We start from the raw sequence: 57,671 nt of genomic DNA, 5'->3' as shown, positions 1-57,671 counted from the left end.
TCACCGTCGCGGTGGAGAAGTAGCCGTGGATCAGCACCAGCGGCCGTCCCTCGCCCATCTCGCGGTACACCAGGTCCACGCCGTCGCGGCCCTGGAAGTGACGGACGGGAAGATCAGTCATTGCGCGGCTTCCTTGTCGGATCGACCCCTCGGTTCGCATCGTGCCAGCCGCCGAGCATAGATGACCTCGTAGCGGGGCCGCGTCGGCGGGGCGCGGCATGGACGCGCACAGCGGACCCCGCACCGCCCCGAGGCGCCACCGACGACCGCGGACGTCGCAGCGGAGCAGCCGTCCTCGAGGCCTGTCTCCGAGGACGTCAGGTGACGCGGCGGACGGTGCGCACGCCCCTCACCAAGGCCATCCGTCCTGTTCCTCAGAGCTGGGCGGACTGGAGTTCGGCGGCGGTCGGCGGGTCGGAGCCGACGCGCGTACAGGTGATCGCGGCGGCGGTGACGCAGCGGATGAGCACGCGGGTCAGCTCGTCGGCGGTCGTCGGCAGCGGCAGCCGGTCCTCCTCGGACGCCGGGGCCGCGGCGGAGGCCAGGGCGTCCAGGAGGGCGGCCTGGAAGGCGTCGCCGGCGCCGACGGTGTCCTTGACGTCGACGGGCGGCGCCGGGACGCGCGCCTGCGCGTCGGCGGTGAGCGCGAACGCGCCGTCCGCGCCGAGCGTGACGACGACCAGGCGGGCGCCGCGCGCGAGCAGATCGCGGGCGGCCTGCTCGGCGGTCGCGTCCGGGTACAGCCACGCCAGGTCCTCGTCGCTGGCCTTGACGACGTCGGCGACCTCGGCGAACCGTTCGCAGGCGGCGCGGTAGGCGGCGCGGTCGCGCTGGACGGCGGGCCGCACGTTGAGGTCGACGGCGACCGCCGTGCCGGGCCGCTCCCGGACCCGCCGGCAGGCCCGCAGCACGTCCGACGCCCCGGGCTCGACCACCAGCGCCAGCGAGCCGGTGTGCAGGACGGCGGTGTCGGCGGGCACGTCGAGCGCGCGCGGGTCCCAGGCGGCGACGAACTCGTACGACGCCGAGCCGTCCTCGTCCAGGTAGGCGATGGCCAGCGTGCTGCGGTCGGTGGCGCTCGGCGCGCGCCGCACCTCGACGCCGATCGCGTCCAGGTGGGCGCCGATCAGCGCGCCGGGCGGGTCGTCACCCCACGTGGTGACCAGCGTGACGGGGCGCTCCAGGCGGTGCAGCCCGACCGCGACGTTCGCCGGGCTGCCGCCGGGCACGGGAAGCACGTGCTCGGCCCCGGACCTCCACAGCAGGTCGACGAGCACCTCGCCCACGACGGTCACGCGGCTGCGCATCGGTCGTCCACTCCTTCGCGTCCTGGCGGCCACGGCCGCCGTTCGCAGGCTAGACCGATCCGAACTCTCTCGCGATCCGAGATAGTTGACGCCAACTAAACGTCAAGACATAGTTGTAACCAACTATTCGTTCGACCGGGGGAGGACGACCACATGACGACGGTGAAGACCGCGCTGGTCATCGGCGGCGGGATCGCCGGGCCGGCGGTGGCCATGGCGCTGCGGCGGGCCGGCATCGAGCCGGTCGTGTACGAGGCGTACGAGGAGTCGGCCTCCGGGGTGGGCGCCATGCTGAGCATCGCGCCGAACGGGATCGAGGCGCTGCGGATCCTCGGCGCCCACGAGGCCGTGAGCGCCGCGGGCCAGCCCACCCGAGACATGATCCTGCTGGACGGCCGGGGCAGGCGGATCGGCGCCGCCCCCGCGCCGCGGGACCTGCCGCCCAGCATCACGCTGTGGCGGGCCGACCTGCACCGGGTGCTGCGCGACGCCGCCAAGGCGCAGGGCATCCGCTTCGAACACGGCAAGCGCCTGATCGGAGTCGACGAGGCGCCCGACGCCGTCACCGCGCGGTTCGCCGACGGCACGAGGGCCACGGCCGACGTCCTGATCGGCGCGGACGGCATCCACTCCACCGTCCGCAAGCTCATCGACCCGGACGACCCCGGGCCCTCGCACGTCCCGCTGCTGAACTTCGGCGCCGTCGCCCACACGACCGTCCCGGCCGACCCGCAGGACATGTACTTCGTGTTCGGCAGGCGCGCGTTCCTCGGCTACTGGCCGCAGCTCGACGGCACCACCGCCTGGTTCATCAACCTGCCGCACCGGAACCGGGTGACGACGGCCGAGGCCCGGCGCACGAGTCCGGAGGAGTGGCTGCGGCGGCTGCGCGAGGCCGTCGGCGACGAGGTGCCCGGCCGCGACCTGCTCCCCCGCACCCGCCCCGAGGACCTGATCGTGCTGGGCACGACGGAGATCATGCCGAGCGCGCGGCGCTGGCACCGCGGCCGGATGGTCCTGGTCGGCGACGCCGCCCACGCGCCGTCCCCCAGCTCGGGCCAGGGCGCGTCGCTGGCGGTGGAGAGCGCCGTCCAGCTCGCCCGCTGCCTGCGCGACCTGCCGGACGTGCCGTCGGCGTTCGCCGCGTACGAACGGCTGCGGCGGTCTCGAGTGGAGAAGATCGCCGCCCGCGCCGCCAAGACCAACAACACCAAGACGCTCGGTCCGGTCGCCACCACGTTCATGCGGCTGCTGATGCCGATTGCGACCCGCACCTTCCTCAGCGCGGAGAAGACGCTCGGCCCGGAGCAGCGGTACCGCATCGACTGGGACGCGCCGGTCTCGGCCAAAGCCGCCTGATCAAAGATTGACCCCTGTAGAGGTCGACGTTCGCCGCGGATCGTCCGAACTGATCGACTTGCGATGGGGCGGGCAGATCAGTGCCCGCCCCCAGGGGTGTGGAGCACATGACGACGGCGCTCTCCACCGCGTCGCGTCCCATGACGGCCCTCCACCGATACGTCCCGGGATGACACCCTGCTCGACCCCAAGTGCGAGGCGTCCGTTACAACAACGACGGCCAGGCCCGCTCCGTGCAACGCGCGAACAAGATGCGCGTACGGATCAGCTACGGCAACGCCCGCACCGGGCCCGTCAGCCGATGCCTCGCCGCCCGCCGAGGCCGGCACCGAAGGCGGGTAATCGAGCATGGCCACGACATCCGACTACCGCATCGCCGCCCTGGTGGAGAGCAACCGCGACACGTCCAAGAACGGCACCTCGTACCGCTCGATCGTCTTCCGCGAGTTCAACCCCTCCCTGGATCCTCAACGGATGACGCCGTTGCGGCGGAGTATGTCGACGGCGCGGACGGTGGCGTAGCCCCGCCAGTCCAGGGCCCCTGCCGGGGAGATCTGGAGGTAGTCGACAGTCCAGCCCCCGTCGTCCTGCTGCAGCGACGCGAGCCGGTCGAGGTCCGCGGCGATGACGTCGGGGGAGAACAGCGCACGGGCCGGACGGTCGGGCAGCGGCGCGAAATCCAGCGGATACAGCGCCTCGTCCTCGGTGCCGCCCTCGACGCGCACCCGTCCGTCCGCCGGGATGAACCGCCGCACCCGCTCGAGGAGTTCGGCGCTCTCCCGCGGACGCGTGTCGTGCACCGCGTCCAGGAAACGCACCACGAACGCCAGCACGTAGGCGTGAGGCGGCTTCTCCAAGGCCGCGATCGCGTCCAAGCAATAGCGGGTCGCCCGCTCCAACCACGGGTGATCCCTCACCGCCCGGTCGTGGACGGCGACACGGTGGGCGGCGGCAGCGGTCACCGACGTGATCTGCAGTGAGGACACCGCCGGATCACCTGACGCCCACCAGGGCGCGGTGCCGGCGGTCGTCGACACGGGCAGCGCGAACGGCAACCCCCCGTCGGGCAACGTGACCCCGTCCAACCAGTCGCACAATGCGGCGGCCTGCGGGGCCGTCGCCGGCGCGATGTCCTCGAACACCTCGAACGCGTGCAGCGCCGCACCCGGCTGGCTCTCCGGCGCCCGCAGATCGGGCTCCAGGCCCCACCCGTACCCGCCGTCCGCGTTCCGGTATCCGTCCAAGGCCGCCAGGACGCCCTCAGGACCGCGGGTCTCGTCCGTCAGCAACTCGAAGCGGCGCCGATCCAGGACACGCGCATGCGCGGCCATGAACTCGCGCGCCGCCGAAACGTCAATGGGCATGCGACCAGCATGGTCCGCCCCCACCGCGCCCGTCTTGTAAGAATCGGTCGCGAGACGGCGGCGTCGCCAGAGCAAAGAAACGGTCGTCAGCGCCTTGCGACACAGGATGAGTCAGAGCCGCCGCGCCGCCAGAGCACAGTGAGCCGGCCGTCCGTGGTCGCCGACCCCGTGGACGGGGCCGGATGCCTCAGGGCTTACGGGCGACGCCCCCGAAGGAGTCGATCGGCCGGATCTCCTCGATCTGCGGGAAGTCGGGACGCCACAACGGCGTGGACACGACCCCCGGCTCCACCAGCTCCAACCCCTCGAACAGCGACTCGATGAACTCCGGAGTGCGGGCGTAGTACGGGACCGTCCCGGCCTCCCGACACAACCGCAGTGCCTCACCCCGCGCGGTCGCCTCGGCGGGCGTCCACTCGTTCACGCCCAGGACGTTCGTGCCGTCGTTGATGGCCACGTAGCTGCCGGACGGCAGCGCGTCCACCAGACGCCGCACGACGCCCTTCGGATCGTCCTCGTCGGGCACGTTGCCGACGATGCCGAGCAGCAGCAACCCGATGGGCCGGGAGAAGTCCAGCACCGCCCCGGCCTGCTCGATGATCGCCTCCGGTTCCCGGATGTCGGCCTCCAGGTAGGCGCACTCGCCTTCGGGCGAGCTGGTCATCAGGGCGCGGGCGTGCGCCACGACCAGCGGGTCGTTGTCGACGTACACGATGCGGCACTCGGGCGCGTCCCGCTGCGCCACCTCGTGGGTGTTGTCCACCGCCGGAAGCCCGGTGCCGATGTCGAGGAACTGGCGGATGCCCTGGCCGGTCATGAAGTGCACCACCCGGACCAGGAAGGCCCGCGACTGCCGGGCGACGTCGACGATCTCCGGATACACCTCCATGATCTTGTCGCCGATCTCCCGGTCGATGGGATAGTTGTCCTTCCCGCCGAGCCAGTGGTTCCAGAGCCGCGCCTGGTGCGGCCGCGTGGTGTCGATGGGACCGGCGGACCTGGACGACGGCGCGCTGCTGTCGGTCATGACGGCCTTTCCACCTCCGTGACAACCTTCGACAGACACCGTAATTGCGGGCAGCTCTCCCAAACTGCACATGTCCGCCATCGGCCTTCGGCCGCCGAGGCCGAGCGCAGCCGACTCCTCCTGCCCTGCAGTCAGCTCCTCGCTCCCAAGTCCCCGCCGACCTTCGGACGAAGGAACTCCGACGACCGAATCGACCCGTCGGCGTTGCGCGGCCCGGTGATGACCGACGCGTCCGTGCTCACCAGCGAACGCGTCATCCCAGGCACCGCCCAGATCCCACGAGCCCCCGCTACTGCCGGAGCTCGACCCCAACGAGACGGCGGTGCCGTTGATCACCGACAGGTTGTTCGTCAGCGTCGAGGTTGACCGACGACATGGCCGACCTAAGGGAAGATTGTCGCAACCCGGACATACCATCTCCCGCATGGCACACGTGTCGATCACCCATGAAGCCGCCGCCTGGCGGCGTGACCGACTGGCACAGGGGCGGTTCCTTGAGGCGTCCACCTGCGACCTCGGTGACAAGACCTGACCACGCCGAAACGGCGCCTACCACGCGGCGTACCAGCACATCCGCAGCAACTTCTGGCGGCTCCTGATCCTTCAGACGGCGTGCGAGCCGTCGGCCGCCACCGCGCCAAGCCGGGCTCGAGGTGATCGTGAACCCCACACATCACGAACGGCTGCTCAACGCCGTCAAGAACCTCAAGGTCGCGGGCACTCCGGACGGACCCGCCCGTCACCAGCCGCTCACCCTTCTATGGGCCATGGGCCGCGTCGCCCACCACCGGCCCCGCCTCGTCGCTTGGCGGGACTGCCACGCAGAGCTGCGCGCCCTCTTCCGCGAGTACGGGCAGCCGAGCTCAAGGCCAAGGCCAGAGTTTCCGTGGCTCGCCTTGTATCGCACCGACCTGTGGGAATTGCACGGCCACACCGGCAATGTCCCTACGGCCAGTGGTGAGCCGATCAAATGGATGGAGCGGCACAACCCCTACGGCGGCCTCACCGCCTGGGCCTACGAACTGGTCGACACGTCCGAAGAATCACGCGCCGCCGTCATCGACGAGATCGGCCACCGCTTCTTCAACGGCACCTGCCCCGAGCAGTTGCTCAAGGACGTAGGCCTCCTGGCGACGGCGTCTCCCGTACGCCAGCCGGCGCAGCCACCAAGCCCCGTCGAGGAGTACCTACGCCTCGTCCAGCTGGTCGAAGCCGCAGAGGCGCGCGGCGACCACAACCGCACCACGACCAGCACTCGCGAACAGCCCGTGCGGTCGGACGCCGCGCGTAAAGCAGTCCTGATCCGCAGCCGGGGACGCTGCGAAAACCCGCTCTGCACAGGCCAACCCAACGACGTCACCGACGGCGGCGACCCCATCCTCGAGGTCGATCACATCGACGACCGCGCCGGCTGGGGCCGGGACCACCCCGAAAACATGATCGCCCTCTGCCCCAACTGCCACGCCATCAAGACCCGAGGCCGCTCTCGGGACCGGCTCCGCCCCCTCCTCCGCACCGAAGCCCAAGCCCGCCATGAGGCATTGAGAACACAAAGGAGAGTCAATGTCTAAGTGACTGTGAAATGTGCGACGAAGACTGATGGTCGGATCACGTGAGTTCTGCAGTCCGCGTCGCATTTTTCATTGATATGGAACACACCTTTATTTTCGATAACTGATCAATTAGGGAAGTGAGCATGTCATCTGAGAACTTGAGCGGAACCATCTTGGAGCTGATTGACTCAGAGGCCGTGCGACGTGCAGCAAAAGAACATGATGAACTCGGCCGTCAAGCCTTTTTGGTCAAGCATGGGTTTGGGGCCCCTGGACACCTTTATGTGCAGGTTGACGGTCGCCTGTATCCAGCTGAGGCCATCGCTAGCGTTGCTCTCGACTATCAGTATCCGCAACGTGGACGACAGGGGTACAAGCAAGTCCTCGCAGGCGAATCAAAAATCAAGCCTGTCCTGCAGAATCTAGGATTTAGTGTATTTGCTGATCGGGCTGACAATGTGGAGGGTGAACGTTTGTTGAGGAGGGCCATCTGGCAGCACATCCGTGCGGTTGCTAAGAATGGCCTTGTTGCACCGGGGGTACTTCGCGAGCTTGGCGCGTATGGCGGAGGTCAAGGAATTTGGGTTGATGCGGCTCGCACTAAGGCTCTTCATCCGAGGGGCGTAGCGGTGGGGGTGCTGCACACGGGTGAGCACTACCCGGACGATCTAGATGAACATGGGATGATTTACCACTATCCCTCCACGAATCGTCCGCCATCTCGAGACGCGAGCGAAGTTGAAGCGATGAAGGCTGCAGCCGATCTGCAGCTGCCTATTTTTGTGATCTCGAAGCCTACTCCGAACTCCACATTGCGCGAAGTCAAGTTGGGGTGGATTGCGGGCTGGGCCGAGGAAAGTAAGATATTTCTCATTCTGTTTGGAGAGGAGCCTCCTCGAAAGGTTGAAAAGGAGGATCGCTCCGACGATGAACCTTTCATCCCAACAGGCAACCGTAGCCGCAGCGCTGTGCGGAGCGTCCGGCATCGTCCAGATCAGGCGACGTTCAGACTGAGGGTATTGCAGCGCTATGGACCTCGATGCCCCCTGTCAGGGGTTGCTGTTCTTGAGATGCTCGAAGCAGTGCATTTTATTCCAGATTACGCGGGTGGCAGCCCAGATCCCCGTAACGGGATTCCCATGAATGCTGCACTCCATCGAGCTTTCGATGCGGGCCTATTTGCTATACATCCAGACACGCTCAAGGTTGAGGTCGTCCCAGGAGGGCCAACGCTCGAAGATCTAGGTATTCGGTTCCCGTCGATCTCCAATCTGCCTCGCAAGCCACATCGTGATGCACTCGAATGGCGGTACGAGTGGTGGAAGCGGAAGAATTATGGCTGAATTAGCGTCTGGGCTGCACGTTGGTCATGAAGTTTGAAGCAGTTGCTGGTGGGCCTTTTGGATCGGCTGTGATCCGGGCCCGTTTGCTTTTTTTTAGGCAGGCTGGTGGCCGCCGACGGATGCAGCGGTGCCATGACGGAGTGGTGCAGGTGATGGTGGACTGGTGGGGGAGGATGGGCCTGCCGTCGTTGCTGCGTGCCGAGGGCGTGTCGAGGGGCGGTCTAGGTGATCGGTGGGGCCGCGTCCCTCGATTGGCCGCCTGGTGATGCACGACCTGGCAACATGTGCCTCTGAAGCAACTTTCCGCCGTACTAGCCGACGAGGTTGAGCTGCTTCTGCGTCCGCAGGGCTAGTTCGTTCGCACGGACAAGGTAGGTCACGACGTCGGCCGACCAGAGCTATGACGGTGCCTCCGGTGCCATCACCTCCTACGGGAGATGGGCGTGGAAGCAGAGCGACTACTTGGACGTCACACTCAGTGAACAGGTGAACGCGCGAGCGGCTGGCCGTGGTCGTGGTGGCTGACCAGGCCATCGCCGCCCTGCACCTCTGAAGCCCTGTTGCTGCTTCGGTGAGTCCAGCCACCCCGTACAAGGTCCGTTGCCGTCCAACAGACCTACGGGGTGGCCCGAGATTGAATATGGGGCAGTGATCAGATTAGTAATATGATGTCGCCGCCCGGGCCACCGGTACGGGATCGCTGATCCTCATTCGTGTCTAAAGCTGCTTAGACCTGTTCGACGCGTCTTCCCTACGTGGCATGAGGGCAGGATCTTCGTCGTCTCTCGGAGGAGAGTCTATGAGGGGTCCCCTGGTCGGGGTGAGCGAATGCCCGCTGTGCCACAGCTCGGATTGGACGCAACCAGTTCCAGTGATCGTCCAAGGTCAGAGTAGTCATATGACTACTCATGGCACCTCTGTCGGATGGTCTGAGAGTGTGTCCCATACGTTCCACTCTCACGCACAAACGCCGCTGGCCAGCATGCTCGATTGCCCCCCGCCTGCGCCGCCGAGGGGGATGGGGTGTCCGATCGCAATATTGCTGGCCTGCGCTGTGCTCCTGGCGGTGCCGCTTGCAATAGCGGTGGAAAATGTCGCCGATCTTCTGGGTTCTTTTGTGTTCCTGGCGCCGTTTATATTCGGCATCGCGGGTCTGGTCTTCGCGAGTTTCCGGGGGCGGAAGACCTGGCGTCGACAAATGGAACTGTGGAATGAAGCGATACCCGTCTGGTCCGAGCTGCGGTACTGCCACCGGGACGGGATCGTGTTCCGGAATCCGGACGTCTACTTTCCGCCTGCGGCGACCAAGCAGTTCGTCTACGACGAGGCGCGCCGGCGACGCGCTCATCCTCGAGCAATGGATGGCGGGCGTAGCGTCGCGTCTGGTTTCTGAGCGGGCTGGACACTGAGTGGGGCAGGCGGCCTCGGGCGGTGCAGTGAACGGCTACCGCGGCTCTCGCCTCGGGGCGAGGTCTGTGGCCTTCGACGCCGGTGCCTTCGGTCAATTCCCTGGCATCCTGATTCAGTGAGTTCGCACGTGGACGCTGGTCAGTTCGTTGACCAGGGCCGGAGTTTCTCGGGGTTGCGCACCGCCCAGATGTGCGTGATCCGGTCGTCCGCGATGTCGAACGCCACCACCACGACGGTCACGCCGTCCTGCTGAGCCACCAGACCGGGCTGGCCGTTGACCGTGCGCTCCAAGATCGCCAGGCCGGGTGCCCTGTCGGCGACATCGGCGAAGGCGCGCGCGACCTGCTCGGCGCCTTCGATCGGGTGGAGCCGGGCCGCGACGAGGCCGCCGCTGTCGGCGATCGTCGTGACGTCGGGGTCGAGCAGGCTGATCAGGGTGTCGATGTCCTTGGCTTCCCATGCCTGCTTGAAGTCCCTGACGATGCGGGCGCGCCGAGCCGTGGGCGCCGTTGGAGCCTGTGACGCGCGGATGCGACGGCGGGCCGATGAGGCGAGCTGGCGGCACGCTCCCGGCGTACGGCCGACGATCTCCGCCACTTCGGTGAACGAGTAGCGGAACACGTCGTGCAGGACGAACGCGACGCGCTCGGCCGGGGTCATCGATTCGAGCACGACGAGGAAGGCCATGCTGATCGACTCGTCGAGGGTGACCCGGTCGGCGGGATCGGCGGCCGATCGACCGGTGGTCCACTCCGCGGGGTCGGGGACCGGCTCCGGGAGCCACGCGCCCACGTACCGTTCTCGCCGGGCCCGCGCCGAGCCGAGCAGGTCGAGGCAGATGCGGGTGGCCACCTTCGTCAGCCAGGCCCCGGGCGATTCGACGGCCTCCTGCTGCTGCGGAGAAAGGGCGTACCAGCGGGCGTACGTCTCCTGAACCACGTCCTCGGCATCGGAGAGGGAGCCCAGGAGGCGGTACGCGACGTTGAGCAGCTGACGCCGCTCGCGCATGACCGCGCTCAGGCGCTCCTGCGCCGGCTCGGATCGCGTGCTCATGGTGTGGGCGCCTCCCCGCGTCGCATCTTCCCTCATCAGTCCGACGAGACAGAGCACCGATCTGTCAGGTCGGCCCCTCGCCTGACATTTCGAGGCGCCGTGTCGTCGGACTGCTGAGACGCCTGCGAGTCGGCTCCGGACACCTGACGATCAACGCTGCCGACTCCGGAACCGAGGTCGCTCACCATCCTGCGAGGAGAACACTCGTGAACGTGGCTTTGTGGATCATTGCGGGGCTGCTGGCCGTCGCCTTTCTGGGCGGCGGTGCGGTGAAGCTCATCCGACCCAAGGAGAAGCTGGTCGCGTCCGGCATCAGATTCGCCGAGGACTTCAGCGTCGGTGCCGTCAAGGCCATCGGCGCCTTGGAGGTGCTGGCCGCGTTCGGTTTGATCCTGCCCGCCGCGCTCGACATCGCGCCGGTGCTGGTGCCGCTGGCCGCCGTCGGCCTGGTGTTGTTGATGATCGGTGCGATCATCGTGCACCTGCGCCGTCGCGAGGCCTACGCGATTGTGGTGAATCTTTTCCTTCTCGCCTCGGCCGCTCTCGTGGCGTGGGGGCGCTTCGGCCCGCACTCCTTCAGCGACTGAGACGGCACGGGCTCACCTGTCCGGAACCGGCCTGGCCCGTACGCCCCAAGCTCCGTTTACAGGTGGGCTCTGACGTGCGGGGCGGATCGGTAAGCGTTTGGTATGCCCGGTCTGTGATGCTGAGGGTGTCTCTCGGGGGCGAGCGCCACGGGGACGCGCTCGGCCCCGGGGTACGGGGACGGGCGAAGGGTGAACGCCGCGGCGGGGTCGGCGTTCACCCCTCGTTTAGGAGGGTGGCGATGTCGGCAGCAGCGGACGTGTCTCCGAGCCGCTCGTACACGCTCATCGCCTCACTCCACACTTTCCGCGCCGCCTCCTCGTCGCCGCTATGGCGATGGGCCAGCCCGAGGGCGCGCAACGTGTCGGCGAGGAACGAGTGCCAGCCGCGAGCGCGCCAGAGACGGACCGACTCCTCCAGGTTGGCCGTCGCGGAGTCGTACCGGCCCGCGGCCAGGTCGAGTTGCCCGAGGACCGTTAAGCCGTCGGCGAGATGATGCTCCAGGTTGTGGCGGCGGGCCAGGTAGACGACCGACTTCGCGGTGGGCATGGCGCGGTCGTCGCCGAGCGCTGCGTACAGCTTGGCCAGGTAGAGGAGCGAGAACGCCTCGGCGTAGTGGTCCTTGAGTTCGTGGCAGATGCGCAAGGAGTCCACGAGCAGCGCGTGCCCGCTCTCCACACGTCCCGACAGGCAGTACGCGGCGCCGAGGAACTGCATGGCCGTGGCCTCGAAGCGGGGGTTGCCGTGCAGGCGGGCGAGGTCCAGGCAGCGTTCCAGGTGCTCGGCGGCCTGCTCGGGACGGGCCTCCCCGTAGGCGACGCCCATGATGTGGTGGGCGCGCGCCTCCCCGCCGAGGTGGTCGGTCTCCTCGGCGAGGGCGAGTGCGTGTCGGGCCGTCTCCAGAGCCTGGTCGGTGTCGCCGCGGGCGATCAGACCCCAGCATTGGGCGACCAGGGCGTCGGCCATTCCGCGGCGTTCACCCACCTCTTCGAACAGCCGGTACATCCGGGTGGACGCCTCGTAGGATGCGCCCATGGCGTCGCCGGCATGGTCCGTCGACAGCCACGTGGTCGTGTCGTTCAGCCCGCGCAGCAGGACCGCCTCGCCGAGCCGGTTGCCCTTGGCCGCGCACAGCGCCATGGCCTTCTCGTGCAGCGGCAACCAGTCCTGCGCCAGGCTTCTGACGTCGAGGTACTTCTCCATCGAGGCCGCCAGGTCCCAGGCGAACTCGTCCAGGCCCAGCGCGCACGCCTGCTCCACCGCCGCCGCCATCGCGGCCCGCTCAGCGTCGAACCACGCCATCGGATCGGCCAGAAGCCGATCGGTGACCTCCGGCGGCAGCCGGTAGCGGGGCGCGGACCCGTGGATCGCCGCGTAGCACGGGCCCGGCACGCGGTCGGCTGCGCGCTCCGCCAGCGCCAGCCAGGCGCCCAGCGCACGCTGAACGGCGGCCAGGCGTTCCTCGTCCGACTCCACCTCGGTCGCCAGTTCGCGCGCGTAAATGCGGACGAGGTCGTGGTAGCGGTGCCGGGGCCAGCCGTTGGCGTCCGTCCCGGCGACCACGAGGAGCTGCGCCTCGACCAGGGCGTCCAGATGGGTCTGGGCCTCCCGGTAGGAGCCGCCGAGCAGCGCGGCCGCGACCCATTCGGGGAAGTCGGGCGCTTCGAGGAGCCCGAGCAGACGGAACAGGCGCCGTGTCTCTTCGGGCAGCCTCACATAGCTGAGCCGGAAGGACGCCCGGACCGCCAGGTCTCCCGCGGTGAGCTCGTCCAGCCGGTGGCGGACGTCGCCGAGGCGTTCGGCCAGCCAGGCGAGCGTGCGGTGCCGCCTGTGCACCAGGCGCGTCCCGGCGATGCGCACGGCGAGCGGCATGTACGCGCACAGCCGGACGACCTCCGCCGCGGCCTGCGGTTCGGCGGCGATCCGCTCGGGGCCGACGATGCGGCTGAGCAGCGCCACGGCCTGGTCCTCGTCGAAGACGTCCAGGTCGACCCGGTCCGCTCCGGTCAGGCCGGCCAGCGGGACGCGGCTGGTGACGATCACCGCGCAGCCGGGCGTGCCGGGCAGCAGCGGACGCACCTCACTTTCGGCGGAGGCGTCGTCGAGCACGATCAGCACCCGGCGGCCGTGCAGGACGGTCCGCAGCAGCGCGGACCGGTCCTCCAGCGAGGCGGGCACGTCCTGCCCGGTGACGCCGAACGCCCGCAGGAAGCCGCCGATGACCTCGGCCGTGTCGACCGAGCCGCCGTCCGGGCGGCGCAGCCGGGCGTACAGCTGTCCGTCGGGGAACCGCGCGGCCAGGCGATGCGCGACGTGCAGGGCCAGCGTGGTCTTCCCGACTCCGCCCATCCCCGTGATCACCGTGACCGGTGAGTACTCGCGGGTGGTGAGCAGACCGGTCAGCGTCGTGACGTGCTCGTCGCGGCCGGTGAAGTCCGGGACGGGCGGCGGCAGTTGGGCGGGCACGGGAGGCGGCGCCCGCGGCGGGTCGGGGGACCTGCCGTCCCGGGCCAGCGCGGCCAGGTAGGCCGCCTGCATCCGCTGGCCGGGGTCGACGCCCAGCTCCTCGGCCACGCGCTCCCGATAAGTCTGGTAGCGGCGCAGCGCCTCGGCGGTGCGTCCGTCGGCCGCCAGCAGTTCGACCATGCTCGCCTCGAGGCGTTCGTCCAGCGGATGGGACTCGGCGAGCGCGGCGAGCAGGTCCAGCGCGGTGCCGGCGCGGCCGGTTCTTATCGCCGCGGCCGTCAGGTCGAGGGCCGCCGCGCACCCCTCCTCGGTGACGGAGCGCAGCAGCGGGTCGTGCGCGTCGAGGAACGTCAGGTCGTTGAGAACCGGGCCGCGCCAGAGCGCGAGCGCGGTCTCCAGCAGCCGGGCACGGGCCTCGACGTCCTGTTCGGCCTTGGCCCGCCCCACCAGTGCGCGGAAACGACCGAGGTCGAAGGCGTCGTCCGGGAGCGTCAGACGGTAGCCGGAACCGTAGTGCTCCAGGTTCCAGCCGGGGTCGGACGCGGGATCGACCCGCCGCAGCCACTGCCGCAGCCGGGAGATCCCCACCTGCACCGAACCGGGGTTGACCTCCTCGGGCCGCTCCTGCCAGACCAGCTCGATCAGCCGGTCGGCGGGCAGCGGACGTCCGGCGGCCACCAGCAGCACCCCGAGCAGGCCCCGCAGGATCGGCGAACGAGGAGGGCGCAGCGGGGCGCCGTCCGCCTCGATGATCAGCGGCCCGAGCACGCCGAACCGCAGACGCGCAGGATTCACCCGCCGCCTCCGTCAGGTCCGGCTCCGCCGGCCAGGGAGCGACCGCCGCACACCTTGGTCATACCGATACCAGGTATAACATGATCCAAAATTACTAGCATCAAAGGGCTATATGAACGCGATGCTCGGCGCGGTCGGCACCCCGGGACGGCACGACGTGGCACGACGCAGACCCCTGTCCGGGATGCTCGCTCGGCTGCGGACGCCGGGCGACCGCGACGTCCGCCCGTCCGACACCCTGCCTCCGATGCGGCGGGTCCGGGCCGCGATCTACCTGTGCTACGCGGGGGAGGCGCTCGCCTTCTCGTCCGTGATGGCACGAGTGCCGCGCTTCCAACGGGCGCACGGGCTGAGCGACCAGGCCATCAACGTGCTGGTGGCGCTCGTACCGGTGCTCGCCGTCGCCGGGGGACTGCTGGCCGCGCGTCTGAGCGGACGCTCCGGGTCGGGGGTCGTCCTTCGGTGCGCCCAACCCGTCTTCTTCGTGGCGGTCGTCCTGCTCGCCGCCGCGCCCGGGACGGGGCCGCTCATCGCGGCGGTCGTGCTGTTCGGCGTCGCCATGGGGGTCGTCGAGGCGTCGATGAACGCCCAGGCCGTGGCGATCGAACGGCACGCCGGACGGTCGCTCGTGAACGGCTTCTTCGCGGTGTGGAGCGGCGCCAGCATCGTCGGCTCGCTGTGGATCTCCTTCGCCAACGGCGCCGACCTCTCCCTCATGACGGGATTCGCGGTGCCGGCGGCGATCGGCCTGCTGATCGCCCTGGCCACCGTCCGGATGCCGCTGCGCAGGGAGCACGAACGGCTCATCGCCCGACAGGAACAACGCCGCATCGCGCAAGCGGCGCACGAACAAGGCCGTGAGGCGATGGTGGTGCCATGGCGGCCGCTGCTGGTTCTCGGCGCGGCGCTGGGATGCGCGTACGTCGCGGAAGGGTCGATCGCGGGGTTCGCCGTCAAGTACGTGCGGGACGAGCTCGGCGGCGCGGACACGGTGGCGCCTCTGGCCATCACGGCGTTCGCCGCCGCGACGGTCACCGGACGGGCGATCGCCGACCTCGTGGTGCGCCGCCGGGGCGCGGCGTGGATCATCCGCGGGGGAGCCGTGCTCGCCTTCGCCGGCCTCCTCGCCGCCGTCCTCGCGGCCAATCCGTGGGTCGCCATCGCCGGATTCGCCGGGGCCGGACTCGGGCTGTGCTCGGTGGCGCCGGCCGCGTACGCGGCGGCGGCCCACCACGACCCGATCGGGCAGGGCGTGGCCGTCGCGCGCGTGGGCGTGTTCAACTACCTCGGCGCCGTCACCGGGACGGGACTCGTCGCCGTCCTGGCGCCGCTGTCCGGGTACTGGGCCTGCTACCTGGTGGCGGCCGTGCTCGTCCTGGTGCTCCTGCCCCTGGCGGGTCGCTTCGACCCCCGTCCGGCACCTCTCGCCGCCGACCCGTCCTGACTTCTGGTTTTGCGGCGTGCTCTGCGCGCCGAAGCTCTCACGGCCGCCATCCGGCCCGCCGTCCCGCTGTCGGAGAAGGTCGGCCTTGCCCGCCCGCAAGCATCACGCATTGCGGCTGGTCACGCGAACAATGCCACCGGAGCGTGACATTCTTCTTGCTTTCCGTAAAGGCTGCCACGTCGTTCCAGCCGTCCCCGACATGATGACGGCGGGAGGTTGGGATGCCCGCGGACTATCGCGCGCCGAACATCAACGCCCGACGTCTCGGGCTGTACCTGCGGCGGACCAGGGAGCTGCTCCAACTGTCGTACGAGGAGGCGGCCGCCCGCGTCGGCTGCCACGCCGACTGGCTCGTCCGCGTGGAGACCGGATTCGTCGAGCCGTCGCCCGCAGAGGTCGAGCGGCTGCTGGAGCGCTACCAAGTCCGGGCGGCCAAGGTCGCCGACGTGATGATCGACCTGGCGTCGCGCCCGCGCGGCCCCCAATGGCTCGCGGCGCACCTCGACGACATGAAGGCGGAGGAACGCGACGCGCTCATCTCCGAGTCGGAGGCGTCGGTCATCCGCACCTACGGCGTCCAGCAGGTCCCCGAGCTGGCGCAGGCGGAGCCGTACGCGCGGTTCGCCGCGTCGATGTCGTTCAGTGAACGCGACCCGGACGTCTACTGGGACATGCTGCGCAACCGGCAGACCTACCGGCCCGGTGGCCGCCGCCGCTTCCTCGACGTGATCGTCGACGAGGCGGCGCTGTCGCCGCGGCTGGACGACGACGTGCTCGTCCCGCAGCTGCGTCACCTGCTGCATCTCAGCGAGGACACGGACGCGCAGGTCCGGATCGTCCCCTCGTCGGCGCCGTTCTACGAAGAACGGGCCTACCCGTTCGACGTCCTGGAGTTCCCCGGCGTCAGCGACCGCATCAGCCTGACCCGCAGCATGTTCGGCATCGGCTTCGCCTCCGCCGACCTCTCCGACACCTGGGAGCACATCGAAGAGGACGCGGCACTGTCCCCGGAGGAGAGCCGCGACCTCATCCAGCGTCGCCTGGCCGACCGCGGCGCCAGGTAACGACACCCGTCCAGGACGCACCGGGCTGACGCCGACGAGACCGACCACCCGCACCTAAGCCGGGGCCCGACTGGCCACCTCAAACACCCCGCGAACCGCGCCCAACACTGGTCCGCTCCTCAAAGCCGACGGTGCGGTGACGGTGATGGTGGAGTTGCCAACGGATCTCCGCGCGCCAAGGCAGCACCTCTACTCCAGCACGCCCAGACGGACGAACGTGCAAGTCCAGCTCATCGCCGGGTCGAGTGCTCGCTCACCCTCATCGCGGGGACGAAGCTGCACAACGCGGTGCATTGAAAGGAGGGTGGACCGCAGGCCGCCCGCACGTTCGGCGGTCAACCTGCGGTCGCCGTTTCCGTGCTGCCGCAGGGGCCTGCCGCGACGTCGCGGCAGCCAGCGGCAAATGAGATAACAGTGAGTGTGCGAGTAGCTGACTTGACGGCTGTAGTCGGAGCCCGCGCCTTGCGAACACGCTGGTTGGCACGGGCGCCGATCTGGATGTACCGAGCCGGACTCGGTGCGCTGTTCGGATCCCGACTCCTCCTGCTGGAACACGTCGGGCGGGTCACGGGGGCACGCAGGTACGTGGTGCTGGAAGTGGTGGAGCATCCAGCCCCAGACGAGTACGTCATCGTCTCCGGGTTCGGAGAGCGAGCCCAGTGGTACCGCAACGTGCTGGCCTGCCCCGACGTCAGAGTCAGCACCGGATTGCGGCGCAGCGTGCCCGCTGTGGCGACGGTGATGTCGCAGGAAGAGGCGGCCGCCGTCCTCGAACGCTACGCCCGCGTCCACCCACGCGCGTGGAAGAACCTGCGGGCCGTCATAGAGCGCGCCACCGGCACGACCGTTGATCGACTCCCGATGGTGCGCCTGAAGCTCACGAAGGGATCGCGCGAAGCGAACAGGTAGATGCGGCCATTCAGCCCAAAGCTGGCACGATGGGCTGGTGAGGATCACCAAGTACGGGCATGCCTGCGTGCGGCTGGAAAAGGACGGGCGGGCCGTCGTCATCGACCCGGGCGTGCTGACACCGGAAGACGAAGCGCTGGACGGCGTCGAGGCCGTGCTGGTCACGCACGAGCACTTCGACCATCTTGACGTGGAGCGGCTGCGGGCTGCGGCGGAGAAGGACCCGCGTCTCACCGTGCTCACCTGCCCCGGAGTCGCGGCGAAGCTGGAGGACCTCGGCGACCGGGTGCGAGTGCTGCGAGCGGACGAAGCCGTCGAGGTCGCCGGGTTCGAGATCACCGCGAAGGGCGAGAAGCACCACTTCAGTCACCCGGACTACCCGCCGGTGGACAACATCGGGTTCCTGGTGGACGGTGAGGTGTTCCACACTGGCGACGCGCTGACGGTCGTGGACGCGTCGACGCTGCTGTTCGCTGGACAGGCGCCGTGGCTGACGGTCCCGGCGATGATCGAATACCTGCGTGCGGTCGCGCCGCGCCGGGCGTACGCGGTGCACGACGGATTGATCAACGAGTGGGGCCTGCGGGTCCTGGACGACGTCCTCGCCATGGAGGCCAAGAGGCCAAACGCCGACATCCGCCGCCTCATGCCAGGCGAATCCGTCGACCTCTGACCCCACCCAACGGTGTGATGCCGTCGGACGGCCCGCTGCTACCAGTCGCTCACGACCACGTTCGTGAGCGACAGGTCTGTTGGCGACATGCCCGTCCCAGACGACCTCGGCAAAGTACAGTCGACACCGTGGACCCGAGCCTTCGGCGCGCTGTGCCAAGCTCTCGTCGGGGCCGCCCGTTGACGCGAGTCTCGGTCGAAGACGATCAAGCTTCTGACCTGCGCTTCTGCACAACCGCCGGGTTGCTGCAAAACAGGCGGGCTGAGGCATCGTCACACCGTCTCCGACCTGCGACTTTACCCTCGGGTCCGCTGATCACCCTGGAGGTATCGCAACGTACTGCGCGACTATTGCCAACAGTACCTACATAACGGGTCCGCTGATCACCCTGGAGGTATCGCAACTACCAAGCCTCCGCGATCTCATGAGTCGAAAACCCGAGGTCCGCTGATCACCCTGGAGGTATCGCAACCGGCACCCCGAAACCGCCCCGCCGGATACTCACGCGTCCGCTGATCACCCTGGAGGTATCGCAACCACTCCTCACGCACCCGCGAACTCTCCCCATTCGGCCAGTCCGCTGATCACCCTGGAGGTATCGCAACGCGGCACGCGACGGCGACACCAACGGCGGCACGCGTCCGCTGATCACCCTGGAGGTATCGCAACTCTGCGGGCTTCTCAGGGCGTTCTAGGCGGGTTCCCACACGTCCGCTGATCACCCTGGAGGTATCGCAACTACACGCCTAGCCGGGCGTTCCGCTGTACGCGCTTGAGGTCCGCTGATCACCCTGGAGGTATCGCAACATCTCCTTCAGCTCCCGCGTCGTCAACTGCCGGTCCGGTCCGCTGATCACCCTGGAGGTATCGCAACTCGCTCGCGGCCGGAACCGGGGCCCGCCCGTGCACCTTGTCCGCTGATCACCCTGGAGGTATCGCAACGCGGAGCACACGCACAACGTGTTCCTGCCGCCCAAGTCCGCTGATCACCCTGGAGGTATCGCAACACTAAGGCCAGAGCGTCAGTTTTATTTCCGTTTGGCGTCCGCTGATCACCCTGGAGGTATCGCAACGTAGACCAGCCGTCGGTAGTCCAGTCGTCTCTACAAGTCCGCTGATCACCCTGGAGGTATCGCAACCCTGACGGGTACCGCGCGGAGCATGGCTGGAGGCCGCGTCCGCTGATCACCCTGGAGGTATCGCAACTTCACGCTCAGCCGGTACCGATCCGGCTGTCGCAGGTCCGCTGATCACCCTGGAGGTATCGCAACCGCCGCCGCCGGCGGGATTGACCACGTCGTCGAACGTCCGCTGATCACCCTGGAGGTATCGCAACGCGAGCAGCTCCTCAACGGACGGGCCGCTCTCCTCGTCCGCTGATCACCCTGGAGGGATCGCAACATCAGAGCAGCCCAGGTCGGCCAGGTCGTCATCTCGTCGCGTCGCTGATCACCTTGGAGCTTCTTGGGGTCCTTTGTTGTCAGGCGGCAACGATGTGGTGGCCTGTGGTGTTGTCAGTGCGGGACACCCAATCGCGCCGCCATTCGCCGAAACTCCCGGCCTTGCGACGTGACGCGAGCCTGTTCGAGCATCACTGCGATCGTCTCGGCGATCTTTGGATCATTGCGGAATCGCTGCGGTGCCGTGTCCTCGCTGCGCCGCAGCCACCGGATGGCGTCATCTCGATACCTAGGGTCACGTGCCAGTCCGCGGCCCACATCCGCAAGGAAGCATGTCTTGCGACCGGGGTGATCGTCCAGCTTGGCCTCGGTGACGTCCTTCGCCAGCTCGGCGATCTCACCGCCGGCCTTCCCGATTTCGACGCCGACGGTGACGCGCCAGATCGCGACGTTCGTCTTGCTGAAAGCCTGCCAGTTGCCGTGAAGGTCGTCGGGGACGCGGCGGGCCGGGTCGGCTGCCTCGTTCAGCCAGTGCTCGGCGGCATGCTGGTCGTGGCTGGCGGCCGCCGCCAGCGCTGCGTTCAGGGTGAGCATCCCCAGCACGGGTACGTCGCGGTCGTTGCGTACATGCGGTTCGAGACGGTCAGCGGCGCGTTCGGCGAGGGCCTTCACGCGGTGCCAGTTCGCCGCGTTGGGACGCACCACAGAGAACGCGGCCTTGCCGCGCGCGATGGGGTCGTCCAGCAGTACGGTGGCCTCGTCGGCGCGCATCGCGGCGAACTGGCTGAGGTCGGGGTGGCGCAGCGAACGGGCCATCCCAGCGGCGCACATGTACGCCTCGACCAAGGTCTCGAGAGCCAGCCGCTGAGCGGCTTCATCGGCTGGTGCGGCGACGTGCCAGTGAAGTTCGTCAATTAAATCGGGCAGGTACTTGCCGACGGTGATGAAGTCGTAGGCGCGTCGGTGCTTTTCCACCTTGCCCCTCATGAGCGCGGCCAGCTCCGGCAGTGGGCGGGCCTGCTCGACGACGGGATCGGCGTGGAAGGAGTTGGTTTCCAGGGCGACGCGCAGCGGCGAGATGTAGGAGTGCGGCTCGGCCTGGACGGGGTCGGGGCCGAGGTGCGGGCCGCCGACGAGGTCGGTCTCGGAGACGCGTAGGGCGCTGGCGAGGGCGGCGATGTGGGAGCGGCGGTCCAGGGCGCGCAGTCCTCGCTCGGCTCGGGACAGGAAGCTCTTGCTGAGGCCGGAGAGGCCGGCGAGTTTGTCGAGGCTCATGCCGCGCCACCGACGAAGCGTCCGAAGTCAGGCCCCGATCGAGTTTTCCTCACGCATCGACCTCGCACCTCCTGGAGTATCGACAACCCCAGGGTAGGTCGCGAGGGCGAAGTGCGTAATGCGGTTTGGAGGTCGGAACCTTTTTGATGTTTCTCGAGTCGCCGAACGCTGCGAACGAGCACCGCCGATAGACCGGATCTACGGCTGGCCTGCGGCTTGTCGTTGCTGCTCGAGACGTCCGGCGTCGGGCTTGCTCATATAGCGCGGTGACCTCGGCTGGCGCATGATCGTCCAGAAGGTGTTGCGGACGTGGTAGCGGGCGGCGCCGATTGCGTGGTGCTGGTGTCGATGGCTGGGCGTCTTCGATGATTGCATCTCTAAGTAAACGCCTATGGGCTCGGGGTGTTTTCGGGGTGGATGATTCGCCAAATGGTCACCTCGAAACTGTGGTAAGGAAGTGTCATCAAGTGGAATCCACGCAGTCAGGTCGTGCATTATTCGAGCTGGTTATGCTCATTTTTTGGGGACGGTGGGAAGGGTTCGTATTCGCCGGTTTGTTGGTTCAAGGTGAAAGCGGTCCAGCGGCCGTGGTTGTTTGAGGCCAGGCGGGCGCCCAGGGTTAGGGAGATGGCGACCGGGCCGCTGAGGAAGATGGCGTGGCGGGCGGTCCGGCTGGCGTCGGGGAGGGGCGCGTCTCGCCAGGCACGGCAGGTTTGCTCCACGACGCCGGTGAAGGTTTGTTCGTCTGGAGAAAGCTGGCTGTGCGGGCTGCGCAGGGGCAGCAGGCGGCCGATTCGGTGTTGGTGACAGGCGGCGACCACCTGGTCGAAGAACTGATCCCCGCGTCCTTGAAGGTCCAGGGCAAGGGCTGCGACGGGTGACTCGCTGATGGTTCGCAGCGGCTCCAAGATCAGCGGTTCGACGGTGTGCTCGACAGCGCGGAGTGAGGTGGCGGGGAAGTAAGACGGCTCGCCGTCGCGTTCGCGGATCGCGTGCACGCTGATTTGGCGCGCGTGGGAATGGCCCAGCTTGGCTCCGAACCAGAACGCGATGTGCAGCGGCATCGTGGGAATCAGATTGATGCGGGAGGCGCCGGGCGTCAGTCGTTCCGCCATTGTGATCGCCGCGAGGGTCTCCTCGGCGAGGGCGTCGACGAGCTGAGAACTGTCCGCCAGGTCATCGGGAAGTCGAAAGCTCGTCTTGAAGGTGTGCTGGCAGGTGTTCTGGCTGTACGTCTCGGCTTGTGCATCGAGCTGCTCGGCTCTGGCCAAACTTCGTCGCGCGTCGAAGACCGTTGCGACAATGCCGACATTGGTGCGACGCAGCTGCCCGCGCTTGCGGAAGCCGAAAATGATCAGCGCGAGTCCGACGGCGAACAGCAGGATGAACCACCACCGGCCCCGCGCGTCTCCTGTCGCGATCGATTTGATGGCTTCGACGCCGAAGCCGGCCGCCACGGCTGAGCCGAGGCCGATCCAGGCGGATCCGTCGCTGAAGGCTTCGCGCAGGGAGCCTGGGGGACGGGCAGCGGAACCCACCACTCGAAGGCGCGGCATGGTCGGCCTGTCGGGCACCAAGATCCTCACCCCCGGTAGCTGCGGTTCGCGAAGACGTTCCAGAGTAGATGATCACCAACGGTGGGGGGCCGACAATGGCAGGCCGCTTTAGGACATGGGGGCCTCCGCGAGTTCTCGGGTGAATGGTCCTCAGCTGGCTAAAGTGCCCGCGTGGTGTGGCTCGTCCATCTGTGCGAGGTGGAGGGGCAAACCGGGGGACACAAGGAGGACGGTTGAGGCACGAGCCGAGCGAGTCGTGCCGCCCGATGCGGTCACGGGGGACGAGTTACGTCGATCGGGTGCGGGAGCCCGCATGAAGGTGCACGTGGTCGTTGTCGGTACGGCGGGCAACCAGCGTTACATCTTCGCGTCGAACAAGCGCCGGGAGAACGTCGGTGCGTCGCACCTGATCACGTGCGTCGAGGGTCGGTGGCTGGACGAGACGCTTGAGGACATCACCGGCGCCGCGGCGCGGGACGCCCGTATCGAGGACCACCCCGTTGAGATCGTCACCGCGAACGCCGGCGGCGTCACCGCGCTCGTCAAGGATCGAGATGTCGGGCGGGAGCTCGTCGCGGGGATCACTCGGCGGGCGTTGCGGGAGGCGCCTGGCCTGGACGTTTGCGGTGTTGTGGGGGAGCCCGTCGAGTGGCGTGACGCGGAGGAGCTGGCGGAGGAGATCCGCCGGGCCTACGACCGGTTGCCCGCGGTGCGCATGGCGCGGCCCGGGCCGCAGTTGCGGTTCCCGGGTCTGCCGATCGTGGAGCGGTGCGGGTCCAGCGGGTTGCCTGCCAAGGGGGTGCGTCGTCCCGCGAGCGGAGAGGCGTTGGAGCCGCGGTCGGCTGCGGGGATGGCGAAGCTGGACGCGTTTCCAGACGCCTTGGGGCGACTGGCGGTCGAGATGGGCCTCACCGATTCCGCGGCTCGCCGCAGGATTCAGGAGGTCGTCGACTACCTGGGGTTCCGTGCCGACTGGGTCGCGGTCGTCCATGCCGACGGCAACGGCATGGGAGAGGTCTTCCGCAACTTCGATTCGATCACGTCCGAAATCGGCAGCAGGAGCGCTCGTGAGTACATCGACGCTCTTCGCGGTCTCTCGACGGGGGTGGGGGAATGCGCTCTTGAGGCGTTCCGTTTCGCGCTGCGGAGCATGCCCAGCCTGGAGGACAGCGGCGACCTGCCTCCGGTGCTGCCGCTGGTGATCGGCGGCGACGACCTGACGGTGGTGTGCGACGGAAAGATCGCGTTGCGCTTCGCCGAGCGGTATCTGCGGGAGTTCGCGAAGCGTGCGCGCGAGCATGAGGACGTCGGCGGTCTGCTGGAGCTGGTGGGGCAGCCCTCGCTGGGCGCGTGCGCCGGCGTCGCGATCGTTAAGCGGCAGTATCCGTTCCACAGCGCCGTCCAGCTCTCCGAAGAGCTGACCCGTGAGGCCAAAACCGTCAAGCGGAGGCTCGGGCGGGAACGGTGCGCGCTGTCGTTCCATGTGCTGTACGAGAGCGCATTCGCGGATCTCAAGCGGCTGCGTGCCGGTCTGACGGTGGACGGCGCCCGCCTCACCGCGCAGCCGTACGTACTGGAGGAGCCCGGCGATCCGGACGAGTGGCTCCGGGGGCGCCGTTGGGCGGATTTGCGCCGCCGGGTGGCGGCCTTGTCCCGCACGGACGGGGGCGAGCGGCGGCTGCCGCGCAGTCAGGCCCACGAACTGCGCACCGGGCTCTTCCTCGGCAGGGAGGTCGCCGACGCCCGGTTCACCTTGCTGCGCGAACGACTGGACGACCCGGCGCTCGTCCGCGACCTCACCGGGCCTGACGAGTCGCTGTTCTGGGAGGACGACGGCACGCCCGTCACCGGCCTGCTGGACGCCATGGACGCCGAGGACTTCCTGCCGGACTTCCACCACGAGGACGAGCCGGTGGAGGTGGCCCCGTGACCGCGGATCCGACGGCGAACGGCATCCGGCTGGAGCTTCGGCTGCGGATGCTCAGCGACTGGCACATCGGCACCGGCACCGCCAGGCACGGTCTTGTCGACCGGGTCGTGCAGCGGGACGGCCGGGGCCTGCCGTTCGTGCCCGCCAAGACGCTGATCGGGGTGTGGCGTGACGCCTGCGAGGTCGCGGCGTCGGCGTTGGACTCCGGCCCGACGGGGGTGTGGCACGACTGGGTGGAGTACCTGTTCGGCACCCAGTCGCCTAGCCGGGTGGACGAGGAGGCGCGGGCTCCGGAGCAGGCGGTCCACGCACCTCGCCCGGCGGCGCTCATGTTGGAGGGGGCGCTGAGCTTCCCCGGCCGGCTGGGCGAAGTTCTGGCCGACCGGCCGCAGCTGCTGGAAGCGGTGACGTTCGTCAAACCCGGCGTCGCCATCGACGCGCGGACCGGCGCCGCCGCCGACGACAAGTTGCGATACGAGGAGATGGCGCGCGGCGGTCTCACCCTGACCGGCGCCGCCGAGCTGCACGGCGCGGAAGCGCTCGACCCCGACCAGCGCGCCTGCGCCTTGGGTCTCTTGTGGATCGGCGCCGAGCTCCTGGAAAGCATCGGAGGCAAACGGCGCCGCGGCGCCGGACGATGCCGCCTGGAACTGACGGCATCGGAAGCACCGCCGAGCATGGAGCGCCTGCAACAACTGGCCCAAGACCCTGCAGCGCCGCCTCCGCCCCCGGCCGTCGCGGATTGCGAACCCGAACGCCATCAGAGCAGCGACGACGCCTCCTGGGAGCGGGTGGCATTGACGTTCACCCTGGAAACGCCGCTGCTGGCCCACGATCGCGCGCTTGGCAACCTTGATATCGGCCGCGACCACATCCCCGGCTGGATGCTGCTGCCCGCGGTGCTCAGGCATCTCGATTCGGCGGCGGCCGCGGCGGCGGCCCGACGCGGCGACCTGGTGGTCACACCCGCGACGCCCGTGGTCGGCGGCGGCCGCGGACGCCCGGTGCCGGGTGTCCTGGCGCGTGTCAAGGACGAGCCCGGCAGGCTCATCAACCGCATGGTGCAAAAGCCCGACGAGCCGGTCGAACGGTTCCGCGCGGGCTACGTCCCCGCGGACTCCGACGGGCCGATCTCGGTGGCGCGGCCGAACTTCGTGCTGCGCATGCACAACACCGTCCATGACCACAAGCAGCGGCCCACGAGCGATCTCGGCGGCGTCTACGTGTACCAGGCGCTCGAGCCGGGCACCGAGCTGGCCGCCGAGATCCGCGTCAGGACTGGAATCCTGCCGAAGGGATGGCACGAGCGGCTTCCCTCGACGTGGCGGTTGGGCCGTTCCCGCAAGGACGACTACGGGCTGGTGCGGGTAAAGGCTCGTCCCATACAGGACCAGTCGCCTCGGCCCGAGCAGGACGCGTTGCGTGAGGGGGACCTCCTGCGCGTCTGGCTGCTGTCCGACGTGCTGGTACTCGGCCCGAGGCTCAATCCCAGCGGCGACCCCGCCGACCTCGCCCGCGCCCTGCAGGACGCCTTCACCGCCGCAGGCGCCACGGACGTCCGCTTGGAGCCGCACCGCTCCGACAACGGAATGGCCAACGCCTATGACGTGGCCCGCACCGACTCATGGCACACCGCGTGGCGGCTGCCTCGCCCGTCCCTACTGGGCCTCGCCGCAGGCGGCTGCCTGACCTTCCGCGTGACCAATGGCCGGATTCCAGCCAAGGCACTGAGCGCGGTCGAACTGGCCGGCGTGGGGCTTCGGCGGGGAGAAGGGTTCGGCCAGGTGCGCTTCAATGACCCGCTGCTCACGGCCCCAATGACGCGCCGAGAGCAGAAGGATCCCGAGCCGGAGGCCGACCCGAACGGCAAAGCGCAGCTGCTGGGGACCGCCGAGGCGGAGACTGATCCGAGCGGCAGAGCGCGGCTGCTGGGACCCGACGAGGCCGGTCACAAGGAGGCCCGGGTCATCGAGCGGGCCGCCTGGCGCGCGGAGATCCGACGCCGCGCGGAGCAATGCGCAGCTGATGCCGACAACGAGGTGCTGCACGGGCTGACCGAGCTGAGCGCGAGCCGCCTCAACTCCATCCGGTCCCTGCTGACGAGGCTCGACGCCGAGCCGGACGACATACGACGGCGCATCGCCCGACTTACGGCCCGCTGGGACGCGCCGCAGGTCCAGCAGGCTTTGGAGGCGTTGCTGGTGGACGAGGACAAGGTGTGGGACGTACTCGGCCTCCCCACCCCCGAACTGTTCCTTACCAAGGACGCGGAGCAACAGTTGCGAAGAGAACTGCGTCCCGAAGCGTTGCGCACCCTGCTCACCGCGTGCGTGGCCGCCCACACGCGCAGGCTCGCCCGCCAGGAACGGGCGGCCGTGCTGGAACAGGCGGGACGGTCATGACGGATCGCGTCGGACGCCCGCTGGAAGTGCGGCTGCGCGTGCGCGGCTGGCTGCGCACCAAGACGCCGCTGCACGTCGGCGGCATCGCCGTGGACCCTGCCGAGGCGCTGCCCGTCGCCGTCGACGGACAAGGCCGCGTCTACGTTCCCGGCACCAGCTTGGCCGGGGCTCTGCGCGCCTGGATGCGTGGCGCCGCGGACGACGCCCTCAACGAACTGTGGGGATTCATCGACGACACCGACCCCGACCGCGGCCACGCCAGCCGCGTCGTCGTCCGCGACGGCGTCATCGCCGCGAGCACCGCCACCGACGCCGACGGACTGCCGGCCGACCCCATCGACCCCTCGACGCTGGAGTCCCGCCCCGGCGTCGGCATCGACCGCGTCACCGGCACCGCCGCCTCCGAGATCCTGTACGCCCGCACGATCGTCCCACCCGGCGCCTACCTGCGGTTCGAACTCGACATCGAGACCACTGACGCCGACCGCCAGCGTGACCGGGCCCGGCTGCACACCCTGATCGCGGCACTGGCCGCTGCCGAAATCCGGCTGGGCGCCGCAACCGGCCGCGGCCTGGGCGTCGTGGAACTGCTGCCGTCGCCGCTCTCCGTGCAGGAACACGACTTCACCAGCCCGGACGGCCTCTTCGCCCTGCTCCGCGGTGAGTCGGCGCCCGTCACCCCCACCGAGACGCCCTCCGCAGACCCGGAACTGCCGCCCCGCCGGGAGACCCTGACCATCCGCGTCGAGTGGCGACCCGCCGCACCCGTCATGGTGCGTGCGGGACAGGAAGGCGCCTCGATCGGCGCGCTGCCGCTCACCACCCGCCGACTGGGCCGCGATGCGCTCGTCCTGACCCTCAGCGGCAGTTCGATCAAAGGAGCGCTGCGCAGCCACGCGGAATTCATCGAACGCACCGTCCGGGGCGTGGACGCACGCATCGCCGAGCCGACCGGGTCCGCCCGTCACCACAGCGAAGCCTTCCGCGACCAGCTCGACGAACTCGACGCGGTGAAGGCCCTGTTCGGCACCGCCCGCACCTCGTCCACTGGCGACGACACGCACCCCTGGGGTGCCGGCGCCCTCCTGGCCGACGACTGCACCAGCCGTACCGAGGTGCCGTCTGAACTCTGGGATGCTCTGACGCTCGGCACGGACGACGCCGCGTCCGACCCCACCGAACGTCCCAGGCTGCCCGACAGTGTGCGCGACCGCCTCGCCGAACGCGGCATGGACCAAGCCGACCACGTCGCCATCGACCGCTGGACGGGCGGCGCCGCACACGGCCGTCTGTTCAGCGTCCTGGAACCTCACGGGGTCAAATGGGAGCCGATCCGGCTCACCATCGACCTGACCCGTCTCGGCCGCTACCGCGAGACGGCACTGGCGCTGGTCCTGCTCGTCCTCCGCGATCTGCGGCAGCACCGGCTCCCGCTCGGAGGCATGGTCAACCGCGGCTTCGGAGACGTCATCGTCGAATCGATCACGTTCACCGGCTGGCGCTGGGACGGTGCGACGTTGGACGAAGTTCTCACCGACCCCGCCCTGCAACAGGCCTGGACCGCCTACCTGGAGAGCGCCGCATGATGCTGTTCTCCGCCGCCCGCGACGGCGTCACCCTCGACTGGGCTCTGCGGCACGCCGCCCCGCCCGGCACGTCGATCGGTTTGTTCCAGACGCCGCGCCGCTACTACGTCGCCCGCGTCGACGACGGCCGCGTCTCATTGCGCGACGGCTCAGTCCCTCTAGAGGAGGTATTCGACGCCCGCGTCTTCTCCGACGACGTCGAGTTGCGCTGGCTGAACATCGACGACGGACACGGACGCGCCGTGACGCTCACGGAGGACGCCGCCGCGCTCCCCGAACAGTTCGAAGAGCGCCACGAACCCATCCGAGCCGTGGACGTCCTCCGCGGCGAATATCTGCTCTGGGGACGCGCCGCCGCCCACCACGACACCGGCTGGACGACCCTGACCTCGGCCCGCATCGGAGCCCTCGACGTCCCGGCCACGGTTCCCGCCGGTGAACGCGCCGTGCTCGTGACCCGCGAATACGTCGCCCGCGACCCCGAGCACGGCAACGCCTACGTGGCCGAAGAACGCCTGCTGCACCTGGAAACCGCCCGACCTGGGGACGCCTCATGACCGACCAGCACGGCCTGGACGAGTTCCTCAACCCTTACACGTTCGTGCCGGCCTTCCCTCGAGAGAACCTGCCCGAGCCGTTGCGCGACCGCCGCCCGCTCGGCCACCACCGGCTGCACCCCGACCGCTGGACCGGGAAGATCAAGGTCGTCCTCACGGTGAAAACGCCGCTGCTCCTGCTCGACACCGCCCGCGCCCAGCACATCGGCGACGACCACTTCGTCTACCCGGTGCTGACCCGCGACGGCAGGCCGCACCTGCCCGCCACCGCCGTCAAAGGCATGCTGCGCTCGGCCTACGAGGCGATCACCAATTCCCGCTTCGGCGTCTTCGACGTCCACGACGGCCCGCACACCCGCCCCCTCGGCTGGCGCCGCATCGCGGACGACGCGCTGGACATGACCCCCGTCCGCGTCAGGTCCGTCTCAGAGGACCCGGACGAAGTCGAAGTCGAGATTCTCGAGCAGGGCTGGCTCCCCGCCTATGAAGACGCCCTCAACAAGTACAAGGGTGCCCTGCTCAACGATCGCCTGCCCAATCATGGCGAGAAGGTGAGAGCTTGTATCAAGGGACAACGCAGCGGGTACAAGGTCTTGTCCATCGTGCCGCCGAACTACACAGGTGAGCGGGTCGTCGAGGGGTACGCGTACATCACAGGCCGCAACGCGGTGGACAAGAAGTACGAGAGGGTGTTCTACCGCGCCCCTCGCGGTGGAAGGAAACCCAAGACCGCGCGAGGCGAAGGCGTCGTGAGGCGCTGGAACGCGCTGATGGCCAGCTACATCGACGCGCACACCGACAAGGAGCTCCACGAACGCCAGGTGAACGGCTGTACGTACAGAGCGGACGAATACATCGCCAATGAGATCGGCAAGCTCGCCTGGAGCCCTCACCTGGTGGACGAGGAACGCAGGAAGCTGAAGCCCGGCACCCTGTGCTACGCGCGGATAGAGGATGGCAAGGTCCTGGGGCTCTACCCTGTGCTGATCCCGCGTGACATCTCCGCCAAGACGCCCGCCGAGATGCTGCCGGAATCGCTGCACCCTGCGCGCACCTACGACGAACTGTCCCCGGCCGACCGGGTGTTCGGCTGGGTGGCCCCACAAGGCTCAGGCACTCGACCCGCCGCCTACCGCGGACACCTGCGCATCGGCCCGGTCACTTGCGACAAGTCGGCAGACGAGGCCGTCACCCGGTTCGACGGCGAGGGACTGCCGCTGGCCATCCTGAGCCAGCCCAAACCCAGCCAGGGCCGCTTCTACCTGGCGGAAAGCCCGGACGCTCCGCACCGTCCCGTCCCCGACGGCATCATGAAACACGACCTGTACCTTGGCGACCGCGGCCTACGCGGCCGCAAGGTCTACTGGCACCACGCAAGGGTCGCCGACAGGCCCAAGTACTGGCAGGAGCCAGGGCCAGGCCTGGATCCCACCCAGTCTTCAGTCGCGGGGGGCGTGGGCTTCCGCGAATACCGCCGCCCACGCAAGCCCGAGAACGAAGACGACCTTCAGCCGACCCGGGACAAGCGCGGCTTCAAGACCACCGCCCATGAGCAGCGCGACAACCAGAACCGCTCCATCCGCGGCTGGGTCAACCAAGGAGTCACCTTCTCCTTTGACATCCACGTCCAAGACCTGGACGAAGTGGAACTCGGTGCGCTGCTGTGGCTGCTGTCCCTGCCACGCGACCACTTCCACCGGCTCGGCCTGGGCAAGCCCTTGGGGTTCGGCAGCGTACGGCTCCACATCGACTTCAGCGGGACGAGCCTGCTCAGCGGCGACCAGTGGTCCGAGTACTACCGAAGTCTCTCCGGCGAACTCCCTGACGCTGATCCTCGACCCGTCTACGACAAGTGCCGGCAGGCGTTCGAAGACCTGCTCGGCCACGAATCCCTGCGCCACGTGAAAGCCGCCTTCCTCGCGGCGGCCTCGGGCGTACCGGAGCTACCCGTCCGCTATCCCCGCGCCCACCCCGACAAGCTCGCTCCCGGCGTGCCCACACCCCCGGACCCGCGCGGCCGCTCCTACGCCTGGTTCACAGCTAACGAGAAAACGGCCAAGGACGAGCACAAGAAGCTCAAGATGGCGAAAGGCCGCGGACGCTCTCTCCCCGCGGCAGAGGACCGGGACCGGACCCCACTCCCAACCTTCAAGGAAGAGCGTTCCGAAAGCGACAAGAAACAACGGGCCAAGCGTTGATCAATCGAGACATCGAAGCGCGCTTGCCAGGCGGCTTCGTGCTGACCCGAAACGGCCCACCCTGCGTCCACGAAGGTCTTCCAGCAACACGTCGTGGCTGGCGTCGCCGTCGCCGCAGTCACTCTGGTTCCGGCGTGGGAAGTGCGACGCTATCCGGTGGACCAGGCAACTCCTCCTTGGTGGTCGACGGCCCATGCTGAGGTCCGTGTTTGTCAGCATCCTGCAGCTCAGCGTCCTTCTCGGAGTGGAGTGTTGCGGACTCACCTCAACACCGCCTCAGCACGCAGCGGGCGTTCGACGACCCATCTCTCGGTGGCCTTCCACAGCCGGTCTCATACCCGTCTGACCTGCACAGTTGCATAACCGCCGGACTGCTGCAAAAACTGTCGTCTACGGCCCCCGAACTGTCGCTATGACCTGCGACTTTACCCTCGGGTCCGCTGATCACCCTGGAGGTATCGCAACCGTCCTCGTACGCGTCAATGCGGGCATCCAGGATCTCCCGGGTCCGCTGATCACCCTGGAGGTATCGCAACCCCAGCAGATCACCCTCACCGACGGGACGGGTGCCGGTCCGCTGATCACCCTGGAGGTATCGCAACACCATGTTGTGACCGTCCCACTCGCGGCGCCCCTGTCCGCTGATCACCCTGGAGGTATCGCAACATGACGTACCGGCCGCCCGCGGTGCGGTACAGCGCCTGTCCGCTGATCACCCTGGAGGTATCGCAACAAGGCGACCAGGAACCTCCCGGCCTCTTTGTCCTCGGGTCCGCTGATCACCCTGGAGGTATCGCAACGTGAGCGGGTCGCTGTTGAGGCCGCCGCTGGCCTCGAGTCCGCTGATCACCCTGGAGGTATCGCAACATCAACAAGCCGGCGGGCGTGGCCGATGGCGACGTGTCCGCTGATCACCCTGGAGGTATCGCAACGCAAGGCCTGCACTGCCGTCACGGCGGCGGAGCTTGTCCGCTGATCACCCTGGAGGTATCGCAACTCCAGCGCAGCGATAGTGCGCTCAAGACTGCCAGCCCGTCCGCTGATCACCCTGGAGGTATCGCAACTCCAGCGCAGCGATAGTGCGCTCAAGACTGCCAGCCCGTCCGCTGATCACCCTGGAGGTATCGCAACTGGTGCCGGTGGTCGGGGCGTCGTCGTCGACGATCTCGGGTCCGCTGATCACCCTGGAGGTATCGCAACCGCCCCGGCCGGTGCGCGACCTTCCGCCCGGCGAAGGTCCGCTGATCACTCTGGAGGTATCGCAACAGCGCGCTGATGGTGGGGCATGGCCACATCTCGTGGCGTCCGCTGATCACCCTGGAGGTATCGCAACTGGTCCCGCCAGGTGCGGGACCCGGCGACGAGGTCCGCTGATCACCCTGGAGGTATCGCAACGGCCGCCGGTCCGTGACCGCCGCCCTCGCACCACTCACGTCCGCCACCTCGCGCAGCTTCGAGGCATCCGTGGGACCCGACGTCAAGCAGTGACTCGCCGAGTATCCCGGTGGGCTCACTGCCGCAAGGATCAGCAGGCGTGCACCGTGATCATGAAGGTTCTTGCGCAAATCACATCGGCATGCGGTGCCCCGGTCCGCCATAACCTGACCGGGGCACCGCGACCAGACGTATGACAGAGAATCCCGCCATGGCGTCCTGGAACCAGGATTCTCGGCGTTAGGAGTCGTCTCCCGGCCGCAACCATGCCCCATGCCGGCATCAGCCATGCCTCCTTGCCTCCGTCAGCCGCGCCTCCGGTCAGCAACAGCCCTCGGTCGCCTCACCGGCCCCGCACAGGACGTGTGTGTACGACTCCTCCAGGGCGGCGCGGTCCACTTCCGTGGTGCCGTCACCAACGGCCCGGACTTCCACAGTCCGCGGCGTCCCTCAGCAGCGGCCCGATCCGCAGCTCAGACCACCGTGTCGATCAGCTGTGAGGCCCCTCGTGGCCGGGGGCGAGCTCGCAGAGGGAAGGCGGCCGTGGGCCGGCCCCAAACCTTCTCCCGCGATCTTCCGAAGGGTTTCTCGGCCAGCTTGTGTCACTGGTCTACGTGAGCGTTTTCCCGACGGGAATGAGCACATCACGTTCGGACATGGGCCTTGCATCTTGTGACGGGCCACTCCGGGAGTGAGCCCATGTCTGCTGATCACCTGGAGCTATCACCACCGCCCGCGGTCGCCCTCGACGCTGACAGGCCGTACGTGCCGCCCCCTCGCTCTGGTGTTGGCGCTGCCGTCGCGTGTCGAACGGGTCCGAGAACCAAGGTGCCCATCACCGCCCTTCAGTCGGCCCAGAGGGCCACAATGGGTGGGGAGTCGTGGGCGTTCGGGGTTGGTGTTGCTGACCGTTCATAAGTGCGAGCCTGGGACGGCCGACGCGGCGCAGGGGGCAGAGGCTGCTCCGGTCAAGACGGTGTTGTTTCACCCTGTCGGCAGTGGTGATCTGATCTTCTCGCAGAAGTCCTCCCTCGAGGTACCAGCGGACTTCATCGAGGGGTTGGACGCTGCCCGCCGTGGTGATCGCCCACTGCGGAAGGTATTCGACGGCCTGGCCGCCGCTGGGCTCGATGTCGACGCGGTTGTATTGCTCGGCACGGTGAACTCCCACCGGCCCGGTGTGAAGCCGTACGCCGCCCATGCGCATGACCTGCGCCGCGCGCTGTGCCATCTGCCCAGCGCGTTCGGCCGTCAGTCCAGCCCCGTACATGTTCGCGTCGCGGAAATCGCAGAGCCGACGATCCGCCATTCTGTAGGTCCGTGTAGGGCGGTCCTCGCAGACATGAAGCCTGCCGAATGTCTGCTGACGTTCGGGGCGGGCTCCTTCGCCCTCGGGGTCGGAGCCCTCATGGCCGCTCTCGAAGCGGACGTGCCCGCGACCCTGGTGCCCGTCGACGACGTAGCCTCCGCTTACCGGCTCACCGACCTGATCGACCCCAGAGATCGGCTGTACGACTGGTTGCTGCGACACCGCTTCTGGGACGAACTCGCTGAACTGGACCCCGACGGAGCCGAAATCTGGCGTCTGCTGGCCGCGCGGCAACGGGCCGACACCGGCCCAGCCGTTCAAGCGGCCCAGACCTGTGGAGTGGCTGGCCTCACGTCGGGTCAACTCGCGAAGCTCGCTGAACTCTGGCCGACAGTCCAGGCGGCTTTCTTCGAGCGCGCCGCGCGGGGAGAGGTCATCGACCAGTCCCTTCTGCGAGCTTGGTTCGGCGAGCAACTGTCCAGGCGTCTCGAACGCGAACGAGAGAAGCTGCCGCGTCAGACCCGTGAGGCCATCACCGACCTGGTGGCACGCTTGACGCGCAGGGACGTCGAACGCGGCACTGCCACGCTGATCCGCCGAGCCCGTCAACGCTTGCCGCGCACCGTCACCGGCCAATGCGCGGCGATGCTGCGAGATACCGACCTGGAACAGTTCTATGCGGCGGCGGCCACTCACAACGCACGCTTCTCGGGGCCGCTCCCCGCCACGGTCATTGAGCAAGCGGAGGCATGGGAGCGCGGAGACCTCGTTCCACGCCTGGTCAGCAGTCGGAACAGGACGGCCTGGCCGGTTCTGGGCAGCGGCGACGTGCTCGTCCTGATGGGGGTCGGCCTTCCGAGAGACGACCGCGACTTCGACCGCCAAGACATGGAGGCGCTGCGCAAGGTGATCTCATGGGCGTCCGCCTGCCGAGATGGCCTTCCGCGGCGCGGGCGCGTCCGGCTCCGCCTGCTTGCCAGCTCCGAGTCCGCCGATCGCGCCCGCACACTGGCGACGTGGGCCCGCTCCTTCCTCTCCGAGGTTGACGGTGAAGCCGAAGTCGTGTCACCCCTCCCAACCGGCCCGGGAGATGTAGACGAAGTACGCGCACGCATCCGGACCGCATTGGAAGCCGCGGGCCCGCCGACCGGCCGCTCCGGCTCCGGCAGTCTGCGCGACGTCGACGAGGTGATCCTCATCATCAATCCCGGCAAGCCGGTCATCGGTCATGGAATGATCGCCGCCGGCGTCGAATGGTCCTTGACGGCTGCATGCATCCTGCGTGTTGGAGAACTCAGCCGCGACCGAGGCGTCCAACCGATCCTGCGCAAGGGTGGGCGAGTCCTACGCCGCCTAGGAGCAGACCCACTCGTGGCCCGCCTTGCCAAAGGTGCGCTCCAACGCTTGGACGTCCTCACGGCCTTGCGCCTTCTTGAGCAAGGCTCCCCACGTGTGGACTCAGTGCGTGAAGCCACCGCCCGGCTGCACCGTCACCTATACGGTGACCCAGATCCGGCCGTCGACCTAGCCGCACGCCGGACCCTCGCCCGGCAGCGCCTGTACCTGGTGACCCGCGTTCTGTCGGCGGAGCCCTGGCCTGCGTGCCACCTGGCCATAGAGTCCCTACGCCCGTCGCTGTTCGACTGGCAGACGTGGCAGCACATCAAGGCCACGTCGCCCGCACTCCGGGAACTGGAACGCCTGCGCAACGCGTCGCCCTACGCCCACCTGCTGGACAAGCTGAGGCAGCGCCGTGATGCCGCCGTCCTGCCACCCACCAAACACCACATCGCCCAGCTGCTCGCTCGCGCCATCGCAGACCTAGGCGGCAACGATCACACCGGCAAGGATGACGCCCTCTTCCTCCAGTACGAACGTGTATGGGCCGAACTCCACCGACTCGCCGCAAGCCTTCCTTGACCACTTCCTTGCACTGACCTGATACTGACTAACCGTTCGACGGCTACGGCCGAAGAGCGATCGCGGAGTCTCCGCACCTCCTGAGGAGGCCGGTCACCGGGTGCCGCACCCGGGGCACGGCCTAGTCGCTCATGCCCTCAGGAGGGATAGTTGCGGCCACTCGCTCATCTCGCCGACCGCGACGACGCGGTCGCCTTCGACGCCTTCGACATCCTCACTTCGCCAGCGCTTCGCGACGTTGCCCGCGGACCCCTGCACCGTGCCCGACACGCCGGCCGCCCCTGCTACGCCCCCATGGGGCAACGCTGGTGCGACGACTGCGAGGCGACATTCGACGACCTCCGACTGTCCGCCTTCCAACGGCTTCGTTCCGCACTCAAGGGCCCCATCCCCACGACGCGTTCCGGCGAACCCGTCCGTGAACTGGTCCTGCTGCGCACCCACGTCACGTCACCGCAGGCTCAGTACGAGGACACCGCCGCCTTGGCTCCGGCTCTACGTCGTCGTCCCAGCAAACGAGAGCATCCCTGGTTGCGGGCGGCTCGCGCCCAACTGGTCCACTACCCGGTCCGTTACCTGGAGGAGCGCACCAGACGCGCGGACGCTGTTCAGCGCGGCGCCGCCGCCCACCCTGACCGGGACCTGCGTCAAGCCGCGTGGGCCGCCCCGCTCCGCAGCGACCCCGTCATGCTCGACATGCTCATCTACGCCGTTTTCGCCGTCCGCCGCGGGACCACAACCCTGTTCGAGGTTCCCGACGACCTGCGCCAGCGGCACGATCTCTCCCGTGCAGAGGCGACCTGGCGCCTGCGCGACGCCCTCATCGCCCTACGGAAGACGAACCCGGCCTTCTACCACGCCAACATCGACGATCTCACTCTTGGGCCGACTGTTGACCAAGCCATAGACCCGCAGACCCTTCTAGAGCAAGCCGGCGATAGAGAGGTTTCCCGCAGTCGCTTGCGCAAGATACTCGCAGATCCGACCACCGGGGCCGCCTATCGCGCCATCATCAAATCCATATGCGAAGCCGACAGAGCCCACCCCACCGTCCCGGTGCAGACGGCTGCCCGCTCCCTGCACCTCACTCCGGAGAAGGCTCATGACCTGATCAACCAGCTAGCCCGTGAAGTCGCCAAGGCAGGCCTTGATTGGACCATCCAACTCGCCGAGACGTCATGATGCGGGAGCAGTCGTGTCGAAGCCTCCGCCGACCGCATCCGTTACCCGTCTGACCTGCGCACTTGCACAACCGCCGGACTGCTGCAAAAACTGTCGTCCGCGGCGCCCGAGCTGCCGCTGTGACCTGCGACTTTACCCTCGGGTCCGCTGATCACCCTGGAGGTATCGCAACATCTGCGTTTCCTTCGTGACGGGGATGGCCTGGGCGTCCGCTGATCACCCTGGAGGTATCGCAACGCAAGTAGTAGACAGGGCTGTTTACGCCCCCGGGTTTACGTGTCCGCTGATCACCCTGGAGGTATCGCAACGCGTGCGCACCCACCGCGTCCGGTCAACCACCGTCACGTCCGCTGATCACCCTGGAGGTATCGCAACACGCCCTTGTAAACCAGCATGGCGTCAACCATGCCCTGGTCCGCTGATCACCCTGGAGGTATCGCAACACTCACCCCCGCCCAGCGCGTCAAAACGGACAAAATCGGGTCCGCTGATCACCCTGGAGGTATCGCAACCCGACGCAACCAGCGGGTCCCCCGTGGTCACACGCCAGTCCGCTGATCACCCTGGAGGTATCGCAACCTCCGAAGCTCAAGGAAATCGCGGCGCTGGTGGTCAACGTCCGCTGATCACCCTGGAGGTATCGCAACAAGTAGAAGCGGAACCCTCGGTCAATGAGGCTCATCACGTCCGCTGATCACCCTGGAGGTATCGCAACCGCGCGCCCGGGAGCGCATCCAGGAGATCATCAAGTCCGCTGATCACCCTGGAGGTATCGCAACCTCCCGATCCCGCAGGTGAAGCAAGCGGTCGGGAAGTAGTCCGCTGATCACCCTGGAGGTATCGCAACGGAGACGCGGGGAGGGGTCCGACTTCTGTCCCCAGCCGTCCGCTGATCACCCTGGAGGTATCGCAACGCCCACCCCGGTTGCGCCGTGCGTGCCATCACTACCTGGTCCGCTGATCACCCTGGAGGTATCGCAACCCGCGACGGCCGCGCGGCTTGTTTCCCGGCGGCTCGAGTCCGCTGATCACCCTGGAGGTATCGCAACGGCAGGCCGACGACCGTGCCCAGTCCGACCCGGTGTCCGCTGATCACCCTGGAGGTATCGCAACGCTGGCGGCGCCTGTAAGAACAGCCTGGAGTGGTGCAGTCAGCTGATCACCCTGGAGGTATCGCAACTCCGACGGGACCCGTCCGGACGCTTTCAGGTCAGGGCCGTCCGCTGATCACCCTGGAGGTATCGCAACCCGCGACGGCCGCGCGGCTTGTTTCCCGGCGGCTCGAGTCCGCTGATCACCCTGGAGGTATCGCAACATGGCTGGAGGTCTAACGGGCTCCCGCGTGCGAAGGCTCGTCCGCTGATCACCCTGGAGGTATCGCAACACACGGTGGTTGCTCTGCGGACGGCGCTTTCTAGTCCGCTGATCACCCTGGAGGTATCGCAACCTGCGGTGTTGGCGCTGGCTGAGTTCACCGCTCCCGTGCGGGTCCGCTGATCACCCCAGGGGTATCGCAGCGCCTTCGCGCGCGCCTCACGGGCGAGACGCGCCTGGTCCGCTGATCACCCTGGAGGTATCCAACGCGTCGGTCCGCCCAGAGTCCCGGGCGTCCTGGAGCCAGGGGGCACTGATCATCTGTGGGATCGCAACTAGTTCCCGGCGGACAACGCGACGGGTACGCCGCTCGGTCTGCTGATCACCCTGCGGGCATTGCAGCAGGGGGGACAGCCTCGCCGTAACGTCTGCAGCGGGTCTAGAAGGGGTCAGTCTTGAGGCCACGTCTGCGCCGGGTCTCCTGGGCTTGGGATGCCTTTCTCTGCAGTCTGCAAGGACGCGCTTACCTTAAGGACTTTTGTGCAATTTCTTCCGATCTGACCGCTTGTAGTCCTGGCAGCTGTTTCTCAGGTGCTGATAGTCGAACTCCCGCCGAGACGTTGATCAACTGCCTTGATGATCTTGGGGGTTGTGTTGCTGGTAGTCGGTGGTCGAGGCGGTTCGTCCATCTGTTGTAGGTGAGAGTGGAAAGAGCGCGCCTTAGCAGGGACTGGGGGACCTGGTGGTGCATTCGGGTGAGATGGCCAGCGGTGGCCATTGGGGCTGGGGGCGTCGAGATGGTGCCAGGTCCTGTCGGCGGCGGCTGCTACCTCTGTCTCAGGTGCCCGTGAATCCGTGGAGATGGGAGGAAGACGCGGTGCGGTTCCGGGTGGACGTGGCGGCGGACAAGGACGTTTTGGACTGGGACGACGTTCATGGTCCGGCTCGGGGTGTTGTGTACCACTTGTTGCGTTCTCAAGATCCCGAGTTGGCCACGATGTTGCACGACAGCGGGTGGCAGGGACATCCCCTCCGCCCCGTGGCGATATCGCCGCCGCTTTTCCGCAAGACCAAGCCGCGTAAGGGCCTTTACACCACTTCCTCAGAAGGGGAGGTGTGGCTGGGGTCGCCGATCCCGAGAATCGCCGGTTGCCTGCTTGCGGCGCTCGCGGGCGTCGAGAAGCTGCGGTGGGGCGGCGTGACGTTGTCGATCAAGGGGGTGCGGATGGTGAAGACCCCCGACCACTCCTCAGGGGAGGCCGTTTTCTCCTCGGTGTCTCCTGTCCTCGTCAGGCATGAGGGACGGTACCTGATGCCGGACGAGCCGCACTTCGTCGAGCGCATCGTGCACAACATCCGGCACAAGGCCGACATGCTCGGGCTGCCGTCGGACGTGCAGGCGGAGGTGCTGGACGCCGGGCCACGGCGGCTGTTCAACGTGCAGAAGGAGAAGCGGGTCGGGGCGACCGTCAAGATGCGCATCGCGGCCGCGCCGGCGCTGTTGGACGCCCTCTACGACTGGGGCCTCGGGGTGTGCTCCATCCAGGGCTTCGGGTGGATCCGATGACGCTGGTCGCACCGCGAGAAGAGCTGAGGCTGTCCGGGCACCCGGTGCAGCACTGCGGGGTCTGGACGGTGACGTTGATGGCCGGGCGGGAACGGCCCGAGGCCGTCACCCCTGCTGACCTCGATGCCGTGGCCGGACGCGTCGTCGACGACGTCGTCACCGCCGCCACCGCGGACAACACCAGCGCCGCCTACGACTGGTGGAAGGTGCTGTTCGCGCTGTACCCCAACTCCAAACCGACCCATGCCACTCGGTCCCGTGACCGCGCTGTCCTGCTGCCGCAGGTCAAAGCCCTGTTCGACGCGGACGAGCCGGGCGCGCGGCCGTTGCCCTGCACGTTCTGTGAGTCGCCGTGCGGCACGTTGTGGTCCAAGTCGGAACTGCCGCTGTTCGAATCGGCGCGGGCGCTCAACGTCCTGCCGCCGGGCACGGCCGGATGGCCGGTCTGTCGCGGCTGCCGGGTGGCGTTGTGGGCGCTGCCGTACGGGGCGTGGGTCACCCAAGGCTCGGCCACCGTACTGACCTGCGACGACGAGAACATCGAACGCCGGTATGCGGCCACGAACCTGCGGCGTGCGGACCGCATCCGCCAGCTGGGCTTCGAGGGCCTGCCCGCCGATGCCGGCCCCGAGGCGGTGGCGCTGGAGGCGCTGCGCGAGCATGCCGGGGACGTCGGTGGCGCGGCCACACTGTGGACGTTCAAGAACGACAACCAGGACCCCTGGCTGCGGGTGGCGAGCACGCGGCTGGGCGTGGTGCGTTTTCTGCGCGCCATGCGGGCCGATCCGCAGTGCGATCACGGGTGGACGAAGCTGCAATCCGCGTTGGGGCGTGCGCAGCGCGGCAGAGCGAAAGCCGTGGACGGAGCCACCGCGGCGGCGCGGCTGCTGTTCGATCGCGAAAACGAAGACGGCGAGCGACTGCCGCAGCGGCTGGTCGAGCTGGCCCGCGATCCCGACAAGATCCCGCGGCGCACGTTGCTGGCCTGGCGTGCCCTGTGCCGGCTGTATCTGGAGGTGATGTGCGACATGGACGCCGGTCGGCTCAAGCCGGTCGCGACTCTGCTGGCGGACTGGATCGCCAAGGAGTCCACCCGTGGCCGGTTCAACGAGTTCCGGCACGCGGTCGACAGGTCCTACGACCTGTACCGGCTGCTCAAGGAGGCCAGTTCGCGGCTGGCATTGGACGGTCGGCCGCAGGAACCGATCAACGAGCTGTTCCCGCTGCTCTTCGCCGAAGGCCCCCAGGGGTGGCGGACGCGCGGCCAGCTCTACTTCGACGTCATGGCCGAGCTGATCGTCCGCGACGTGCCGATCGGCGAGCCCGGCGATCAGCAGGACGACGAGCAGGAGCAAAGCGACAGCGACGACTACGAGGAGGCATACGCCTGATGAGCTACCTCGCGGGAAAGATCGTTCTGGCGGTCACCGCCGGAGCGCCCAACAACGGCAAGGGCGAGTCGACCACCGCTCCCGTGAAGAAGGCGCGCGTGCGCGGGGAGTGGTACCCGTACGTGTCAGCCCAGGCGTTCCGGCGGTGGCTACGTGACACCATGGCTGCGTCCGGCGTGACACCGTCGCCGACCGAACGGGTCGGGAAGGCGCAGGGCAAGGCGCAGAAGGCGCACACGGCGGCCGACCCGATCACCTACGTGGACGACGACCTGTTCGGCTACATGAAGGCCGGTGCGAAGACGGACAAGGGCACCACCTTGCGCGACTCGCCGTTCATGGTCGGCACGTTCATGGCGGTGGAGCCCGTCCAGCCCACCACCGACTTCGGTGTCATGGCCCGCGGTGTCGACGAGCCGGTGCTGCACTCTCACGAGTTCTACAGCGCCGACCTCGCCGCGCCGTTCCTGCTGGACCTCCCGCGCGTCGGCACGTTCACCCTGCCGGTGGCGAACGGCGCCGGCCGCGCCAACTACCTGAGCGAGCAACAGGCGCTCCAGGCCGCCGCGGCGATGCAGGTCGGGGCCACGCCGGTCGAGTTCCGGGGGCAGCAGGCGGTCCGGCTGCCGTTGGAGATCCGCAGGGAGCGCGTCGCGGTGCTGTTGGAGGCGCTGGCCGACCTGACGGGCGGCGCCAAGAAGGCGATCCATTACGGTGACCGGACGCCCGTGCTGGTCGCGCTGGTCGCGATGGCCGGCGGCGTCAACCCGCTGGGGTTCGTCGTGGACGGCGCCGAAGACGGCACCGGTCTGGAGGTCCGCGCGGACGTCCTGCGTGAGGAGCTGCGGGCCTGGGACGGCGAGTGGGAGACGCCGGTGCGGATCGGCTGGCGTCCCGGCTACCGCCAGATCATGCGCAAGCAGTTCGAGGCCGATCTCGGCGACCTCGCCGACTCTGGGCAGGTCGTCGTCGACCATCCGCGCCCAATGCTGAGGGAACTGGCCGAGGAGATCCGCAGCGGGCGCCACGACGCCTGGTTCGACGACCCGGAACGGTGACGAGCAGGCATGCCACCGAAGAAGCCGGACCTGGCCCCGGGACTCGAATGACTCACGACGAACGCATCCCTATCGACGCGGTGAGGATCGAGTTGTACGCACCCGTCGCGTCCTTCCGCGACCCCATGTTCCCGGGTGTGTCGCGGTGCCTGCCGGTCCCACCGCCGTCAACGGTGCGAGGCATGCTTGCGGCGGCCACGGGACGACCCACCGAATCGGTGGTCCTCGGCATGTCCGCGCACGCGACCGGACGCGGCACCGACGTCGAGACGTACCACCTGGTCTGGGCGGACGGAGGCGACCCTCCGATCGGAGGTCGGGGCGGCAAACGCAAGGGCAGTACGACCGTCCGCGAACGGCCCTTCCTCACCGGAGTACATGTCACCTTGTGGATTCCACTGCCGGACGGGGCTCGGATCGCGGCCGCCCTGAGACGTCCCGTCTGGGGGCTGCGGCTGGGACGTTCACAGGACCTGGTCCACGTCCGCTCGGTCACCAACGTCACGCTCCACCCGGCCGAGGACGCCCACATCGGACATGCGCTGGCTCCCGTAGGCGGACACGACGCCCCTCAGGGCACCCTGCTGCGGCTCGCCGACCACGTCAGCAGCGACCGCTTGCGCACAGGATTCGCCGACTTCCTGTGGTGCGCGGAGCCACCGGAACACAGTCGACCCGTCACGGGCGCCTACCGCGACGGTGACCAGGCGGTCTGGCTGCTGGCGCCTTCCTCCGTCGACCCGGCGGACACGCTCGAGCCCGAAGGGGACGACGAGCCTCCAGACGTCGGCCGTGAGCCGCACCAGTCCGGCCAGGAACAAAGCCGCCTCGACGAGGCGGAGCTGACGCAAGTGCTGGGCAAGTCGAAGGGCGCATCCAAGTTGGGGCGGCCCGAACTGCTCACCGAGCACAGCGAGACCGTCCGCGACGCCGCCCGGGCGGTCGCCGGCCGCATCGCCTCACCCGGCGTCCTCGCCGCACGCCCCGGGTTCTGGAGGCAGGTGGAGACTGCGGCGCTCCTGCATGACGCCGGGAAGGTCGCCGAAGGCTTCCAACGGCAGCTCCGCCCAGGTGGCGAGCCGTGGGGAGAACGCCATGAGGTGCTGTCGCTCGCCTACGTGGACCTGCTGACCCGGCACCTCCCGCCGGACGACCGCAAGATGATCACGGCCGGGGTGGCGTTCCACCATCTGCCCCTGACGTCCTCCAGCCGCCGCGACCTCCGGGAGATGTATCCGCCCGAGGCCGCCTGGAAGAAGAAGTTCGGCTTCGACCCTGACGCGGGACCAGGGCGTCCCCGCGTCCAGGTGCCGGCGGCGCGGCACACCGCCCTGCTGCGGTGGTTGGCCGAGCAGCTCGGAGTCACCGCCCTGCCTTCCGAGACAAGGCGACTGTGGGAGCTGGCGCGGGACGCCTTCGAACGCGTTCAGGCCGACTGGTCGTCGCCGGTACCGCCGGAAGACGGGCTGGTCGCCGTCCTGCTGCAGGGCGCCGTCACGCTCGCCGATCGTTCCGGCTCGGCCCAGGTGCCGCTGCAGGAGCACATGCCGCTGCCGCGCGACTTCATCCGCACGTTGGTCACGCCGTACCCGCACCAGCAGGCCACAGCCGACACCGTCGGAAACCTGATCCTGTGCGCGCCGACCGGCAGCGGCAAGACCGAGGCCGGGCTGGCGTGGGCGTCCCGGCAGCTCGACGACATGCCGGGACGGCCGCGCCTGGTCTGGGTGCTGCCGTACCGCGCCTCGATCGACGCCGCTCGCGACCGGTTCATCCGCGACCTGCAGGCCCCGCCGGGGGCAGCCGAACCCGACATCGGCGTCCTGCACGCCACCGCGGCCCGCACCCTGCTCACCCGGGCCACCGCCGACGACTGCCCGCCGGGCCCAGCCGAGGCGCGGAAGGCCAGGGACCAGGCCAACGCCATGCGCCTGTTCGCCCAGCGCGTCCGCGTCGCCACCCCGCACCAGCTGCTGCGCGCCGCGATCGCCGGGCCGAGCCATTCCAGCCTCCTCCTGGAACAGGCCAACGCCGTCATCGCCTTGGACGAACTTCACGCGTACGACCCGGCGACCTTCGGACGGCTGTGCGCGGCGATGCGTCTCTGGCGGGATTTGGGCAGCCGTGTCGCCGTCCTGTCCGCCACGCTCGCACCACCCATGATCGAACTGATCAGGGACACGCTGGCGGACGTGACCGTCCACCGAGCGCCCCCGGGCACAGCACCCGATCGGCACCGACTCGTGCTGGACGACCAGCCGATCGACGCGCCCGACAGCCTGGCCCGCCTCCGCGCCTGGCTCGCCGAGGGGCACAGCGTGCTGGCCGTCGCCAACACCGTGGCCACCGCCCAACGCGTCTACGCGGAGCTGGCGCCGGCCGCGCACCACGCATGCCCCGACGACCCCGACGCCGCGATCCTGCTGCACTCCCGCTTCCGAGCCAAAGACCGGGCCGAGATCGAACGGCGGATTCTGCGGCGTCACCCTGAACGATCGGTCGGCGAGCCCGGACACCGAGGCGGCGGCCTGGTCGTCGCCACGCAGGTCCTCGAAGTCTCCCTGTGCCTGGACTTCGACCGCGGAGCCTCCGAACTGGCCCCGATCGAAGCCCTCGCCCAGCGCGCGGGGCGCGTCAACCGGCGCGGCCGCCATCCCGACGGCCCCGTGGAGTTCCGCGTCCACCTCCCCGAAACCGCCCGCCCCTACAAGGAGGACGCGCTGCACGCCGCCCTGTCGGCACTGCGTCGCACGCCCGAGCCGGTGATCTCCGAGCAAACCATCGACACCTGGCTCCGGCACGCCTACGACACCGACTGGGGACGTGAGTGGACGCGGCAGGCCACACGCCACCGTGACGAGTTCTTCGACTCCTTCCTGACGTTCACCGACCCGTTCCATGACCGCACTGAACACGCCGCCGGACTGACTGAGGCGTTCGACACGGTCGAAGTGCTCCTGGAACGCGACGCGGAGGAGTACTTCGACACCTTGAACGGCTCGGACGGGGATCCGCTTCTCGCGACAGGCCTGCTCATCCCCGTCTCGTACGCGCAGCTTCACCGTCTCGCCAAGGACGGACGCGCACGCCTCGACCGCGACCATGCACGCAGGGCACGCCACCCGCCGCTGTGGCTCATCGACGCCCCTTACAGCACCGAAACCGGCTTGGACCTCAGCACGGCAAACAGCAGCCCCGTCCCTGTGGAAACAGTGTTGTGAACCGACCCGACATCGGAGGAGTGCACATCAAATACCTGGTGCACTGCCCCCGCCAACTGTGGTTGTACGCGCGCGGCTACCGTCCCGAGCACCGCAGCGCGGCCGTCGCCTACGGCGAGGCCGTCGACGACACCACCTACACGCGCCGCCGCGACATCGACCTCGGCGAAGCGAAGATCGACTGGGTGACCACCGGCGCCGTCGTCCACGAGACGAAATCGTCGCGTCAGCCGTCGGACCAACATGCGGCCCAGGTCCGGCACTACTGCCTCCTGCTGGACCGCTGCGGCGTGAACGTCCAAGGCGGCGTCATCCACTACCCGGTGATCCGCCGAAAGGTCGACGTGCCGTGGGACGCCGGCGCCCGCGCACGAGCAGAAGCCACCGAGCGACAAGCACAAGACGTCATCGCACAATCCGAAGCACCCGCGCGGCTGCCTCGCTCACGCTGCCGGGGCTGCTCCTACCTCGACTACTGCTGGGCAGAGACATGACCGCCGCCGGCCGCACCTATTGGCTCACCGAACCTTGCCGGATCCGCCGGGAAGACAACAGCATCCGCATCGAACGGCCCGACAACACCCCGATCCGGATCCCCATCACCGACATCCGCGACCTGGTCGCCTTCGATCATGTCGACATCAACACTTCGGCCGTCTCCCTGCTCGCGCGGCACGGCGTGATCGTCCACCTGCTCGACCACTACGGCAACTACGCCGGGGCCGTCACTCCGGCCGAGGACATGAGCTCCGCCCAGGTGTTGCGCCGCCAGGTCGCCCTCACCGCCGACGAGCAGACCCGGCTCACCGTCGGCCGGGACCTGATCGCCGCAACTGCCGCCAACATCGCCTGGTCTCTGAACACCGATCTCCTCGACACCGCGCTGGTCCGCCTGAACGAGCAGCTGTCCCAGTGCCGAACGCCCGACGAACTCATGGGGGCGGAAGGCAACTTCCGGCGCACCGCCTGGGCCGTACTCGACACTCTGCTCCCCGCATGGCTGCGCATTGAGGGGCGCACCCGCCGACCGCCCACCAACGCCGGGAACGCCTTCATCAGCTACCTCAACTCGATCGTCTACGCCCGCGTGCTCACCGCCCTGCGCTGCACACCGCTCCACCCCGCGCTGGGCTTCCTCCACGCCGATACCGACCGGCGCCGCAACACTCTCGCCCTCGACCTGGCCGAGCCCTTCAAACCCCTGTTCGCGGAAAGGCTCCTCCGCCGTGCCGCCGCCCAGAAGGCCCTACGCCCGTCGGACTTCGAAAGCGACGTCAACCAGGCGTCCCTCAGCCGCGCCGGCCGCAAGAAGGTCGCCGAACTCATCCGCGCCGAGCTCGCCACCACCGTCCACCACAGATCTCTCAAACGCAAAGTCTCCTACGAAGAACTTATCCACTTGGAGACCCTGAAGATCGTGCGCCTATGTCTAGAAGGAAAGCCCTACAAAGCCTTCCGTCCATGGTGGTGAACCAGGATGTTCGTCATAGTCGTCTACGACACCCTCGCCGAACGCAACCCGCAGGTCCTCCGGACCTGCCGCCGCTACCTGCACTGGGTCCAACGCAGCGTCTTCCAAGGAGAACTATCCGCGGCCCAACACCGCACCTTCACAGAAGAGCTGAAACAACACATCGACCCGAGCTACGACAGCGTCCTGATCTACCGGACGCGATCCCCGCACCACATAGAAACCCAAACCATAGGACAAGACCTAGGTAACACCAGTCCAGTCCTGTGATGCAGACCCGAATCCCCAGGGTTCTCTCCCACGCGCCTACTTGCCTTGAAGGTCGCCGTCCGCTGCGACACGGCCGCTTCAGTGATACAGCCAGAGCGATGCGTCGCACGGGTCAGCCGACTGGCCTGGACGGAGCCTCTCGGCTGGGAACTCGCACCGCGCTGACCTGCGCACTTGCACAACCGCCGGACTGCTGCAAAATCGACCGCACAGACCGCGCTGTCTGTCGCTCTGACCTGCGACTTTACCCTCGGGTCGCTGATCACCCTGGAGGTATTGCAACCCGTACGGGAGGCCAGCGCTGCGCGCCTCCCGCTCCGCCTGTCGCTGATCACCCTGGAGGTATTGCAACAAGGCCAGCTCGCGCCGGTTTCGCCGAACGAAGTCCTGGTCGCTGATCACCCTGGAGGTATTGCAACCTGGCCCGTCCGGCGCACGAGACGTTGACGACTCTGCTGGGTCGCTGATCACCCTGGAGGTATTGCAACGTGGACGCGCCGCGTCAGGTGGCGGCCGCGCTGCTGGGGTCGCTGATCACCCTGGAGGTATTGCAACTGTGAACCGTCCGCCCCGTCCCGCTGGTGGATCCACACGGTCGCTGATCACCCTGGAGGTATTGCAACCAGTGGTGGATGATCACGCCGCCCATCCCCCACAGGGTCGCTGATCACCCTGGAGGTATTGCAACGAGGGCAACTTGATCGTGGCCAGCGACTTCTTACAGGGTCGCTGATCACCCTGGAGGTATTGCAACTTCAGCGGACGCTACGGCTATGGACCCGTCCCGGCTGGGTCGCTGATCACCCTGGAGGTATTGCAACCCACCCACCATCACGTCCACCGGATAGTCCGCCGAGGTCGCTGATCACCCTGGAGGTATTGCAACCCCGTCAGCCGTGCATAGACAGCGGCCTGAACGGGGTCGCTGATCACCCTGGAGGTATTGCAACTGATTTGGCCGTGGCGAACGCTCTGCGTGAGTACAAGGGTCGCTGATCACCCTGGAGGTATTGCAACGTGTGCTGCTCGGCGCGAGCAAGGCGCCGACGTACACGGTCGCTGATCACCCTGGAGGTATTGCAACAGTCCCGGCCGAGCCGGTACAGCTGGTACGCCTCGGGTCGCTGATCACCCTGGAGGTATTGCAACCGCTAACGATCCCGGCCAGAACGTCCGCGCGCGCCGGGTCGCTGATCACCCTGGAGGTATTGCAACCTTGTGGCGAGAAACTCAGAGATTCTCCCCTTGTGGTCACTGATCACCCTGGAGGTATTGCAACATCTGAGGTGTCCACCCCCGGGCGCGCTCGACCGCGTCCTGTCGCTGATCACCCTGGAGGTATTGCAACGGGTGGGCGAGGGCGGCGCACCGGCCGGGCTCGACGGGGGTCGCTGATCACCCTGGAAGTATCGCAACTTCTGGGCGGCGCCCCTTCTTGTGTGAGGGTTCATGGAGTCGCTGATCACCCTGGAGGTATGCCAACGTGCCCGCAGTGACGCCGCAGTGTGCCACACAGAGGAGGGTGATTTGCTTGGAGGGAACATTACGGCTGCAGCTAATACAGGGCGCATGGACGGCACACCAGACAGGGCTCGCTTAATGGGTCCCTCACCGCGTGGCCCGGGCATCGCTTCGCTGGAGCGCCCTGTCCCCGTACCGCTCTGACCTGCGCGCTTGCACAACCGTCGGACTGCTGCAGAATCGGCCGCACAGACTGCGCTCTCCGTCACCCTGACCTGCGACTTTACCCTCGGGTCCGCTGATCACCCTGGAGGTATCGCAACAGCAGCTTGTGACCTTCGTCGCAGGCGACTGGTGGTCCGCTGATCACCCTGGAGGTATCGCAACCTGAGGCGAACGATCATCATCACAGCCCCGCTTTCGTCCGCTGATCACCCTGGAGGTATCGCAACGTAATCTACATCCAAGCCGTCTCTACCGTATTCGGTGTCCGCTGATCACCCTGGAGGTATCGCAACCATGTCCCACGCCACCGGGTGCCGATACCGGCCCGCGTCCGCTGATCACCCTGGAGGTATCGCAACGGAAGAACTTCGTGCGGATGTCCTCTTCCGGCCGTCCCGTCCGCTGATCACACTGGAGGTATCGCAACCGCAGATCGCGGCCGATCTGGGCCTGGGCCGGTCCAGTCCGCTGATCACACTGGAGGTATCGCAACTGATCCACGCTGATGCGTTGCTTGCGCGCCTGCTTGCAGGTCGCTGATCACCCTGGAGGTATCACGACATCGTCACCGGCAGCAGTGGCGACATCAGGCCCACGTTGCTGATCATCCTGGAGTATCACGCGGTGCGTCGTTGGGTCTCTCCGGCATAGGGCGGGCCCGGCCTTCTAGGTCGGGCCCGCCTTCGGTGGTTACTCGAGTGTGGCGCCGGTGGGGAGTGGGGGTTCGGCTTCCAGGGCTTTGGCCTCCTCGTCGGTGAAGAGGCGGGAGCGGATCAGGAAGCGGACGCCCTCCGGGGCCTCCAAGGAGAAGCCGCTTCCCCTGCCGGGCACCACGTCCACGGTCAGGTGGGTGTGCTTCCAGTACTCGTACTGGGCCGCGCTCATCCAGAACGGCGTGTCGTGGTCGACGTGGCCCAGGAGGACGTCGGACGCGCCGACCGTGAACTCGTCACGCGGGTAGCACATCGGGGAGCTGCCGTCGCAGCAGCCGCCCGACTGGTGGAACATCACCGGGCCGTGCCGGTCGATGAGCTTGGCGAGGACGAGCGCGGCGGCCGGGGTGAGCCGGACGCGTTCCACCATCAGAAGAAGCCCAGACGCTTCGGCGAGTAGCTGACCAGCAGGTTCTTGGTCTGCTGGTAGTGGTCGAGCATGGCGCGGTGGGTTTCGCGGCCGATGCCGGACTGCTTGTACCCGCCGAACGCGGCGTGCGCCGGGTAGGCGTGGTAGCAGTTCGTCCATACGCGGCCGGCCTTGATGGCGCGGCCCATGCGGTAGGCGGTGGTGCCGTCGCGGGTCCAGACGCCGGCGCCGAGGCCGTACAGCGTCTCGTTGGCGATCTTCAGGGCCTCGTCGACGGAGTCGAACGTGGTGACCGAGACGACCGGGCCGAAGATCTCCTCCTGGAAGATCCGCATGTCGTTGGTGCCCTTGAAGACGGTCGGCTCGATGTAGTAGCCGCCCTCCAGGCCCGGCACGGTGCGGGGGCCGCCGCCGGTCAACACCTCGGCGCCCTCCTGCTTGCCGATGTCGATGTAGGACAGGATCTTCTCGTACTGGTCGTTGGACGCCTGCGCGCCGATCATCGTGGCGGGGTCGAGCGGGTTGCCGGTGACGATCGCTTCGGTGCGGGCCAGGCAGCGGGCCATGAACTCGTCGTAGATCGAGGAGGCGATCAGGGCGCGGGACGGGCAGGTGCACACCTCGCCCTGGTTGAGCGCGAACATCACGAAGCCTTCGACGGCCTTGTCGAGGAAGTCGTCGTCGGCGGCCATCACGTCGGGCAGGAAGATGTTCGGGCTCTTGCCGCCCAGCTCCAGCGTCACCGGGATGATGTTCTGCGACGCGTACTGCATGATCAGCCGTCCGGTGGTGGTCTCACCGGTGAAGGCGATCTTGGCGATGCGGGGGCTGGACGCCAGCGGCTTGCCGGCCTCGACGCCGAAGCCGTTGACGACGTTCACCACGCCGGGCGGCAGCAGGTCGGCGATCAGCTCGATGACCAGCATGATGCTGGCGGGCGTCTGCTCCGCCGGCTTGATCACGACGCAGTTGCCGGCGGCCAGGGCGGGCGCCAGCTTCCAGGCGGCCATGAGCAGCGGGAAGTTCCACGGGATGATCTGCCCGACGACACCGAGCGGTTCGTGGAAGTGGTAGGCGACGGTGTCCTCGTCGATCTGGCTGATACCACCCTCCTGGGCGCGGATGACACCGGCGAAGTAACGGAAGTGGTCGACGGCCAGGGGCAGGTCGGCGGCCAGGGTCTCCCGGACGGGCTTGCCGTTCTCCCAGGTCTCGGCGACGGCGAGCTTCTCCAGGTTCTCCTCGATGCGGTCGGCGATGCGGTTGAGGATCAGCGACCGCTCGGCGGGCGACGTCGCTCCCCACTTGTCGGCGGCGGCGTGCGCCGCGTCCAGCGCCTTGTCGATGTCGGCGGCCTTGGACCGGGCGACCCGCGTGAACACCTTCCCGTCGACGGGCGACGGGTTGTCGAAATACTCGCCGTCGACGGGCGGGACCCACTCGCCACCGATGAAGTTGTCGTAGTGGTCGGCGAAGGAGACGATGCTGCCTTCGGTGCCCGGCTTGGCGTAGACCATGGGTGTCCTCCTCGCACACGGTGAACCCGATGTGATGCAGGACACGATGCGAGACGAAGGTTGTCGGAAGGTTGCCGCGCCGGCGGGCCGGCGGCCGTCGGATGAAAGTCAGTCGCGCAGGGCGGCGTCGATGCGGGCGGCGGTGATGCCGCGGCGGCCGTCGGACGGCGGCAGCAGCCGGTGCGCGTGCTGGTGGACCTCCAGGTCGTAGCGGTGCCGTTCGCCGTAGACCAGGGCGTGCTCGGGGACGGGCGACGCCAGCACCGCCTTGCGCACCGCGACCTCCAGGTATTCGCGCCAGCGCACGATGCCGGGGGCCTCGGAGTCGGGCAGCAGCGGGCCGGTGTAGCGGCGCACGGCCGTTTCGGTGTCGCCGGAGGCCAGGGCGTCCAGGACGGCGGACGCGTCGCAGGTGATCGGCTCGGTCAGCACATAGTGGCGCTGAGCGAGGGCGCCGCCGAGCGCGGCCCGCAGGTGCGAGACCTGCGCCTTCAGCGACGTCATCGTGACCGGACGGTCGCCGTACAGGGCCTCGCGCAGCCGTTCGGGGCTGAAACCGTCCGGCTCCAAGGCGAGGAGGGTCAGGATTTCGAGCTGGCGGGGGCGCAGCGGGAGCGGCGCGCCGTCGCGCAGCGCGCGGGCGTCGTCGCCCAGGCATTCGAGGGTGACGCGCGGCGCGGTGACGGGCGGGAGCGCGGCGGCGGGCAGGTGGGCCAGCCGGTCCTCGATGCGGGCGGCGAGGGTCCGCACGGTCGGCATGACCATCGGGTGCGAGCGGTCCCACGTGCTGGACAGGTCGAGCACGCCCAGCAATCGTCCGCCGGGGGCGCGCAGCGGCGCGGCGTAGCACACCCAGCCGTGCAGCGCCTCGACGAGGTGCTCGGCCGAGAAGACGGTGGCGGGGCGGCGTTCGCGCAGGGCGAGCGCGGGGGCGTTGGTGCCCATCGCGGTCTCGTCCCAGCGGCCGCCGGGCGCGAAGTTGACGCGTTCGGCGCGGTGGCGCATGACGCGGCCGCCGTAGGTCCACAGGATGGTGCCGTCGGCGTCGGTGACCGCGGCGATGTAGCCCGCCTCGTCGGCGATGGTGCGCAGCTCGTCGGCGATCTCGGCGATGGGCCCGGCCAGCGGCGACGACCGCCACCGCTCCGCGACGTCCGCCACGGCGGGGGCGCTGTCGCGGTGCGGGTCGACCACGACGCGCGAACGGTGCCAGGACGCGGCGATCTCCTCCCGCAGGGCGGGGTCGTGGTGCACGTCGGCGTGCGGGGCGCGGTCGGCGATCAGGCGGGACCATTCCCGGACCAGCCTCGTCCGCCGCTCCCGCAGAGCGCCGTGTGCCGCCATCTGGTTCCTCCTGGCCGGACGAGCCTGACGAGCCTCGATTGTTACACCGCGTTGTTCAGCCGGTCCATATCGGTCATTGCGGTGAGGGAACGGATTCCGGGCGTGGAGGACTCCCGGACGAACCGGCTCGCCGCTGGCTCCGGCTGGACGGTCATCCGCACGCCCCCGGTGAGCCGGTACGGCTGGGACTCGACGAACGCGCCGAGGGAGCGCCGCAACCGCGACACTTCCGCGCGCACGGTGACGACGTGTTCGGCGTCCCCGAACAGCGCCCGGCTCAGCGCCCGCGCCGACAGCCCGTCCGGGCCGGCCGCGTGCAGGAGCAGCAGGATCTCGGCGTGCCGGGTGGTCAGCGCGCACCGCCAGCGCGCGTCCCCGGACCGCACGTCCAGGACCGGCGCGTCCGCCAGGTCCAGGACGAGCGCCAAGGGCCGGGCGGGGGAGGACGGGCGGACCAGCCAGCCGTCCGGCAGCCGTTCGGGCACGCACAGCCCCAGCCCTGGGACGGCCAGTGCGCGGCTCTCGGACGGTGCGGCGATGCGGTGGGGCGCGGCGACTCCGCAGCTGTGCGCCACCCAGCCGTCGTCGTCCACCAGCAGCAGTGGTTCGGACGACGTGCCCAGCAGCGGCGCCGCCGACTCGCGCAGCCTCTCCAGCCGTCGCATGTGGCGCTGCCACAGCCGCGACTCGGCCAGCCGCGTCCCGGTCTCGACGAGCGCGCCGACGGCGGGATGCAGCGTCAGCGCGGGCCCGCTCACGTCGATGATCCCCAGCAGGTCCCCGGTGCGCGGGTCGTGGACGGGGAAGGCGGTGCAGTACCAGGGGTGCTGGGCCTGCTCGAAATGCTCGGCCGAGAACAGCTCCACGGGCGCCGCCTCGGCCAGCGCGGTGCCGATCGCGTTCGTGCCGACCTTCGCCTCGGTCCACGTCGCGCCCTCGCAGAAGCCGAGGTCGTCGGCGCGGCGGCGGACCGCCGAGGAGCCCCGCCGCCACAGGATCACCCCGTCGGCGTCGGTGACCACCAGCAGCATGGGGGAGGCGTCGGCGACCGACCCGATCAGCTGACCCAGCTCGTCGATCACGTGGCCGAGCGGCGAGCCGCGCCGGCGCCGGGCGAGCTCGTCGGGGCCGAGGGGGTCGCGGGCGTTGCCGCCGTCCGGGTCGAGACCGAGCCGCATCACTCGCGACCATGACCGCGCCACCAGCGCGCGCGGACGCAGCGACGGCGCGAGACGCTCGCCGCCGATCACGGCGTGGTGCACGCGGGCCAGCTCGCGGGCGTAGTCGGGCAGGCTCGTCCCCGGACGGACGGCGCCGTGCAGGCGCACGACCTCACCTCCCCAAGGCCGGGCGTTGCCCGAAGCATAAATCGCGCCTGTGACCCGCGCCACAGTCCGTGCAATCCGGTGCAACCCTTGCCGCCCGCCCTCCCCCGCAATGTCATCGGCCTTGCACCGTCCACCCGCGGAGACACCCCCGAGAAACCCCGGCCGGCACCGGAGACCGGGAGGAGCTCGGAGAAGGGAAGGCGCAGATGAGCGACACCGCCGACGTGCGCACGCGTGTGCAGACCTGGCTCGCCGACTTCGAGGCCGCCCTCGCCGCCCGCGACACGGCCCGCGCCGCGGCGATGTTCGCGCCCGAGAGCTACTGGCGCGACCTGGTGGCGTTCACCTGGAACATCAAGACCGTGGAGGGCCGCGACGGCGTCGCCCACATGCTGGACGCCTGCCTCGACCACACCGACCCGTCCGGCTTCCGCATCACCGAGGACCCGGTGGAGGCGGACGGCGTCGCCGAGGCGTGGCTGGCGTTCGAGACCGCCACCGGACGCGGCGTCGGCCACCTGCGGCTGACCGGCGAGGGCGCGTGGACGCTCCTCACCACCCTGAACGAGCTCAAAGGCCACGAGGAGCCGCTGCGGGAGCGGCGTCCCAAAGGCGTGCAGCACGGAGTGGTCCCCGGCCGCAGGACGTGGGCGCAGGAACGCGCCATCGAGACGGCGCGGCTGGGCGTCGAGGAGCAGCCGTACGTCGTGGTGATCGGAGGCGGGCAGGGCGGCATCGCGCTCGGCGCCCGGCTGCGGCAGCTCGGCGTGCCGGCGCTCGTCCTGGAGCGCAACGAGCGTCCCGGCGACTCGTGGCGCAAGCGGTACAAGACGCTGTGCCTGCACGACCCGGTCTGGTACGACCACCTGCCCTACCTGCCGTTCCCCGACAACTGGCCGGTGTTCTCGCCCAAAGACAAGATCGCCGACTGGCTGGAGATGTACGTGCGGGTGATGGAGGTGCCGTACTGGACTCGGGCGAACGTCACCTCCGCGTCCTGGGACGACGACGCGAAGCAGTGGACCGTGCACGTCGACCGCGCCGGCGAGCCGGTCGTGCTCACGGCGCGGCACCTGGTGTTCGCCACCGGAATGTCGGGCAAGCCGAACATGCCGTCGTTCCCCGGCATGGACGTGTTCGAAGGGGAGCAGCACCACTCGTCCCAACACCCTGGTCCGGACGCCTACGCGGGCAAGCGCGCCGTGGTGATCGGTTCCAACAACTCGGCCCACGACATCTGCGCGGCCCTGTGGGAGCACGGCGCGGATGTGACGATGGTGCAGCGCTCCTCCACTCACGTGGTGAAGTCGGAGTCGCTGATGGAGATCGGTCTGGGCCCCCTGTACTCGGAGGAGGCCGTCCGCAACGGGATGACGACCGAGAAGGCCGACCTGACGTTCGCGTCCATCCCGTACCGGATCATGCACCGGTTCCAGATCCCGCTCTACGAGAAGATCAAGGAGCGGGACGCCGAGTTCTACGAGCGCCTGGAGAAGGCCGGGTTCGCCCTCGACTGGGGCGACGACGGCTCCGGCCTGTTCATGAAGTACCTGCGCCGCGGCTCCGGCTACTACATCGACGTGGGCGCGTCCGAGCTGGTCATCAACGGCGACATCAAGCTCGCGCGCGGCCAGGTCTCCCATCTGACGCGCAACGCCGTCGTCCTGGAGGACGGCACCGAGCTGCCCGCCGACCTCGTCGTCTACGCCACGGGATACGGCTCGATGAACGGCTGGGTCGCCGACATCGTCGGCCAGGAGACGGCCGACAAGGTCGGCAAGTGCTGGGGGCTCGGCTCGGACACCACCAAGGACCCCGGGCCGTGGGAGGGCGAGCAGCGCAACATGTGGAAGCCCACCCAGCAGGAAGGCCTGTGGTTCCACGGCGGCAACCTGCACCAGTCCCGCCACTACTCCCTGTACCTGGCGCTGCAGCTCAAGGCCAGGTATGAGGGCATCCCCACCCCCGTCTACGGCCTGCAAGAAGTGCACCACCTCTCCTGAGCAGGGACGCGCTCTGGGGCTCCGCGCCGCAACAGTGAGGCGGATGTCGTCCGCAGCTCGTGAAGGCGCGGTGGCACCCGGTGTGCTTTCCTGGCGCTGCCTGCACACCGGGTGCCACCGCGTTTCCCGCTTTCGACTCGGAGAACGCGTGAGGGGAGAGTCCCGAGAAGCGGGCACTCACCGTCGTTCTCTCCGTCATCGCGGCGTTCGGGATCATCGGAAGCTTGGCCTGTCTCGCCATCATTGATGTCGTCTCCTTCTGGGGAGTCATGAGGTAGCCGGGATCGTCTGGACGGCGTTCATGGTGCTGGTCGTCCCGACGAAGAAGGAGAGCCGCACATGGGCGAGGGACACGGTCGGCTGTTCCCTGACGACGAGCAGGCCCGTCAGATTGACGGGCACGGCGGCCCTTGGGCTGTGCCGGCGAGCAGGACCAGGGCGGAACCGTGACCGATGCGATCGTCGTCGGGGCGGGACCGAACGGCCTGGCCGCGGCCCTGGTGCTGGCGAACGCGGGACTGCAGGTCGAGATCTGCGAGGCCGCCTCCACGATCGGCGGCGGTGCGCGCACGGCCGAGCTCACGCTTCCGGGGTTCCGGCACGACGTGTGCTCCGCCGCCCATCCGATGGCGCTGGCCTCCCCGTTCCTGCGGGCCTTCGATCTGGCCCGGCACGGGGTGGAGATGCTGCAGCCGCCCGTCGCGTACGCCCATCCCTTGGACGGCGGCAGGGCAGGGCTGGCCTGGCGTGACCTGGACCGGACCGTCGAAGGGCTCGGACGCGACGGCCGCGCCTGGAAGTCGCTGTTCGGCCCCCTGGTGGATCGGTGGCAGAGGCTGAGCGGCCTGGCCCTGTCCGACCAGCGCCACATCCCCCTCGACCTGCGGGTGATGGCCAGTCTCGGCCTACGGCTCGTGGAACAGGGCTCACCCCTGTGGAACCTGCGCTTCAGAACGCAGGCAGCCCCCGCGATGCTGACCGGCGTCAGCAGCCATGCCAGCTCACCGCCCCGGGCGCTCGCACCCGCGGGGGTCGGTTTGATGCTCGCTACCTTGGCCCACGCGGTCGGCTGGCCGATCCCGCGAGGCGGCAGCCAGGCCATCGTGGACGCGATGGCGGCCGAGTTCACCCGCCTCGGCGGGAGGATCTTCACCGACCACCGCGTGAGGAAACTGTCCGACCTGCCGCGGGCCCGCGCCGTCCTCCTCGACGTGAGCCCGGCGGGACTGCTCGACATCGCCGGGGACGAGCTGCCCAGCCGGTACGCGCGCCGCCTGCGGGCCTTCCGCTACGGAACGGCCGCGTGCAAGGTCGACT

36 protein-coding genes, 1 pseudogene and 5 CRISPR repeat arrays (1 of these 42 running past the window's edge) are annotated in these 57,671 nt (G+C 68.5%); of the genes and pseudogenes, 25 read left to right on the top strand and 12 right to left on the bottom strand.

All coding sequences use genetic code 11. The features are described 5' to 3' along the window. Both AR3_RS04515 and AR3_RS04510 read right to left on the bottom strand, forming a co-directional pair. Positions 1-121: the 5' end (the start) of an alpha/beta fold hydrolase gene (locus AR3_RS04515; RefSeq protein WP_067908873.1), read on the bottom strand. Its footprint begins 635 nt before the window's first position; the window shows 121 of its 756 coding nt (coding positions 1-121); the start codon lies at positions 119-121; its stop codon lies beyond the left edge, outside the window. A 253-nt stretch (positions 122-374) separates the two neighbouring features. Further along, complete coding sequence (locus AR3_RS04510) at positions 375-1,307, bottom strand: carbohydrate kinase family protein (RefSeq protein WP_067908870.1); 933 nt, start codon at positions 1,305-1,307, stop codon at positions 375-377. Positions 1,308-1,460: 153 nt separating this feature from the next. Here AR3_RS04510 and AR3_RS04505 point away from each other — a divergent pair, with 153 nt between their 5' ends. Continuing rightward, positions 1,461-2,666 (top strand): FAD-dependent oxidoreductase, encoded by a 1,206-nt coding sequence (locus AR3_RS04505; protein ID WP_067908868.1) that lies wholly within the window; start codon positions 1,461-1,463, stop codon positions 2,664-2,666. A gap of 467 nt (positions 2,667-3,133) precedes the next feature. On the opposite strand, the gene AR3_RS04500 is transcribed toward AR3_RS04505, so the two are convergent. Beyond that, positions 3,134-4,030, bottom strand: coding sequence for a hypothetical protein (locus AR3_RS04500; protein ID WP_067908867.1), 897 nt, complete (start codon positions 4,028-4,030; stop codon positions 3,134-3,136). 187 nt (positions 4,031-4,217) lie between these two features. Beyond that, complete coding sequence (locus AR3_RS04495; protein WP_067908864.1) at positions 4,218-5,057, bottom strand: SAM-dependent methyltransferase; 840 nt, start codon at positions 5,055-5,057, stop codon at positions 4,218-4,220. Between the two features lie 659 nt (positions 5,058-5,716). Between AR3_RS04495 and AR3_RS04490 the strand changes: the two genes are divergently transcribed. The 3 genes from AR3_RS04490 (at position 5,717) to AR3_RS30250 (ending at position 9,346) form a co-directional block, all read left to right on the top strand. Continuing rightward, the gene (locus AR3_RS04490) at positions 5,717-6,628 is read left to right on the top strand and encodes an HNH endonuclease (protein WP_217998444.1); all 912 of its coding nucleotides are present in this window, start codon (positions 5,717-5,719) and stop codon (positions 6,626-6,628) included. Between the two features lie 125 nt (positions 6,629-6,753). Then, positions 6,754-7,953, top strand: a complete 1,200-nt coding sequence (locus AR3_RS29305; protein ID WP_083950926.1) for an HNH endonuclease — start codon at positions 6,754-6,756, stop codon at positions 7,951-7,953. A gap of 1,054 nt (positions 7,954-9,007) precedes the next feature. Continuing rightward, positions 9,008-9,346, top strand: a complete 339-nt coding sequence (locus AR3_RS30250; RefSeq protein ID WP_146150243.1) for a hypothetical protein — start codon at positions 9,008-9,010, stop codon at positions 9,344-9,346. Between the two features lie 155 nt (positions 9,347-9,501). On the opposite strand, the gene sigJ is transcribed toward AR3_RS30250, so the two are convergent. Then, positions 9,502-10,416: an RNA polymerase sigma factor SigJ gene (gene sigJ, locus AR3_RS04480; RefSeq protein ID WP_067908861.1), complete on the bottom strand. Its 915-nt coding sequence runs from the start codon at positions 10,414-10,416 to the stop codon at positions 9,502-9,504. A gap of 206 nt (positions 10,417-10,622) precedes the next feature. Between sigJ and AR3_RS04475 the strand changes: the two genes are divergently transcribed. Beyond that, on the top strand, positions 10,623-11,003 hold the full coding sequence (locus AR3_RS04475; RefSeq protein ID WP_067908858.1) for a DoxX family protein: 381 nt from the start codon (positions 10,623-10,625) through the stop codon (positions 11,001-11,003). 214 nt (positions 11,004-11,217) lie between these two features. Here the strand turns inward: AR3_RS04475 and AR3_RS04470 are convergent, their stop codons facing one another. Continuing rightward, positions 11,218-14,262, bottom strand: a complete 3,045-nt coding sequence (locus tag AR3_RS04470) for an AfsR/SARP family transcriptional regulator (RefSeq protein ID WP_067908856.1) — start codon at positions 14,260-14,262, stop codon at positions 11,218-11,220. Between the two features lie 112 nt (positions 14,263-14,374). Between AR3_RS04470 and AR3_RS04465 the strand changes: the two genes are divergently transcribed. The 4 genes from AR3_RS04465 (at position 14,375) to AR3_RS04450 (ending at position 18,352) form a co-directional block, all read left to right on the top strand. After that, entirely contained in the window at positions 14,375-15,706 is a 1,332-nt protein-coding gene (locus tag AR3_RS04465; protein WP_067908850.1) for an MFS transporter, read from the top strand. A 221-nt stretch (positions 15,707-15,927) separates the two neighbouring features. Continuing rightward, entirely contained in the window at positions 15,928-16,770 is an 843-nt protein-coding gene (locus AR3_RS04460; RefSeq protein ID WP_067908844.1) for a Scr1 family TA system antitoxin-like transcriptional regulator, read from the top strand. Between the two features lie 498 nt (positions 16,771-17,268). Beyond that, on the top strand, positions 17,269-17,679 hold the full coding sequence (locus AR3_RS04455; RefSeq protein ID WP_083950925.1) for a nitroreductase family deazaflavin-dependent oxidoreductase: 411 nt from the start codon (positions 17,269-17,271) through the stop codon (positions 17,677-17,679). Between the two features lie 37 nt (positions 17,680-17,716). Continuing rightward, on the top strand, positions 17,717-18,352 hold the full coding sequence (locus AR3_RS04450; protein ID WP_067908841.1) for an MBL fold metallo-hydrolase: 636 nt from the start codon (positions 17,717-17,719) through the stop codon (positions 18,350-18,352). Positions 18,353-18,658: 306 nt separating this feature from the next. Next, positions 18,659-19,753: a CRISPR direct-repeat array (repeat unit 30 nt; unit sequence GTCCGCTGATCACCCTGGAGGTATCGCAAC). A gap of 113 nt (positions 19,754-19,866) precedes the next feature. On the opposite strand, the pseudogene AR3_RS04445 reads toward AR3_RS04450, so the two are convergent. Beyond that, positions 19,867-21,042, bottom strand: a pseudogene (locus AR3_RS04445) (helix-turn-helix domain-containing protein); the annotation flags it as partial. A gap of 479 nt (positions 21,043-21,521) precedes the next feature. After that, positions 21,522-22,601, bottom strand: coding sequence for an SAVED domain-containing protein (locus AR3_RS04440; RefSeq protein ID WP_217998443.1), 1,080 nt, complete (start codon positions 22,599-22,601; stop codon positions 21,522-21,524). 295 nt (positions 22,602-22,896) lie between these two features. On the opposite strand from AR3_RS04440, the gene AR3_RS04435 reads away from it, so the two are divergent. The 14 genes from AR3_RS04435 (at position 22,897) to cas2 (ending at position 47,393) form a co-directional block, all read left to right on the top strand. Further along, on the top strand, positions 22,897-24,513 hold the full coding sequence (locus tag AR3_RS04435) for a Cas10/Cmr2 second palm domain-containing protein (protein ID WP_067908835.1): 1,617 nt from the start codon (positions 22,897-22,899) through the stop codon (positions 24,511-24,513). Between the two features lie 47 nt (positions 24,514-24,560). After that, the gene (locus AR3_RS04430; protein WP_227023124.1) at positions 24,561-26,915 is read left to right on the top strand and encodes an RAMP superfamily CRISPR-associated protein; all 2,355 of its coding nucleotides are present in this window, start codon (positions 24,561-24,563) and stop codon (positions 26,913-26,915) included. Further along, positions 26,912-28,501 (top strand): RAMP superfamily CRISPR-associated protein, encoded by a 1,590-nt coding sequence (locus tag AR3_RS04425; RefSeq protein ID WP_067908829.1) that lies wholly within the window; start codon positions 26,912-26,914, stop codon positions 28,499-28,501. Before AR3_RS04430 ends, AR3_RS04425 begins: the two co-directional genes overlap by 4 nt. Then, positions 28,498-29,058 (top strand): type III-D CRISPR-associated protein Csx19, encoded by a 561-nt coding sequence (gene csx19 / locus AR3_RS04420; RefSeq protein WP_067908826.1) that lies wholly within the window; start codon positions 28,498-28,500, stop codon positions 29,056-29,058. The genes AR3_RS04425 and csx19 overlap by 4 nt, the downstream gene beginning before the upstream one ends. Further along, positions 29,055-31,256: a TIGR03986 family type III CRISPR-associated RAMP protein gene (locus AR3_RS04415; RefSeq protein ID WP_067908823.1), complete on the top strand. Its 2,202-nt coding sequence runs from the start codon at positions 29,055-29,057 to the stop codon at positions 31,254-31,256. Before csx19 ends, AR3_RS04415 begins: the two co-directional genes overlap by 4 nt. Before the next feature lie 435 nt (positions 31,257-31,691). Next, positions 31,692-32,651: direct repeats of the CRISPR family, unit length 30 nt; unit sequence GTCCGCTGATCACCCTGGAGGTATCGCAAC. Between the two features lie 934 nt (positions 32,652-33,585). Then, positions 33,586-35,919 carry a hypothetical protein gene (locus AR3_RS04410; RefSeq protein ID WP_106258555.1) on the top strand — a complete coding sequence of 778 codons (2,334 nt, stop codon included), beginning with the start codon at positions 33,586-33,588 and terminating at the stop codon, positions 35,917-35,919. Between the two features lie 150 nt (positions 35,920-36,069). Next, the gene (locus AR3_RS04405; RefSeq protein WP_067908805.1) at positions 36,070-37,101 is read left to right on the top strand and encodes a hypothetical protein; all 1,032 of its coding nucleotides are present in this window, start codon (positions 36,070-36,072) and stop codon (positions 37,099-37,101) included. A 142-nt stretch (positions 37,102-37,243) separates the two neighbouring features. Next, positions 37,244-38,684: a CRISPR direct-repeat array (repeat unit 30 nt; unit sequence GTCCGCTGATCACCCTGGAGGTATCGCAAC). Positions 38,685-39,292: 608 nt separating this feature from the next. Then, positions 39,293-39,982: a CRISPR-associated endoribonuclease Cas6 gene (gene cas6 / locus AR3_RS04400; RefSeq protein ID WP_067908803.1), complete on the top strand. Its 690-nt coding sequence runs from the start codon at positions 39,293-39,295 to the stop codon at positions 39,980-39,982. Continuing rightward, positions 39,979-41,373, top strand: a complete 1,395-nt coding sequence (locus tag AR3_RS04395; RefSeq protein ID WP_067908801.1) for a hypothetical protein — start codon at positions 39,979-39,981, stop codon at positions 41,371-41,373. Before cas6 ends, AR3_RS04395 begins: the two co-directional genes overlap by 4 nt. Beyond that, complete coding sequence (cas7i, locus tag AR3_RS04390; protein WP_067908798.1) at positions 41,373-42,431, top strand: type I-B CRISPR-associated protein Cas7/Cst2/DevR; 1,059 nt, start codon at positions 41,373-41,375, stop codon at positions 42,429-42,431. The genes AR3_RS04395 and cas7i overlap by 1 nt, the downstream gene beginning before the upstream one ends. A 47-nt stretch (positions 42,432-42,478) precedes the next feature. Further along, positions 42,479-45,652 (top strand): CRISPR-associated helicase/endonuclease Cas3, encoded by a 3,174-nt coding sequence (locus tag AR3_RS04385; protein WP_067908796.1) that lies wholly within the window; start codon positions 42,479-42,481, stop codon positions 45,650-45,652. Continuing rightward, the gene (locus AR3_RS04380) at positions 45,649-46,146 is read left to right on the top strand and encodes a CRISPR-associated protein Cas4 (RefSeq protein ID WP_067908792.1); all 498 of its coding nucleotides are present in this window, start codon (positions 45,649-45,651) and stop codon (positions 46,144-46,146) included. The genes AR3_RS04385 and AR3_RS04380 overlap by 4 nt, the downstream gene beginning before the upstream one ends. After that, complete coding sequence (gene cas1b / locus AR3_RS04375) at positions 46,143-47,123, top strand: type I-B CRISPR-associated endonuclease Cas1b (protein WP_067908789.1); 981 nt, start codon at positions 46,143-46,145, stop codon at positions 47,121-47,123. Before AR3_RS04380 ends, cas1b begins: the two co-directional genes overlap by 4 nt. A 6-nt stretch (positions 47,124-47,129) precedes the next feature. Then, complete coding sequence (cas2, locus tag AR3_RS04370; RefSeq protein WP_067908787.1) at positions 47,130-47,393, top strand: CRISPR-associated endonuclease Cas2; 264 nt, start codon at positions 47,130-47,132, stop codon at positions 47,391-47,393. 253 nt (positions 47,394-47,646) lie between these two features. Further along, positions 47,647-48,876: a CRISPR direct-repeat array (repeat unit 30 nt). Between the two features lie 270 nt (positions 48,877-49,146). Further along, positions 49,147-49,640: direct repeats of the CRISPR family, unit length 30 nt; unit sequence GTCCGCTGATCACCCTGGAGGTATCGCAAC. A 129-nt stretch (positions 49,641-49,769) separates the two neighbouring features. Here the strand turns inward: cas2 and AR3_RS04365 are convergent. The 4 genes from AR3_RS04365 to AR3_RS04350 form a co-directional block, all read right to left on the bottom strand. Next, positions 49,770-50,162, bottom strand: coding sequence for a DUF779 domain-containing protein (locus tag AR3_RS04365; RefSeq protein ID WP_067908779.1), 393 nt, complete (start codon positions 50,160-50,162; stop codon positions 49,770-49,772). Then, positions 50,162-51,679, bottom strand: coding sequence for an aldehyde dehydrogenase (gene adh, locus AR3_RS04360; protein ID WP_067908778.1), 1,518 nt, complete (start codon positions 51,677-51,679; stop codon positions 50,162-50,164). Before adh ends, AR3_RS04365 begins: the two co-directional genes overlap by 1 nt. Before the next feature lie 108 nt (positions 51,680-51,787). Continuing rightward, complete coding sequence (locus AR3_RS04355) at positions 51,788-53,023, bottom strand: GAF domain-containing protein (RefSeq protein ID WP_067908773.1); 1,236 nt, start codon at positions 53,021-53,023, stop codon at positions 51,788-51,790. Between the two features lie 41 nt (positions 53,024-53,064). Beyond that, complete coding sequence (locus AR3_RS04350) at positions 53,065-54,351, bottom strand: sigma-54-dependent transcriptional regulator family protein (RefSeq protein WP_067908770.1); 1,287 nt, start codon at positions 54,349-54,351, stop codon at positions 53,065-53,067. 206 nt (positions 54,352-54,557) lie between these two features. Here AR3_RS04350 and AR3_RS04345 point away from each other — a divergent pair, with 206 nt between their 5' ends. After that, positions 54,558-56,354 (top strand): flavin-containing monooxygenase, encoded by a 1,797-nt coding sequence (locus tag AR3_RS04345; protein WP_067908766.1) that lies wholly within the window; start codon positions 54,558-54,560, stop codon positions 56,352-56,354. 446 nt (positions 56,355-56,800) lie between these two features. Next, a partial coding sequence (locus AR3_RS04340; protein ID WP_245637853.1) for a phytoene desaturase family protein occupies positions 56,801-57,671 on the top strand: 871 nt, incomplete at its 3' end.

It is taken from the genome of Actinomadura rubrobrunea NBRC 15275 (genome assembly GCF_001552235.1).
GTDB classification, from domain to species: Bacteria; Actinomycetota; Actinomycetes; order Streptosporangiales; family Streptosporangiaceae; genus Spirillospora; species Spirillospora viridilutea.
The sequence above is the reverse complement of the archived record's forward strand: the minus strand, read 5'-3'. Positions and strand labels throughout refer to the sequence as shown.

Bases quoted from the DNA above. Each gene is read 5' to 3' on its own strand.
- AR3_RS04385 (WP_067908796.1), top strand. From the start codon at position 42,479: ATGACTCACGACGAACGCATCCCTATCGACGCGGTGAGGATCGAGTTG.
- AR3_RS04430 (WP_227023124.1), top strand. From the start codon at position 24,561: ATGCTCAGCGACTGGCACATCGGCACCGGCACCGCCAGGCACGGTCTT.
- AR3_RS04505 (WP_067908868.1), top strand. From the start codon at position 1,461: ATGACGACGGTGAAGACCGCGCTGGTCATCGGCGGCGGGATCGCCGGG.
- AR3_RS04465 (WP_067908850.1), top strand. From the start codon at position 14,375: ATGAACGCGATGCTCGGCGCGGTCGGCACCCCGGGACGGCACGACGTG.
- AR3_RS04455 (WP_083950925.1), top strand. From the start codon at position 17,269: ATGTACCGAGCCGGACTCGGTGCGCTGTTCGGATCCCGACTCCTCCTG.
- cas7i (WP_067908798.1), top strand. From the start codon at position 41,373: ATGAGCTACCTCGCGGGAAAGATCGTTCTGGCGGTCACCGCCGGAGCG.
- AR3_RS04435 (WP_067908835.1), top strand. From the start codon at position 22,897: ATGAAGGTGCACGTGGTCGTTGTCGGTACGGCGGGCAACCAGCGTTAC.
- AR3_RS04365 (WP_067908779.1), bottom strand. From the start codon at position 50,162: ATGGTGGAACGCGTCCGGCTCACCCCGGCCGCCGCGCTCGTCCTCGCC.
- AR3_RS04510 (WP_067908870.1), bottom strand. From the start codon at position 1,307: ATGCGCAGCCGCGTGACCGTCGTGGGCGAGGTGCTCGTCGACCTGCTG.
- AR3_RS04415 (WP_067908823.1), top strand. From the start codon at position 29,055: ATGACCGACCAGCACGGCCTGGACGAGTTCCTCAACCCTTACACGTTC.
- AR3_RS29305 (WP_083950926.1), top strand. From the start codon at position 6,754: ATGTCATCTGAGAACTTGAGCGGAACCATCTTGGAGCTGATTGACTCA.
- AR3_RS04425 (WP_067908829.1), top strand. From the start codon at position 26,912: ATGACGGATCGCGTCGGACGCCCGCTGGAAGTGCGGCTGCGCGTGCGC.
- AR3_RS04345 (WP_067908766.1), top strand. From the start codon at position 54,558: ATGAGCGACACCGCCGACGTGCGCACGCGTGTGCAGACCTGGCTCGCC.
- AR3_RS04460 (WP_067908844.1), top strand. From the start codon at position 15,928: ATGCCCGCGGACTATCGCGCGCCGAACATCAACGCCCGACGTCTCGGG.
- AR3_RS04355 (WP_067908773.1), bottom strand. From the start codon at position 53,023: ATGGCGGCACACGGCGCTCTGCGGGAGCGGCGGACGAGGCTGGTCCGG.
- sigJ (WP_067908861.1), bottom strand. From the start codon at position 10,416: ATGAGCACGCGATCCGAGCCGGCGCAGGAGCGCCTGAGCGCGGTCATG.
- AR3_RS04500 (WP_067908867.1), bottom strand. From the start codon at position 4,030: ATGCCCATTGACGTTTCGGCGGCGCGCGAGTTCATGGCCGCGCATGCG.
- cas1b (WP_067908789.1), top strand. From the start codon at position 46,143: ATGACCGCCGCCGGCCGCACCTATTGGCTCACCGAACCTTGCCGGATC.
- AR3_RS04495 (WP_067908864.1), bottom strand. From the start codon at position 5,057: ATGACCGACAGCAGCGCGCCGTCGTCCAGGTCCGCCGGTCCCATCGAC.
- csx19 (WP_067908826.1), top strand. From the start codon at position 28,498: ATGATGCTGTTCTCCGCCGCCCGCGACGGCGTCACCCTCGACTGGGCT.
- adh (WP_067908778.1), bottom strand. From the start codon at position 51,679: ATGGTCTACGCCAAGCCGGGCACCGAAGGCAGCATCGTCTCCTTCGCC.
- AR3_RS04395 (WP_067908801.1), top strand. From the start codon at position 39,979: ATGACGCTGGTCGCACCGCGAGAAGAGCTGAGGCTGTCCGGGCACCCG.
- cas2 (WP_067908787.1), top strand. From the start codon at position 47,130: ATGTTCGTCATAGTCGTCTACGACACCCTCGCCGAACGCAACCCGCAG.